Below are 55,049 nucleotides of genomic sequence, written 5' to 3' on the forward strand. Positions count from 1 at the left end.
CTACAACATCATGATGGGCGAGCGGCGGCGCGTGGCTGCGGCCCTGATCGCCGTGTCATGAACGCCGCTGAGGACAAGAACGCGGCCGATCATTGCGCCGGGCTGGTACGGACGCACGACTTTGTCCGCTACGCGTCAACGCTGTTTTTGCCGACGCCGGAACGCCGGGCGTTACTGGCGCTCTATGCTTTCAATGTCGAGATTTGCCGCGTTCCTGCCCAGGTGAGCCAGCCGCTGCCGGGCGAAATAAGGCTGCAATGGTGGCGGGACATGCTGGCGGGCCAGGGCCACGGCGGCGTCGAGGGTAATCCCGTCGCCGCCGAAATACTGCTGGCGATCCGCAGCCACCACTTGCCGGTCGAACGGCTCTCGCGGCTGATCGAGGAGCACCAGTTCGATCTCTACAACGATCCGATGCCGACCATGTCGGCCCTGGAAGGCTATCTCAACGACACGGTGGCGGCGCTGTTTTCGCTGGCTGCGGCGATGATGGGGCCTGCCTCCTCGGAGGTCGAACACCTGGCGCGCCATGCGGGCCTGGCGCAGGGGATGGTGCAGGTTATGGCCTCGCTGCCACTTGACGCGTCCCAGCGCCGTTTGTTCGTCCCGCGGCAAGTGCTGGCCAAACATGGTTGTGATCTTGAAGACGTCTTTGCTGGCAAGCAAACGCCGGCGCTGCGTCTAGCCCTGGACGACATCCTGAACGACGCACGCCGTCATCTCGACACAGCCTATGGGCTTCTGGGCTCGGTTGCGCCTGACGTCCGGCCTGCTTTTCTTTCTTTGGCGCAGACCAAGCACGATCTTGCCATGTTGAAGCGGGCCGATAACGACCCCTTTGTGGTGCGGCCGGCATCTCGCTTCAAGACACTTTGGACGCTATGGCGCGCGTCGCGCTCGCGCGCTTTCGTCGGCTGATCGATTCAGATCCGTCGCTTCGAAGTTGAAGCGGTCGCGGAAATTTTTTCGGGATTCAAGAATAGCTTGCAAGAAGGCCCGGTCGGGCTCGTTCGTGATCATGGTCTCGATCAGATCGAGCTGATTGGTCGCGACCAGTTGCAAAAATTCGATGCGCGGTTTTCCGCTGGCGTCGCGCGGTAGCGCCTTGACGATCTGGATATGCTCCGGCGGTTTCGGACCTCCGGCCGCGGAAAGATCGCCCTTTAACTTGGCCTCGAGAGATGCCTGGTCGGATTCGACGAACGCGTAGAGACCGACGCCGACGCGGCGATCGGGGAAGGCAACGATCGCAGCGTCCCGCACGGCCGGATTTTTCCGGATTTCCTCGACGAGCACTGGCGCGTCATTGACGAGACGCCTTCCACCGCCCTCACGATCGGTGAAATTGAACAGGCCGCGGGTGATGGCTTGATAGACCTTCTTGCCCGTCATCAGCCAGAGGCTTGCCGCCAACGACTTGCGCGCAAGGATCTGGAGCTCCTTCGGCGTCAGCGCCGCCGGCGCGTAGCTGCGTTTGTGCTTCAGGAGATGCCGGATGTCTTCATAGGCCAGGATGCGAAACAGGCGGCTGCGCCGCTTGAAGCAGGCGGCAAGCTGAAAGTCGGTGAGATAGGCGCGGCCGTCGCGTCCGACCAGCCAGTTCTGTTCCTTGGCGAGATCGTTATGGCAGACGCCCGCGCGATGCAGGCGTCGCAGCGCTTGCTTGGCCGAACGGAAATAGGCGACGTTGCCGGCCGGCTTGACCAGATGCAACGCCACGCCGTCGATGAAACCGCGGACCAAGGCCTGCCGGCCGCCCCAAAGCAACGTCGGTCCGACATCAAGGCCTCGCGCCACCGCCAAAGCATGCCGTTCGCGCCGGAACAAATGTCCCGCGAGCAAATAGGACCACCACGGCACCTGGTCGATCCGGCGCAGGATCGCGTCGACTTCACCATCGGCTGTGCGGAATCGGCCGCGCTCGACGGACGAGAACACGTCGCGCTTGAGAAGAACGCCTTCGGTCCACTGCGCCGACAGGATCGCTGCGTCATCTCTTGGTAAGCCCATGATGGTCACGCTGCTGCGGCGAGCCGTAAGTGATCGGCAATCCAGCGATCGATATCGCTCAAGGCGCGTGCACTTAGCGCCTGGCGTTTGGCGATCGCCTTTTCGTTGCCGCGCAGGCGCGTTCCGTCCGCCTTCCGCGTCGGCGGGTTGGCCAGCGGCGGAAACAGTCCGAAATTGACGTTCATCGGCTGGAACGAGCGCGGGCCGTTGTCGATCGTCTCGATGTGGCCGCCGGTGATGTGGCCGAGCAACGATCCCAAGGCGGTAGTCGGCGGTGGCGGCGGCAGCTCACGACCTCGCGCTTCGGCCGCCGCATAAAGACCCGCGATCAGGCCGATGCCGGCGGACTCCACATAGCCTTCGCAGCCCGTCATCTGGCCAGCGAAGCGCAGGCGTGGCGCGGCCTTCAGGCGCAGTTGCGGATCGAGCAGTTTCGGTGAATTGAGGAAGGTGTTGCGATGCAGACCGCCAAGGCGCGCGAATTCGGCGTTCTCAAGTCCGGGAATCATCCGGATGATGCGCTGCTGCGCGCCGTACTTCAGCTTGGTCTGGAAGCCCACCATGTTGTAGAGCGTGCCGAGCTTGTTGTCCTGTCGCAGCTGCACGATCGCGTAGGCCTTCACGGTCGGATTGTGCGGATTGGTCAGCCCGACGGGCTTCATCGGGCCGTGACGCAGCGTCTCGACGCCACGCTCGGCCATCACCTCAATCGGAAGACATCCGTCGAAATAGGGTGTGTTGGTTTCCCAGTCCTTGAAGTCGGTCTTCTCGCCCGCAATCAGCTCCGCGACGAACGCGTCGTACTGATCCTTTGTCATCGGACAGTTGATGTAGTCGGCGCCGGTGCCGCCTGGGCCAACCTTGTCATAGCGCGACTGAAACCACGCGCTGGACATGTCGATGCTGTCGCGATGCACGATCGGCGCAATCGCGTCGAAAAACGCCAGCGCGTTCTCGTCCGTCAACGCACGGATCGCCTCCGCCAGCGGCGCCGAGGTGAGGGGGCCGGTCGCGACGATGACATTGCCCCAGTCCTCGGGCGGCAAGCCTTCGACCTCGCCGCGTCGAAGTTCGATCAGCGGGTGGTCTTCCAACGTCTTGGTGACGGCGGCCGAAAAGCCGTCGCGGTCAACCGCGAGCGCCCCACCGGCCGGGACCTGGTTCGCGTCCGCCGCCCGCATGACCAGCGATCCAAGCCGGCGCATTTCGGCATGCAGCAAGCCGACCGCGTTGTTGGCTGCATCGTCGGAGCGGAACGAATTCGAACAGACGAGCTCGGCAAAGCCCTCCGTCCGATGGGCCTCCGTCATCCGATGCGGGCGCATCTCATGGAGGACGACGCGTACGCCCGCATTCGCCGCCTGCCAGGCCGCTTCCGAGCCGGCAAGACCGCCGCCGATGATGTGAATAGGTTCCGATGAGGGGGTGCCTGTCATGCGGCACAGGTAGCGCGTTTCGCAAGCGAGTGGAATGTGCGCATCGATAGATACGACAACGCCCGCCATGAGGCGGGCGCTATCGGCTTTGAAGTCGGCGGCTGAGATCAGCCGTTGTAGTTGCCGGCCGCAACGCGCGGAATGTCCGAGCGGTCGAGGCCAATGTCGGCCAGTTCCCGATCGCTGAGCTGGGACAGCTCCGCAACGTTACGCTGATAGTCGCGGAACGCCTGGATCATTCGGATGAGCGAGAGCAGCATGGTAGTCTCCTTGAATTCTTGATTCAGCTCTTAAGTTCCCGCTGAATCGTCGAGGAGAATATAGAGGTCCATGCCGCAGCGCAGAAGTCAAAATGCTGCGATGCAGCTAATCTTTCTGTGCATAGCTAAGTAAGGATTGATTAACGGTTCGGCTTATGGCGAGCCCAGCGTGGGCCGCGAAAGGTGGGCTGTGTGGTAGCCGATTCGATCAAGAAGCCGATCTTTAGAGGTAAAACCGGCTACCTTGGCCAGTTTTCCTGACTAAATATCATCCTACGTATGCATGCCCCATGTGCATGCCAATAACTGAACAAATAATCACTTCATTGTTGCCAGCTTAAGGGGCGCGGGCGAGCTGAGTCGCGAAATAGGCAACGGTCTTGGCGTAGACGTCGCTTTTGTTCCATTCTTGGAGGGCTGGGAAATTCGGGCTGCCGGGCTGCCAATCCTTGCCCTTTTGCCAACCGTGGTTTTGCAGAAAATTGGCTGTGGAGGCGAGAACGTCCGCGGGGCTCTTCAGGAGGTCGCGGCGGCCATTGGAGTCAAAATCGACGGCGAACTTGATGTAGTTGGACGGCATGAACTGGGTCTGACCGATTTCGCCGGCCCAGGCGCCGCGCATTTCGGCGGGCGTTAGATCGCCGCGGTCGATGATGCGAAGCGCATCGAGCAGTTCGCCGCGGAACATCTCGGCTCTGCGGCAGTCATAGGCCAAGGTCGCCAATGAACGCAGTGTCGGAAACTTTCCGATGTTGACGCCGAAGTCGGTCTCGAGGCCCCAGATCGCCACCAGCACTTCGCCGGGCACGCCATAGGTATCTTCGATGCGTGACAGCACCGATCCGTACTGCTTCAGCATGTTGGCGCCGCGTGTCAGGCGCGGCGGCACCATGCGGCCGGAGAATTCCTCAAAACTCTGGCTGAAGACTTTCTGCGAGTGGTCGCGCGAAAGGACGCTCTGATCGAGGGTGATGCCGTTCAGGCCGGACGCAATAGTCGACGGCGAGATCCCCTTCGAGGCGGCCTCGGCCTTGAAGTCGTCCAGCCAGCCCTGGAAGTTGCCGGCCCCGCACGGCACTGCTGCGCTTGCCACCGTCGATACGACCAGGCCGAGGCCGATCGCCAGGGCGCAACCGAAAAACCGCTGATATCGCAACTGAATCGCCTTCCACGCTGGATAAGGGATGGGCGATATGTCAGGCGCAACCGCGGCTAAAACAAGGCTTGCGCTGTATCGCGACAGAACGAGTGACGGACTGCCGGTGAAGCGTCAACCGGCAATCCGATCACTTTCTAACAAGCGCCTGTCCTGCCGATCAAGCACCGTCCTTGCGCCGCCAGGGGAACAGGTTGGCCGGGAAATCGGCCGCTGGCCGCTTTTCGCGCGGCGGCCGGGGCGTGACAGGACGCAGATTCGGATCCGGCGCAATCACTTTGCGATAGAGATGCCAGGTCGCGTGACCGAGCAGCGGGACAACGACGGCGAGCCCGAGGAATAGCGGGATCGATCCCGCCACCAGCAACGCGGCCACGATCAAGCCCCAGGCCGCCATGGTCATGGGATTGGCGGCGACGACGCGGAGCGACGTCACCATCGCCTCGCCGGCGCTGGCGTGCCGATCCAGCATCAGCGGGAAGGAGACCACGCTGATGCATAACGCTACGAGCGCGAACAGAAAGCCGACGCCGCATCCGACCACGATCAGCCACCATCCCTGTGGTGTGGTCAGGACGCGCCGGGCAAAGTCCGAAATTCCAGCGACGCCCTCGTAGCCGAATGTCGCCACGTAGATAGCCTGCGCAACCGCGATCCAGACCACGAACAAGGCCAGCAGCAGCGTACCAACGCCGAGCATGGCGCCGAATGACGGTGACGAGAAAACGTCGAGCGCATCCCAGGCGGAAGCATTCATGCCGAGTTCGCGCCGGCGGCTGAGTTCGTAGAGGCCAAGCGCTGCAAACGGGCCGAGCAGGGCAAAGCCCGCCGCCAAGGGAAACAGCAGCGGCAGGACCGAGTAGCCCATCACCGCGCGGGCGAGGCCCAGGCCGAGGACCGGATAGATCACGCAGAGGATGATCGCGTGGCTCGGGACTTCCTTGAAATCTTCCCAGCCGCGCCGCAACGCGTCGTGCAGATCGGACATTCCGATCCGGCGGATGACGGGACCCGTGGTGTCTTGCGCTGGCTGAGCCAGCGAAGGGGCATTGCCTTGAGAAGGGGCATTGCCTTGATATGGAGTGGCCATGGTCGCTATCTCCCGTGACGCGGCAGGCCGCATTCAGCGTCAAAAAAATGACGCTCGGGGCTGTCCGCAAAAACGATCGCGATCAGGCTAGACGCGAAGAAAACCGGGATGGCCATGTCGCGAACTGATGACACCATGCTACTCCGATTTGCTCGCGTTGTCTCTCACGCTTGGGTGACGCCAGCTGGCAACATAGGCTCGCAAACATTCGCCTTAATTTGAATGGTTTTGCTGTCGCTTCGGCGGCGCAAGAGAGGACGATCACGTGAACATTGCCAGGCGGGTCATGAAGGCGGCGGCAATCGCTGTGTTCTTTTGCGTCGCGCCGGCGGGAACGGCCGTGGCGGCGTTGACCCATCCGCAGCCGCTGTTTCCTTATCATGCGGAGTACGGGCGGCTTTCGCTCCATTCTGACCGGCCGTTTGATGCCGGGCGCGCCAATCAAATTCTCGCCGATGTTGAGCGCCGCCTGTCGCGCTCTTCGCTGAATGACGACAACGCGCACCGGATTTTCATTATCAGTTCCGAATGGCGGCGCCGCGCTCTGTTGCTCTGGAATGCCGGTGCGGCAGGCGTCAATTACTATCCGCTAACGCGCAATGTTTTCCTGGCCCGGGCAAACATCGACCGCGATCGCGTGATGACGTCAACCGGAGAGCCAAAGTCCCCGCCGCGTACGCTCGGCTATTACGCTGCGCACGAAATCGCCCACACTCTGATCAAGGAGCAACTGACGCCGTTGCAGCAGTTGAAGCTGCCGCGGTGGATCAACGAGGGGCTGGCCGACGATATCGGCTTCGGCGACGATGCCGATATCGAAGGCCTCATCCAGCGTCTGCAAGCCGGCGACCCCGACCTCGATCCGGCCCGTTCCGGCTACTACGACCGCTACAGGCTCCTGGTCGGCTATGTGATGAAGCACAGGGGCTGGGTACCTGGGGGACTCATTGCGTCCTGCATGCCGCAGAGCGAAGCGGAGGGGGAGCTCGCCGCAGATCGTGGGCGCGTGCGGTAGAGCCGGGTGCTTCACGCGGGTCTTTCATGTCATTCCGCCGTCATTGCGCCGTAGTTCAGTCAAACGGTCGCGGGTCATCTGCATTGGCAAGGTTTGCCGGGCGGACTAGGCTCGCGTTACCGGCTGGGGTGCTGCCGGCATTGAGGATAACCTTCACGTCTTCACACGGATCTTACGATTCATCAGGGAGTGAGCGATGAGCATTTTCGGAAAAATCATGAGCGCGATCTTCGGCACCTCGGCCAGTGCGACCCCCGCAAGCGGTGGGGCCACCGCGACCGCCTCGGGCGGCGGAGCTGCATCATCGGCCAGCGCGTCCGCGACGCCTGCCGCGACCGTCGACGTCGCGCCGATCCTGGACAAGGCTGTCGCAGCCAAGCACGAGAAGCTGGAATGGCGCACGTCGATCGTCGACCTGATGAAGGCGCTCGACATCGATTCAAGTCTGTCCGCGCGCAAGGATCTCGCCCATGAACTCGGCTACACCGGCGACACCAACGATTCCGCGACCATGAATATCTGGCTGCACAAGCAGGTGATGGCCAAGCTCGCCGCGAACGGCGGCAAATTGCCGTCCGACGTCAAATGGTGAGCTGATTTTCATATCGTGGCAAAGGCCCGCGACAAGCGGGCCTTTTTCATGCCGTTTTGCGGCGGATGCGGCTTGCCGGGCCGGACGGTTGAGCGATAGATAGCTCCCAATATCAAGAACAAATCGGAGCACGCGAATGGATACCGTCGATCGCAGGACCCTTCTGACCACAGGCGCGCTGGCGCTGGCGGGAACGACGGCTGCGAGCCGTTCGGCCGACGCCCAGTCGGGACCGAAGCCGGTTTTCGATGTGCCCGCCGTGACCATCCCGATCGCGGGTGAGAAAGAGGTCTTTCCGGTTCGCCGCATCTATTGCATCGGGCGCAATTACGCGGCGCATGCGATCGAACGCGGCTCCGATCCGACCCGCGAACCGCCGTTCTTCTTCCAGAAACCGACCGACGCGATCCAGTTTGTCGCGCCGGGCGCGGTAGCCGATCATCCCTATCCTTCGCTCACCAAAAACTATCACCACGAAGTCGAACTCGTGGCGGCGCTGAAATCCGGCGGCACCAACATCGCGCCGGAGAAGGCGCTTGAGCACGTCTATGGCTACGCGCTCGGCCTCGACATGACGCGGCGCGATCTTCAGAACGGCATGGCGGCCGAGAAGAAGCCGTGGGAGATCGGCAAGAGTTTTGACCATGCGGCCGTGATCGGGCCGATCCACCCGGTCAGCAAGACCGGTCACTTCACCAAGGGCGCGATCTCTCTCGCGATCAACGGCGCCGTCCGCCAGTCGTCCGATCTCGACAAGATGATCTGGAGCGTGGCCGAGCAGATCGCAAAACTCTCGGAAGCCTTCGAACTGAAGGCCGGCGACATCATCTATTCCGGCACGCCGGAAAATGTCGGACCGGTCGTCAAGGGCGACGTGCTGCTCTGCAAGCTCGACGGCTTGCCGGACATGTCGATCAAGATCGCATAGGCCGCGTTCGGCGGCCGTTCTTCACTTAGAGTGCTACCCCACCATGTCCGCATATTCCGGATGCTTGCGCAGATAGTCGACGACAAAACCGCACCCCGCGATCACCTTGTGGCCGTCGGCGCGGATCAGCGCCAGCGCGCCCTTGACCAGCTCTGAGGCAATGCCGCGGCCGCGCAAGGCGCGCGGCGTCTCGGTATGCGTGATAATGACGGCCGAAGGCGCCAGGCGATAATTGGCGAAGGCCACATCACCTTCGACGTCCAGCTCGAAACGGCTCAGTGCCTTGTTGTCGCGAACGGCTGCCATGGATGAGGCTCAGCTTGTCAGAAGGAGGTCGGCATATTCGGCGTGCTTGCCGATATAGGCTTTGACGAAGGGGCATTGCGCGATGACCTTCAAGCCGTCGGCGCGCACCTGATCCAGCGCCCCCTTCACCAACGCCGAGCCGACGCCTTTGCCACCGAGCTCCGGCGGCACCTCGGTGTGGATGAAGGTGATGACACCATCGGCTATGCTGTAATAGGTCGCGGCGAGGTGGCCTTCGACCGTCAGCTCGTAGCGATGGTGCGCCTTGTTGTTGATAACGTCTGTCATGGAATTTTCTGTTCCCCGCATTTTACAGATCGCGCGCCACCTTAACAAACCGGCCCGAATCTGCTTCAAGCTCGCGTCCGCAATCGAACTTAGCTCAAAGGAATAGCTCATGAAACTAATTCTCTCGCTGATCGGCGTTGTCCTTTTGATTGTTGCCGCGGTTTATTTCCTGCTGCCGGCGGATCAGTTGCCGAGTTTCATGCCGGGTCATGAGGCCGGAGTGGCGCGCGTGCATACCAAGCACGGCATCGTGGCCGGTGTGGCCGGGATTGTGCTGCTGGTCGCCGGCTGGTGGTTCGGTCGCAGATGAGGGCGCTCAGCGTGATTTTCAGTGTTCGTCATGGCCGGGCTTGACCCGGCCATCCACGTCTTGGCCTTGGCGGAGAATAGGAAGACGTGGATGCCCGGCACAAGGCCGGGCATGACGAGCTTCGACGAGATCGCTCTGTTCTCCATTTTCAAATTTCATACAGCCACGCCTTCGCGTTGCCGCGGCGCTGGTTGCGTCCGGATGATGCGAAGACAGACCCTCGAAAAACAGAGGGCGCAGGAAACGCCGGGTGCCGACCGCACCCGCAGCCTCGCGTGCAAAAATGAAAGCACACGAGCAAGTCACCACAGGCAAGCCGGATCATCCGGCGTTTCCTGCGCAACGGTTTTAACGGCTGCTTCGTGCTCTCCCCGGTGATCGGGCTTTCTTGTCACCGTCCCTAGCGTAATGCGAAGCATTATCGCCAAGTTGATATCGGCGTCGAGATATCAGGACCACACGACTTCGCCGTCCGCATTCCCATCACTCGTCAGTTGATGAGCCTGCGTCCATCGCATCCCGCGCTCAACGTTCGTGACGATCGCGATACGTCCCTCCTGGTGGAGACGGGATGTGTTGGATTCTGCCAGTGATTTGTGGTTGTGAACAATCGCGGAGCGCCGCGACAGATTGGCACGACGGGCAAATCACCCCGCATATTTCGCAAAGGTGTCAACACACATTCAACTGAATCCGCCGCAGTTGATTGAGCGTGCCGCAGCGACGACGTCGCGACGCCGCAACCGTTTCCAGTTTTCGACTCAATTTCGCCCGCCGACTCAAATCCAGTCGGTCCCATCGACGGTGCGCGAACAGGGGCGATTCGCGCGGCTTTATCTGCCACGCCCCGTTAGTTGAAGGTGGAGGCGAGCAGGTGTCATGGATGCAGTAGCGCGGACCAGACCCAAGCCCATTCGCCTGCGAGGGCGATCTTATGTCGCTTTTGTGTTTTACCCCATTGTTCCCATCATCGAGTGGCTTGAAGAGATCGACGTCACGCTGCGCCAATCGCCCGGCTTCTTCGCCGGCAAGCCGGTGGTACTGGATCTCTCCGCGGTCGATCTGAGCCAGAACGCGATTGCGCAACTGGTCTCGAATCTCGAGCAGCGCGAGCTTCGCGTTCTCGGCATCGAGGGCGTCGACGCCTCGCGGCTTTCGGCCAGCATGCCGCCCCTGCTGATCGGCGGCCGACACTGCGCGATCGGGCAGGAACAGCCCAAGAAGCCAGAGGCGAAGAAGGCCGCCTCGCTGCTGCTCGACAGCCAGGTTCGCTCCGGCCAGTCGATCGTGTTTCCGGATGGCGATATCACGATCGTGGGGTCGGTCTCGTCCGGCGCCGAAATCGTCGCCGGCGGCTCCATCCACATTTACGGAACACTCCGCGGCCGCGCCATGGCCGGGATCAACGGTAATTTGAGCGCGCGTATCTACTGCCAGAAGATCGAAGCCGAGCTTCTGGCAATCGACGGATATTATCGGACTGCGGAAGAAATCGACGCCGCTGCCTATCACGGGCCGACACAGGTCTGGCTCGAAGGCGACGTTGTGCAAATCACCCCTTTGAATTCGTGAATGGATTAGTGGATTGGGAGATCAAAGAATGGCCAAAGTACTGGTCGTGACATCGGGCAAGGGCGGCGTCGGCAAAACAACCACCACCGCCGCACTCGGGGCGACGCTCGCGCAGATGGGAGAAAAGGTCGTCGTCGTCGATTTCGACGTCGGTCTGCGTAATCTCGATCTCATCCTCGGCGCCGAGCGGCGTGTGGTGTTCGACTTCATCAACGTGGTGCAGGGCATCGCCAATCTTTCGCAGGCGCTCATTCGCGACAAGCGGCTGGAGAATTTGTGGCTGCTGCCGGCCTCGCAAACCCGCGACAAGGATGCATTGACCGACGAGGGCGTCGGCAAGATCATCGCGGAGTTGCGGGAGAAGTTCGACTGGATCATTTGCGACAGCCCGGCCGGCATCGAGCGTGGCGCCATGCTGGCGATGCGCTACGCGGACGAGGCGATCGTCGTCACCAATCCCGAGGTGTCCTCGGTGCGCGATTCCGACCGCATCATCGGCATGCTCGATTCCAAGACCGTGCGGGCCGAAAAGGGCGAGCAGGTGCAGAAGCATCTCCTGATCACCCGGTTCGACCCGGCGCGCGCGGCACGCGGCGAGATGCTTTCGATCGAGGACGTGCTGGACATTCTGGCCACGCCCTTGATGGGCATCATCCCGGAAAGCCAGGACGTCCTGCGCGCCTCCAACGTCGGCTCACCGGTGACGCTGAACGACGCCACGAGCGCGCCAGCCCGCGCCTATATCGACGCGGCTCGCCGCCTGAAGGGCGAGACCGTCGCGATGACGGTGCCGGAGGCGCGAAAGGGCCTGATGGATCGTCTGCTTGGACGGAGGGCTGCATGATGGGTCTGCGGCTGTTCGGCGGTGGCCGCGCTGCCCGCGCTGTCCCCGTTACTCAAGTGGCCAGCGCTCCCGTCGCGCGGGAGCGCTTGCAGATTCTGCTGGCGCATGAGCGCGGGCTGCGCGGTCAGCACGATTTGCTGGAATTGCTCAGGGCGGAGATTCTGGCGGTGGTCTCGCGCCACGTCACGTTCGACCCGGAAAAGCTCCAGATCAAGATGGACCGCGGCCTCCATGTTTCGCTGCTGGAAATCGATATCGAGGTGCCCAATACCAGCGAGGGACGGGCGGCGGCGGTTGCCTAATGCTGATCGGATCAGAGCGCGCCGAGCGTCTTGAGTTCGGATCGGGCGCTTTCGAAATGGATCAGGTCCTTCTGGCACCCCGCGGCCACCGGCTTGAACAGGCGCGCGGCGTCATCTTTCTTGCCCTGTTGCAGCAAGTACTCTCCGGCGTAGAAGTTGGCCGCGCACATCCGGGCCGCGCGGACTTCGGCATTGGGGTTGTCGGCGGCGGCGAATAGCGCCTCCGGCGTCAACTGGCCGAGATACAAACGAACGACCGGTGCGGGCCAGATCGTCATGTCAAACTGTGCGGCCGCTTGCGACAGCCGGCTGTTGACCTTGCTGCGCGTGTTGGCGATCTCGAGCCAGAGCGCCGGATAGATGTTCTTCGGCATCATGTCGGCAGCCTGGTTGAGATCGGCCAGCGCCGCCGGCATCGCGCCGGTCAGGACCGCGAGGTGGCCGCGCGAAAAAATCGCGCTCCAGTTTTTCGGATCGAGCTGAAGTGCCTGCGTGTAATCGGCCGTGGCGGCAGCGAAGTCGCCTTTGTACCGGTAGGCGAGGGCACGGTTGTTATAAAGCGCAACGACTTTCGGGTTGATTTCGATCGCCTTGGTGTAGTCGGCGATGGCGCGGTCGAAATCGGCCTTTTCCTTGTAGACGCTGCCGCGGTCGTTATAGGCGGAGATCGACGGCGCGAGCGCGATCAGTTGCGAATAATCCGCGATCGCGCGATCGAGGTCGCCCTTGGCCTGATAGAGGCTGGCGCGATTATCGTAGGCCATGGCGTATTTTGGATCGATCGCGATCGCCTGCGAGTAGTCGGCAAACGCACGATCAACGTCGTTCTTGTTGACGTAGGTGGCGCCGCGGTCGTTAAAGGCGGTGGCGAACTTCGGATTGATCTCGATGGCCTTGCTGTAGTCGGCGATCGCGTGGTCGTAATCCTTCTTGTTCAGATAGGCCGCGGCGCGGCCAAAATAGGCCATGGCGTATTTTGGATCGAGCGTGATCGCCTGCGCGTATTCCAGGATCGCGTGATCGTAATCCTTCTTGTTCTGATAGGCGGCGGCGCGGCCGAAATAGGCGAAGGCGTATTTTGGATCGAGCGCGATCGCCTGCGTGTATTCCGGGATCGCGTGATCGAAATCCTTCTTGTCCGCATAGGCGTTGCCGCGATTGTACCAGGCGATCGCGTATTTCGCGTCGAGCTCGATGGTCTTGTTGTAGTCGGCGAGCGCGCGATCGGGATCGCCTTTGTCGCGGTAGGCGATGCCGCGGTTGTTGTAGGAAACCCCGAGGTTGTGACCTTCCCACTTGCCGGACTCGATCTGGCGGGTGCAGGCGGCGACGCGCCCGTCAGGCGCGCCCGTGATCTGGTTGCACGTCTGCTGGTCTTCGTTGAAATCGGCTTGCGCGGCTGGCGCAAGGACAGCGGCGCCGGCCATGGTGAGGAGGGCGGTCCGCAACGCGACAAAAGCCTTCATGAGTTTCCCCCGGAAGAAATGTCTGTCGCCGGCCCAAATCGACCCGGCCGGCCGCTTCAATTTAGGGGCGTCGGCCTAAAATTCCGCTAATCGGGGGATACGGCGCAGGGATTGAACCTGGCCCCCGCATGCGCCGTCGAAACAGGCACCCGTGGAGAACACCGGCTAGCGTGGAGAGAATGATATGCAAGGCGATTGGCTATCGAGCGTTGTGTCGTGGTTGCCCTTCCTGGTCCTGATGGGGGTCTGGTTCTGGTTTGCGCGATCCTCGGGCATGCGGGCGCGCGGATCGTCGGGCGTGACGATGATTGATCTTTATGAGCAACAGGTCGCGAGACGCGACGCATGAACGCGTTGCTGGAGCGAATTGCCGTGACCCTGGAGAAACGCGGGTAGTTATTATGGGACCACGTCGAGCTTGACCTTTGCGGTGCCGCTTCCAACCATTCCTAGCGCATTGGCCGCGGAGTAAGAGACGTCGACGACGCGTCCGGCCACGTACGGACCGCGGTCGTTGACCCGCACCGTCACGGATCGCCCCGTCGATACGTTGGTGACCCGCAAGCGGGTGCCGAACGGCAAGGTCGGGTGAGCGGCGGTCAAATCGTGCGTATTGAACTTTTCGCCGCTCGCGGTCTGTTGCCCTTCTGTGTAGAAGCTCGCAATTCCCTGCGACGCGGTCTGGGTCGGGCTCGCATTGTGGTGCCGCGCGAACGGGGTGTGCGTTCTCGCTGTGGCGACGTGCCTGTCGGGGGAGAAGAACGCCGTTCGATCGTGTTGCCACGACGCCTGCCGGCTTTGACCGCTAAACCCGGAAGTCCGAACTGCGTTGGACTGTGCGCAGGCGGCAAGCGAAGCAGCCCCGAGAACGGCGACCAGCGACTGAAAGACCTTTCGGACGCGCGTGGAGGAGACCGGCGCGTCCGGAGGATGATTGGCTTCGACAGCGACGTCCGAATTCTCGGCGAGAATGGAAGACATGCTGAGTCTCCAACTTCCGCCCCCGGCCTGAGCCCGGACCGCAATGAGGGCAGAACGGTGGCTCGACACGGTCCGGAGCGTTATCTACCCGGCGATTTCCCCTATGGTGTGGCCATTGCACCACAAATTGCCTTAGCGATGCCGCCCTTGAGGCCCTAACGACCTGTGCCTGCTCGCGAAATACCGCGCTTTACCCCGCATAATGTTCCGGTTATGTTCCATACACGCCGGGGGGGATTATATACTTGACACCACACGCCCCCACATGTAGTTCCGCGACTGCGGAAGGCGAAAAGCCTGATGCTGGCGCGCCCGAGATTGAAGTGACCCCGGCTATGATCGAGGCTGGGCTTAGTGAAATAGAACCATTCGATTTGCAGGAGGCGTATGAAAGCCAGATCGCCTGCATTGATCTCATTTCAAGAGTGTATCGGGCGATGCGTCGATCTCAGTGAGGAGAAGCAGAAGCATCTCTTTCATTTTTGTTATTTTCTCTACTATGAGATACATCCGGCTGGACGGAAACGTCTCGCCCGTGACCTGATCCGGTTTTGATTTAGCTCGCAGAGACATCGCCAGTGGCGTTCCATCTGGTTCTATTCGTCCCCATGCGCCATGGACGATGAAGTTACGATCGTCCCTGAGCGAATCAACAGCATCCAATACGAGCAATAGCGCCTCAAGTTTGTCGTCATTTGCCAAATGACGTGGGGCGATAATGCGCAAAAGGCTTATCTTAGTTGTTGCGTCGTCTCGACCAGTTATGGCGCGGCCATCTTCGAAACTTAGGTTCAGAAAACGCCAAATAACGTCATTCAAAACGTTTTCGAGCCGGCTCCATTCGATGGTGACGCGGCCAACTAGTCTCTCATGCTGCATACTAACGCCGAACACTGGCCTATGGTCGGGTCGCAACTCCTTGAACGGAGGTTTCGGCGGTATGAATTTCTTTCGTTTCGGTTTATCCTCAGACATGCCCAACGATCCCGATCAATACGACGAGAAGGAAGCCAAAAAGCGGTTTGAGGCAGCACTACGCGCTGGCCTAAAGACGCCTCACAAGCCGCTAAAGGAAAAGCCTAAGATTAGCCAAAAGAAGAAGATGGAACGGGACCGCGCAAAACGAGATGATCGCTAATTTTTTGGACCTGACCGTAGCGGGCGAATTGACGCCGGGATATCAATGTCTGGACTGTCTACGAACTCGTAAGAGGATGATTGTGGGTCTACCGTTCGCATCTCCAAGAGCGCTCTGGGTACTGGACCGTTTAGAATATATTCCGGGAAGCCCTGTTTCGATGCTTCCGGAACGTATTGATGCTGTCGATTATCGAACCGAATTATTCGGGCTGGTCTGGAGACTTTGTCTTTTGGCAGTTCTAGCCAATGTGGAACAAGCCATAGCTTTCCGTCGTGCTTTAGAACGTCGATTGAAAACATATTTCCGTCTGTGTCGTTTCCCACGAGTGCTTGGTAAATTCGATCAGTCATAAACTCTCCCCTTGGTTGCATTTAGGGAAGCTAGCGCGTCCGCCAGTATTTGACGAATCTTGGTTTTGACTTTTTCAGCTTTGACCGCCAGCGCAGGAAGCGCCGCGCCTTCCGTTTAAAGTCAGGCTTTGTGAGGTTGACGGTACGTCAGACGTTTGCCAGCAGCACCCTTGATGGCAAGGTCTGATCGTTCCCCATCGTTGACGCCCAACGCGACACGGTGCGAGTAACGGAAATCAAATTCTGAGAGATAGCGGTGAAGGTGCTTCTCGGAGCAGTGCTGATAGATGCCCTTCATGCCGCGTTTGAAGATTGAGTAGTAGCCCTCAACAGTATTGGTGGTCACATCCCCGCGCGCGTATTCCTCGCGGCCATGATTGACGGTCTCATGGTCTACGCCGAGATCGCGGGCGATCACCTTGTAGGACGGCATTTCGTCAGTATGCAGGCGGCTTTCACGGTCGAGATTGGCGCTGATGATTGAGCCGATATCAGCAACCGAAACGCTATCGACATGGAAGCTACGGGCAGAACCGCCGCGTTCAACGAGCGTCACGACAATATTCTGAAAACCACGGCGATGCTTCGGAGCGCCGTCCTGCCGTCCGATATAGGTTTCGTCAGACTCTACGACCTTGCCAGAACCGCCCATAGGCGGCAGCAAGCCGCCAGAGCGCATGGCCTCACGGATACGATGGGCAAGGAACCACGCGGTCTTGTAGGTCACGCCAAGGGTACGGTGCAGCTGATGGGCGGAAACGCCTTTCTTGCTGGACGCCATCAGGAAGAACGCCTGTAGCCAGACGTTGAGCTTGATGTGGCTGGACTCCATGACGCTCTTGGTCGTGACGGAGAAGTCCTTGCGGCATTCCTTGATGCGGCAGCGATAGACGCCGGGCTTCTTGGTCGCGAATGACTCGCTGACCGTCCCACAATGCGGACAAACGCGCTCGCTGCCCCAGCGGAGACCTTCAAGGTACTCGCGGGCTGCTTCCGGGCTCTGGAAGTGCGGGGCGTTGAACATGGATTTGGACATGGGGACCGATCCGGGTGTTTTGATGGCCTTAGTCTACCCATGGTATTTGTGGTGTCAAGTATATAATCCCCCACGCCGGGCGTGTCAAACGGCGTGAGGCAGAGCATGGGTTCACGAGGCAAACGCGACATCAATCTGCCGGCGCCCTACCTCAAGCGGATCTGGCTCGATCCGGAGCGCATTCCCGATCGCGACGCCTATCCGTTCTGCCTGCCGTTTCTGCACGACGATTTCTCGCTGACCTTCGATCGCGCCATCACGATCATCGCCGGCGAAAATGGCGCCGGCAAATCGACGCTGCTGGAGGGACTGGCCGTCATGGCTGGCTTCGATGAAGCCGGTGGCGGGAAGGGCTACCGCACAGTCGATCATTCGCAAGCCGTGGAAGAGGGCGGCGGAGAATTGACAGTAGCGCTACGCGCAAGCTGGGTGCCAAAAGTCAGCTACGGCTGGTTTTTCCGCGCGGAAACCTTTTTCTCGGTCGCGAGATATCTGGACGCAGTCGGGAGTACGTCGGCAGATTTCCTGTCCTATTCGCACGGTGAGGGGTTCCTTCGCTTCTTCGAGGAGCGCTGCCAGCGGCAGGGCATCTTCATCTTCGACGAGCCGGAGTCGGCGCTGTCGCCCACGCGCCAAATGGAATTTCTGAAGCTGCTTTATCGCATGGACAAATCGCAGCGCTGCCAGGTGGTCATGGCGACGCATTCGCCGGTCCTGATGGCCTATCCCAACGCGACGCTGCTGGAATTCACCAAATACGGACTAGAGCCGACCACCGTCGAGCAGACCGATCACTACAAGGCGATGCAGGAGTTCTTCTACGATCCGCGGGGGTTTGTGGAAGCGGCGATTGAGGAGGTCGACCTCGAGGAACGAGAGGGCGACGCTTAGATACATTGTCCTTTATACGCAGCGCGAGATAGCACATGAATTCACGAGCAAAACGCGACATCAACCTGCCGGCGCCGTACCTCAAGCGGATATGGCTCGATCCGGAGCGCATTCCCGATCCCGAGGCCTATCCGTTCTGCCTACCGCTCCTGCATGAGAATTTCTCGCTGACCTTCGATCGCGCCATCACGATCATTGTTGGCGAAAACGGCACCGGGAAATCGACGCTGCTGGAAGGCATCGGCGTGCTCGCCGGCTATGACGAAGCTGGCGGCGGCAAGGGCTACGCGTCGGTCGATCACTCCGATGCGCTGGAGAAGATGGGCGGACATTTGTCGAAAGCGCTGCGTGCAAGCTGGCTGCCCAAGATCACCAATGGCTGGTTCTTCCGCGCCGAGAGCTTCTTCTCGGTCGCGCGCTATCTCGATCGGGCGGCCCTGGACGATCCGTTTGGTCCGCCGCCGCCCGACTTCCTGTCTCACTCCCATGGCGAAGGCTTCTTGCGCTTCTTCGAGGAGCGCTGCCAGCGCCAGGGCATCTTCATCTTCGACGAACCGGAATCCGCCTTGTCCCCCGCGCGTCAGATCGAATTCCTGAAGCTGATGCGGCGCATGGACGACAGCCGCCGCTGCCAGGTGATCATGGCAACGCATTCGCCGTTGCTGATGGCGTACCCCAACGCGACGCTGCTACAGTTCACCAAATACGGTTTGGAGCCGACGACCCTCGAACAGACCGATCATTACAAGGCGATGCAGGAGTTCTTCTACGATCCAAGAGGATTTGTGGAAGCGGCGATTGAGGAGTGAGGGAGGCTTGTCATTCCAGGGTGCGTCGAAAATGCGAACCCGGAATGATCATGCAGGATAGGCATACCGCCGCAAGCTACGTCTCGCGCTTTCGATGCGGATCGTACTTTGAGAGCACGTCCTTGAGGTAATCCCGGCTTTTCCATTCGGGGGCCGGCGGCTCGTAGCCGGGACGTGGGACAAACTGGTTCGGTGGTACCGAAGCGGAAGCACCCATCAAGTCCGGAACGTAGCGCGGGCAGTTCGGAAAGATCTCGCATGTGACGCGCACGACCACTTTCGCTCCATGATGCCGGCTGCGTGTCTCCGCGTCGTCGTGGATCGTTGCCTTGCCCCGGATGCGGGTGCGGAACGTCTTGCCGTCGAAGCGCACGAACAACAATCCGACATTCGAATTGCGATGAATATTGCCGAGCGTGCGGTACATGTTGTTGCCGTCATACTCGGGGTATTCAATCGTGTCGGGCCCGGTAATCTTGACGAAGCCGGGATCGCCTGAACGCATGGAGCAATCGACATTGTCCTGATAGCTCGTGGCGATAAAAAAGAACCGCGCTTCCTCGATGAGGGTGCGGTCCTGTTCCCAGAATTCGAAGTGGAGGCGATGCTTCTCGAGACCGTCGGCGACACGGCGGCCGTCGAAGCGGTCCTGCAGCTCGCGCATGCCGCCATGGTAGAAGGGAGCGCGTTCGATCGGTGTGGTCATGGGAGCCTCGGCGGACTGCTTGCGGCAGATCGCCAATTGATAGCAGACCGCCGCGTGCTGCGCGATGGCCGCATGCGCATTAGGATGGGATCTGGAGTCCGAGACCGCAGAGCAGACGGATCACTACAAGGCGATGCGTGAGTTCTTCGACGATCCCAGGGGATTTGTGGAAGCCGCGACTGAGGAGTGACCGGCGTTCATTCCGGGGCGCATCGAAGATGCGAACCCGGAATGACGAAAAGCTGGATTGCTTCGCTGCGCTCGCAATGAGCTGGAACTCAAGCGTCAGCAAGGTAAATATTCAGGTCCAACGCGATTTCCATATCCGTCATTTGGCGCAAAATCTCGCTGCTAAGCGTCTCGCCGGTGTCATTGTCGCAGAACCATCCAACGTAGAAACTGATCCGTCCGCCTGTCGAAGTGAGTCTTCGGAGAATAGCCCGGTGAGGCTTAAGCGAGCGCACCGCAGATTCTATTTTCTTTGATAATTCGACTTTTGACGTGGCTCCCAGGTCGATCGAGCAATAGGAGCTCTCGCGTACGCCTGCGAGACGGCGCCCCTTGGGCGTTCGCCGTTCTTCTCCCTCTTTCCAAATAATCTTCGGGCGTACGCCGAGCGTTCGACAGATAGTCGATAAATCGCGAGTTGGGTGCTTGAGGTGTAACGAGAGCTTGGTCCGCTGCGTTCCCAAGCTGCTCACTCCGCTGCTTCGCTGGCCCCGCCGCTCGCCTTCCGTGGCTTGCCGGCCTTTTCCAGCACCGGTTTTAAAAACTTGCCGGTGTAGCTGCGTGGCGCTTTCACGATGTCTTCCGGCGGACCCCAGGCGACGATTTCGCCGCCGCCGTCGCCGCCTTCGGGGCCGAGATCGATCACCCAATCCGCGGTCTTGATCACTTCGAGATTGTGCTCGATCACGACCACCGTATTTCCCTGCGCCACCAGTTCGTGCAGCACTTCGAGCAGCTTCTTCACGTCGTGGAAGTGCAGCCCCGTGGTCGGCTCGTCCAGGATGTAGAGCGTGCGGCCCGTCGCGCGCTTTGACAGCTCCTTGGCGAGCTTGACGCGCTGGGCTTCGCCGCCCGACAGCGTCGTCGCCTGCTGGCCGACATGGATGTAGTCGAGGCCGACGCGGTGCAGCGTCTTGAAGGTTTCCCGAACCCGCGGCACCGCCTTGAAGAAGTCGGCGGCTTCCTCGACCGTCATGTCGAGCACGTCGGCGATCGACTTGCCCTTGAACAGCACTTCCAGCGTTTCGCGGTTGTAGCGCTTGCCCTTGCAGACGTCGCAAGTGACGTAGACGTCCGGCAGGAAGTGCATCTCGATCTTGATGACGCCGTCGCCCTCGCAGGCCTCGCAGCGGCCGCCCTTGACGTTGAAGGAGAAGCGTCCGGGCTCGTAGCCGCGCGCTTTCGCTTCGGGGAGCCCTGCGAACCATTCGCGGATCGGCGTGAACGCGCCGGTATAGGTCGCGGGGTTGGAACGCGGGGTGCGGCCGATCGGCGACTGATCGATGTCGATGATCTTGTCGATATGCTCCAGCCCTTCGATGCGGTCGTGGGGCGCGGCGCCTTCGCTGGCATTGTTGAGCTTGCGCGCAATCGCCTTGTAGAGCGTGTCGATTAGCAGCGTCGACTTGCCGCCGCCGGAGACGCCGGTCACGCAGGTGAACAACCCCAGCGGAATTTCCGCCGAGACGTTCTTGAGGTTATTGCCGCGGGCGTTGACGACCTTGATGGTGCGGCGATGGTTCGGCGGCCGCCGCTCCGGCACGTCCACCGACAATTCGCCGGTGAGATACTTGCCGGTCAGCGATTTCGGATTGGCCATGATCTCGGCGGGCGTGCCTTGGGCGACGATATGGCCGCCATGCATGCCGGCGCCGGGGCCGATGTCGAGGACATGATCGGCCAAGCGGATCGCATCCTCGTCGTGCTCGACCACGATCACGGTATTGCCGAGATCGCGAAGCCGCTTCAGCGTATCGAGCAGCCGCGCATTGTCGCGCTGGTGCAGGCCGATCGAGGGCTCGTCGAGCACGTAGAGCACGCCGGTCAGCCCCGAGCCGATCTGCGAGGCCAGGCGAATTCGCTGGCTTTCGCCGCCGGACAGCGTGCCGGAGGAACGTGACAGCGTCAGATAATTCAGGCCGACGTCGAGCAGGAACGACAGCCGCTCGCGGATTTCCTTGAGCACGCGGGCGGCGATCTCGTTCTGCTGCGTGTTGAGCGCCTTCGGCACGGTCTCGAACCATTCGCCGGCGCGCCGCACCGACATTTCCGAGATCTCGCCGATATGCTTGCCGCCGATCTTGACACAGAGCGCTTCCGGCTTGAGGCGATGGCCGTGGCAGGCCTCGCAGGGCACGTCGGAGAAATATTTCGCCAGTTCCTCGCGCGCCCACTCGCTCTCGGTCTCGCGAAAGCGGCGGTTGATGTTGGTGATCACGCCCTCGAACGGCTTCTTGGTGTCGTAGGAACGCACGCCGTCTTCATAGGAGAACTTGATCTCGTCCTCGCCCGAGCCGTGAAGAATTGCTGCTTGCGTTTTCTTCGGCAGGTCCTTCCACTTGGTGTCGAGCGTGAACTTGTAGAATTTGCCGAGCGCAGTCAGCGTCTGGACGTAATAGGGCGACGACGACTTCGCCCAGGGCGCGATCGCGCCCTTGCGCAGGGTCATCTCCTTGTCGGGAATGACGAGGTCTTCGTCGATGTGCTGCTCGATGCCGAGGCCGCCGCAGGCAGGACACGCGCCATAGGGGTTGTTGAACGAAAACAGCCGCGGCTCGATCTCGGGGATCGTGAAGCCGGAGACGGGGCAGGCGAACTTCTCCGAGAACAGAATCCGCTCCGGTCCGCTCTTGTCGTGGATCTTGGCGACTTTTTTCTTGTCGTCCTTCTTGTCATCGCCCTCGGCCGCAGGCGCATCGGCGTATTCGATGACAGCGAGGCCCTCGGCGATCTTCAGCGCGGTCTCGAAGCTTTCGGCGAGGCGCTGGCCGATGTCGCCCCGCACCACGATGCGGTCGACCACGACGTCGATGTCGTGCGGGAATTTCTTGTCGAGCGTGGGCGCTTCCGCCAACTCATGGAATTTGCCGTCGATCTTGACGCGCTGGAATCCCTTCTTGAGGTATTCGGCGAGCTCTTTCTTGTATTCGCCCTTGCGGCCGCGCACGACCGGCGCCAGCAGATAGAGCCGCGTGCCTTCCGGCAGCGCAAGCACGCGATCGACCATCTGAGAGACGATCTGGCTTTCGATCGGCAAGCCCGTGGCCGGCGAATAGGGCACGCCGACGCGCGCCCACAACAGGCGCATGTAGTCGTAGATCTCGGTAACGGTGCCGACGGTCGAGCGCGGATTTTTCGACGTAGTTTTCTGCTCGATCGAGATCGCCGGCGACAACCCGTCGATCTGGTCGACGTCCGGCTTCTGCATCATCTCCAGAAATTGCCGCGCATAGGCCGACAGCGACTCGACGTAGCGCCGCTGGCCTTCGGCATAGATGGTGTCGAAGGCGAGCGAGGATTTTCCCGAACCCGATAGCCCGGTGAAGACCACCAGCCTGTCGCGCGGAATTTCGACGTCGATGTTCTTCAGATTGTGCTCGCGGGCACCGCGAATGGTAATGGCGCGCAGGCTCGATTGGCCCGTCTGTTGGCGCTGTTTGGCCTTGATCACTTCGTCCATACCGGGGTTCCAGAAACGGGAGCCGGCGCGTCGCGGAAGCGATCAGGCGCCAACGGCAATATAGGCGAACGTAGGAAGAACGTGCGCCAATTTCCAGTGCTGCGTGAAAGCCATCAACGGAATTGATTCGGCGCATCGCGGTTTCACGCGAAGTGGCAGCAAGCGTCAGCAGAACGGCTTGCCCATGGTCAACAAAAAAGGCCAACAAAAAAGCCGGCTGAAGGCCGGCCTTTTCGAATTTCGTGTGCTCGAGTTGCGATCAGTACTTGGCGACGACCGGGCCGCCCCAGCGGTAGTTCACGCGCACCGAAACCAGATCGGCATCGCCGTGGACGCGGTCGGTGGTCAGCAGGGTTCCCGCCGGCGTGATCATCTGGGTGTTGTTGTTCGGAATGAACAGGTGATTGTACTCGATCGCGGCCGACCAGTTCGGCGCGAACGAGAATTCGATGCCGGCGCCAACGGTGCCACCCCAGCGGTTGTCGCCGGAAGCGGTTGCGAGCACCGCGCCGTTGGTCAGGACTTCGTTGCGATCGGCAACGACCGCCGCGCCGCCCTTGAAGTACAGCAGCGCCGTATTCCAGGCGTAACCGACCTGGCCGGTGAACAGGCCGAAGTCGTCGATGTGCGAGCGATTGACGTTGGCCGGCGTGAGGATGCTGACGTTGCTGCCCTTCAGATCGGCCCAGTCGCCCTGAAGGTCGAAGCCAAACACCCACGACGACATCTGCCAGCGGTAGCCGATCTGGCCACCGGCAAAACCGCCCGAGGTGTCGTGGCAGCCGTCGGGGCCGATCACGGTCGGACCTGTCTGGTCGAAGCAACGGCGCGATGTGCCCCAGCCGCCGTTGACGCCGACATAGACGCCGCTCCAGTCGTAGAACGCAGGCACGAATGCTTCAGGCGCTTTGGTATAGGTTCGTGCCGGAAGATCTGCGGCCACAGCTGGCGCAACGCCAAGCGAGATCAGTGCCAGCGCACCAAACAGGAAGCTTTTCTGCATCATCCCGATCTTCTTCACCCGTGCTTCGCTTTCGCGAAGCGTATTTCCATCCCCGGGGCGGACGCCCATCCACCCCAATTTCGACCACGACCATAAATCATCCGCCGCCCCAACGCCGTCTCCCAAAAGCCACAGTCGACCACGAACTGTGTCTCAGGGAAGCCGATGAATTGTCTGGCTTTTTGCAGGGCGGCTGGCGCCTGGCCGGCAAGCGGCGGGAATCCGGGGCCAGAGGCGTCGAATGTCAGCTTTTCCCGGCTGTTTCAGGGAACAAAACTGGAACATTCGGGTTTGCGATGCTATATGTGGATAACCGCCGATGGCACGGCGCACTGGCCGCCAGCGAGCGTATAGGGTCGGCCGATATTGCGGATGTTGTGGAGATCAAGGCGATGGCAGGAAGCGTGAACAAGGTGATTCTGGTCGGAAATCTCGGCAAGGATCCCGAAATCCGGCGTACCCAGGACGGGCGGCCGATCGCCAATCTCTCGATCGCGACGTCGGAGACCTGGCGCGACAAGGCGACCGGCGAGCGCAAGGAAAAGACCGAATGGCACCGCGTGGTGATCTTCAATGAAGGGCTCACCAAGGTCGCCGAGCAGTACCTGAAGAAGGGTGCCAAGGTTTACATCGAAGGCCAGTTGCAGACGCGCAAATGGACCGACCAGAGCGGCGCGGAAAAGTATTCGACCGAGGTGGTGCTGCAAGGCTTCAACTCGAACCTGACCATGCTGGATGGCCGCGGCGGCGGCAGTAGTGGTGGCGGAAGCTTCGGAGCTGAGGACCAGGGTGGTGGCGACTTCGGGTCGAGCTCCCCCTCGAGCGCGCCGCGCCGTGCGGTCGCGGCAGGCAGCCGTAACAGCGACATGGACGACGACATTCCGTTCTGAGAAACCAAGGCGAATATCCCGGGATCGGCGAGGGCATGATCCGGCTTTCCGGATCATGCGAGGTGAGAGGAGACTGCGCGTTGTGAGCCTCGCACCCCTCCTCAATGCCGCGCCGGCCATTCCCGTTCATGCCTTCGCGGCGATGGCGGCGTTCGTGCTGGGCGTGGTCCAGTTCGCCGCGCCAAAGGGAACGCTGCCTCACCGCACCATCGGCTGGATCTGGGTCATCCTGATGCTGGCGGTGGCGTTGAGTTCATTCTGGATCCACCAGCTCAAGCTCTGGGGTCCCTGGAGCCCGATCCATCTGCTGTCGATCCTGGTGATCGTTAGTGTTCCGCTCGCGGTATGGAAGGCGCATCACCACGAGGTCGTGGATCATCGCCGCATCATGATCTTGGTTTTCTCGGGCGCGCTCGTGGTGGCGGGCCTGTTCACGCTGCTGCCGGGACGGATCATGCACGCGGTGATTTTCGGCCCCTGAAACGGGCCTTTTGGCCCGGTTCGAGATGCATCCCGGTCTGGCCTCTAAGTTACTGGAAAAACTAAGGGAAAAACCCCCGGCGAAAGCGAGTTAGAGGTGGTTTTGTAGCCCCTGATGCGCTATATGAACATGATTCTGAATTGACCGGATTTTCCCTTGTCTGAACCTGAAGATACCAAGCCCGGCGAACCGCCGGTGCCGTCCGACGTTCGTCCCGTTTCCATCCTCGACGAGATGAAGCGCTCCTACCTCGATTACGCCATGAGCGTGATCGTGTCGCGCGCGCTGCCGGATGCCCGTGACGGTCTCAAGCCGGTTCACCGCCGCATCCTCTATGCGATGCATGAGAACGGCTTCGACTGGAACAAGTCGCACAACAAGTCGGCGCGCACGGTCGGCGACGTCATCGGTAAATACCATCCGCACGGCGACCAGTCGGTCTACGATGCGCTGGTTCGTTTGGCACAAGACTTCTCGATGCGCGTGCCGCTGATCGACGGGCAAGGCAATTTCGGCTCGATCGACGGCGACGCCGCCGCCGCGATGCGATACACGGAATCACGGCTCACCAAGATCGCCCATACGCTGCTGGATGACCTCGACAAGGACACCGTCAATTTCCAGGCCAACTATGACGACAAGGATCAAGAGCCGACTGTCCTTCCGGCCAAATTCCCCAATCTTCTCGTCAACGGCGCCGGCGGCATCGCCGTCGGCATGGCGACCAACATTCCGCCGCACAATCTCGGCGAAGTCATCGACGCCTGCACGGCGCTGATCGACAATCCCGGCCTCACGATCGATCAGCTCATCGAGATCATTCCGGGTCCGGATTTTCCGACCGGCGGCATCATTCTCGGCAAGCAGGGCATCCGCTCTGCCTATCATCTCGGCCGCGGCTCGATCGTCATGCGCGGCAAGGTGTCGATCGACACCATCCGCAAGGACCGCGAAGCGATCGTGATCACCGAAGTTCCCTATCAGGTCAACAAGGCTACGATGGTCGAGCGCATCGCCGAACTGGTGCGCGAAAAGAAGATCGAGGGCATCGCGGACCTGCGCGATGAGTCCGATCGCCAGGGTTATCGTGTGGTCGTGGAGTTGAAGCGCGACGCCGTGCCGGATGTGGTGCTGAACCAGCTCTACAAATTCACGCCGTTGCAGACCAGTTTCGGCGCCAACATGGTCGCGCTCGATGCCGGTCGGCCGCAGATCATGAACCTGAAGGACCTGCTGACCATTTTCGTTGCCTTCCGCGAGCAGGTGGTGACGCGGCGGACCAAGTTCCTGCTCAACAAGGCGCGCGATCGCGCCCATATCCTCGTTGGCCTTGCCATTGCGGTCGCCAATATCGACGAAATCATTCGCGTGATCCGCACCTCGCCCGATCCGAACACCGCGCGCGACGCGTTGATGTCGCGCGACTGGCCGGCGCAGGACGTCGCCGCCATGATCACGCTGATCGACGATCCGCGCCATCGCCTCGCGCCGGATGGCACTGCGCGGCTGTCGTTCGAGCAGGCCAAGGCGATCCTCGACCTGCGTTTGCAGCGGCTCACCGCGCTTGGCCGCGAGGAAATCTCCGAAGAACTCGACAAGCTCGCGGCCGAGATCAGTGACTATCTCGATATCCTGCGCTCGCGCGCCCGCGTTCAGACCATCGTCAAGACCGAGCTTGCGGAAGTGAAGTCGGAATTCGCGACGCCGCGCAAGACCGTCATCATCGAGCAGGAAGGCGAGGTCGAGGACGAGGACCTCATTCAGCGCGAGGACATGGTCGTTACCGTCTCGCATGCCGGCTACGTCAAGCGCGTGCCGTTGTCGACCTATCGCGCGCAGCGCCGCGGCGGCAAGGGCAGGGCGGGCATGCAGACCCGTGACGAGGATTTCGTCAGCCGCCTGTTCGTCGCCTCGACGCACACGCCGGTGCTGTTCTTCTCCTCGCGCGGCCAGGTCTACAAGGAAAAGGTCTGGCGGCTGCCGATGGCGGCGCCGAATGCCCGCGGCAAGGCCATGATCAATATCCTGCCGCTCGAACAGGGCGAGCGCATCACGACCATCATGCCGTTGCCGGAGGATGAATCCTCCTGGGGCAATCTCGACGTGATGTTCGCCACGACCGGCGGCACGGTCCGCCGCAACAAGCTCTCGGATTTTGTCGATGTCCGCCGCTCCGGCATCATCGCCATGAAGCTCGACGAGGACGAGGCGATCGTCGACGTGCAGATCTGCACCGAGCACGACGACGTGCTGCTCACGGCGGCCGGCGGCCAGTGCATCCGCTTCCCGGTGACCGACGTGCGGGTATTCTCGGGCCGCACCTCGATGGGCGTGCGTGGTATCGCGCTGCCCGGCGGCGACCGGCTGATTTCGCTTGCGATCCTCCGGCATGTCGAGGCGACGTCGGACGAACGTTCGGCCTATTTGAAGATGCGACGGGCGGTGGCTGGTGAAGGCGTCGGAGAAGATGCGGCCGCGGAGGGCGAGGCCGAGGAGGCCTCCAGCACCATTCAGCTCTCGTCCGAGCGCTACGTCGAGATGTCGGCGCAGGAACAGGTGGTGCTGACGGTCTCCGTGAACGGATTCGGCAAGCGCACCTCGTCTTACGAATACCGAACGACCGGGCGTGGCGGCAAGGGCATCGTCGCGATGTCGGTCAACGACCGCAACGGCAAACTGGTTGCTTCCTTCCCCGTCGAAGAGTCCGACCAGATCATGCTAGTGACCGACAAGGGCCAGCTGATCCGTTGCCCGGTGGAAGACATCCGCATCGCCGGCCGCTCGACGCAAGGCGTCATCGTGTTCGATACCGCCGACGACGAACACGTCGTGTCGGTCGAACACATCGGCGAGGAAACCGAGAACGGCAACGGGAACGGCGGCTCGGCCTAGTGGTCCGATTCTAACATTCGCATTCCTTCTCAGCGGCCACTTTTGCGAATGTTAGAATCAAAGGACCACGAGCAAAATATAAGTTTCTAGTGGAGTTTTGGATTTGACATTCGCTTGTTGGACTCGCGGCCGAGCGGGTAGCGAATGTCAAATCCACTCCACTAGAGCCGCCTCAACTCATCCCATCCGCATCGACAATTCGACATCCTCGGCGAATGGCGTCGACAGATAGCCGTTCGCCGGCGAGCGCACGCGCGCCAGATACTCGGGACTGAAATCGGCGTTGTCGGCGATAACAATCGCGCCGGGCTTGAGGCGGTCTTCCAGCAGGCTGAGGATACCCGGATAGAGCGACTTGGCGCCGTCGAGCAGCACGAGATCGATGGTTTCCGGCAAATCGACGCGGAGTGTTTGCAGTGCATCGCCTTCCCGAATCTCGACGAGATCGTTGAGGCCGCCCGCCGCCAGGTGATCGCGTGCCCTGGCTACCTTGGAGGGCTCGAACTCGCTGGTGATGATCTGGCCGCCGCCGTTGTCGCGCAGCGCGGCCGCAAGGTGCAGGGTCGAGATGCCGAACGAAGTCCCGAACTCGACGATCGTTCGCGCCCGAGAGCTGCGCGCCAGCATGTAGAGCAGTTGGCCGGTTTCTCGCGAGACCGCGAGAGAGGCATCCTTCAAGCGCCCGTAGAACTCCCGATATTCCGTCTTGCTCTGCATCAGGCGGGCCAGTTCTCCTTTGGAGAGCGTGGCGGTGGCCGCCTCTAGTTCTGCTTCCGATGCCCTGGCTTCTTGGAACAGGCGGCGCAGCAACGGTGCCAGGGGAGCAGTGGTCAGGGTGGTCATGGAAGGATCTCCGGTCAGCTCTTGGGTTGATTTCGTGCCGAGTCAGAAATACGACTAATTATTCGCATTCGCTATTCGCGTTATTGGAGAGTGTTCATGGCCAACCGGCGAAGCCCTTCAATTTCCTTGCGAAAAAGTCCGCAGCAGGCCCGCTCGGAGGGGCTTGTGGCGACCATTCTGGAAGCTGCGGTTCAGGTTTTGGCGAAGGAGGGCGCCCCGCGCTTTACGTGCGCGCGTGTGGCGGAAAAGGCCGGCGTCAGCGTCGGGTCGCTGTATCAGTATTTTCCGAACAAGGCGGCGATCCTGTTTCGTCTGCAAAGCGATGAATGGCGGCAAACGTCGGAATTGCTGCGCAGCATTCTCGAAAATGTCGAGAAGCCGCCGCTTGAAAGGTTGCGTACGCTGGTCCGTGCCTTCATCCAATCGGAATGCGACGAGGCTAAAATGCGCATCGCGCTCAATGACGCCGTTCCGCTCTATCGCGATGCGCCGGAAGCGCAGGAGGTGCGGGCGTCGGGAAGCCGCACGGTTGAAGTCTTCATGCGGGAAGTGTTGCCCGAGGCGTCGGATTCAGTGCGCGCTTCAGTCGGCGATCTGATCAAGCGAACGCTGAGTTCGGTGGGGAAGGATTTTTCGGAAACGCCCCGCACCTCCGCGGAGATCAAATCCTATGCGGATGCGATGGCTGATATGTTCTGCGCCTATCTCACGACACTTCAGAACGATAAGGCACGAGCGTGAGAATCCTTGGCGCGCTTGCAATTTTATTGAGCTGTTCGAACGCCTGGGGCTGCGAGCTGTCGCTGGTTGCACCGGCGGCGTCGTTGCTCAAAGATCCGGTTCAGGCGCATACGTCGCTGGCCGATGATGCCTTGACGGTCAGGTTTACGGTCGCCTCGCCGTCGATCAATGCGAAGAAGCTGCTTGCGCCAAACGAACATCCCTACGAGTTCGATGTCGTGGAAGTATTCGTGACATTTTCCGACAGCGGATTTCCCTACTTCGAATATGAGGTGTCGCCGTACAATCAGACTTTTCAGGTCAGGATCGTCAGCAGGAGAGAGCATCACGAAGGCGTCGATCTGGGGCTGACCTCGACGGTGGAGATCTCGCGCAGCGGCTGGACCGCGCAGTTGACGATTCCGCTCAAACCATTGGGCTGGGACGGCGACGCGAGCAAAATCCGCGGCAATCTTTATTCGGTTCTTGGGCCCTCGAAGAAGCGCAGCTACTGGAGCGCGTTTCTACCCAAAACGACCCGGCCGGACTTCCACCGTCCGGAATATTTCAAACCTCTGTTGCAATGTTGAGCGAAGACTCATCGGTTCGCCGCTGCCGATTGACGCCAACTGTTGTAGAATGACAATCGCCCTTGCATGCGTGACTGTCGCATGTGACGGTATCGTGTAGATTGCGGCAGACTGATCCATGACGCCCGAGCAGATCAAGCTCATCAAGAAGTCGTTCGATGCGATGTGGCCGATGTGCAGCGATATCGCCGAGCTCTGCTACACCAGGTTCTTCGAACTCGCCCCCGATGCGAACGCGTTGTTCAGAAGCGACATGGAGCGGCAGCGCGCCAAATTGATGGACATGATCGCGGCGCTGGTCGGTTCGCTCGACCAGCAAGCGCTATTCCAGTCCATCATCGCGAATTCGGGCCGCCACCATGCCAGGTTTGGGGTTCGGCCATCGCAATATGACGCGCTCGCCAGCGGGCCTGAAGATCGGACGACCGGATGGAGTTAGAATTCAAGGATCGCTACGCTCACCGCGGCTATTCGTCGTCGTAGTAGTACTGCCACCGCGGTGGGTGCTGCCGGCGCGGCGGTGGCGCCGGCTGCATTCTCGTTTGCGGCGACTGGGTCGGTCCTGCCGAAGGCGGAGACGCCTTGGGCAACGCGCTTTGCTCGGAAACCTTGGCGAGTAAGCGCGCCATATCTTCCTGCTTCGTCTTGAGCTGCTCAATGACTTTTGCATTGTCGCTGGCTATTTGGTCTTGCTTTGCCTTGAGCTGTTCCATCGCTTGCTCCAGATTTGCGATATCGCCCGTAACCTTTTGCAGCAACTGTGTCAGGTCCGAAGCCGCGGAGGCAGCTGTGGCGGCGTCCTGCGGTCCAGTATGGGACAACGGTGCTGCTTGCGTCGGCGCTGCCTCCGCCGCCGTCACTTGAACGCGGGATGGATCGGGTTGTGCAGGAAACGGCGGCGTTTTCGATGGCAAGGATGGCGTGGAAATGAGCTGCGGCGCCCATTGGGCGCCAATCAGCATCGCGCCGCCATGAGACGATTGCAAAACGAAGGCGGCGATGCCCCCGATGCATACCGCCGATAGCAGGCCAACCAGGCCACGCCGTGCAAGCCTCCGACGCGGTGGTTGCGCGGCGGATCCAACCGAAGGTTCGTGTACGGCATCGTGCCCAATTTTTGAAATCCGTTCAGACAAACGTGCAAGCTCTTCATCGGCGCGCGCGATTTGGTCGTAGGCACTCGCGATTTGTTCATCGGCGCGAGAGATCAAGTTATCCTTTGTCGGTGTGGAGTTCATTGGCGTTTCTCCGTCCAACGTCATCCGCGGATAGGGTCAAGCATCTGGCAGGTTGACCGCCAGCGAAGACCTTAATGCAATCTTGTAAGGCGGACGATAGAAAGTATAGGACCACATCACCTGACGCGCCAAGTCTGACGGTGCGGCCAGCGAACGCGGGGAATTCTGCTTGTCTGGCTACCTCTGGCCAGCTTATCGCTGACCGGGTAGGAGCACGGCCGGACCATCCCAATAGCAGAGGACATTGAGCGGTCAGATTTGCTGTAATGAATAGCAACGGCGCGCGTCGTTCACCGCGCCGGTCTGCGCTCAGGAGCGATCCCGCGACCGGGAGAATCCTCCGTATCAAAACTTTACCGGGGTTGGCTTCAGAGATGGCCCTCAGTCCGAGGCCGCTTTTTGCGCGAAGAAAGCCCTGGCCAATGCGCCGGGGTTTTTGTTTGCTGGATGTCTGGATGTGGCAGATAGTGTTGCAAAAGTCGAAAGTTGCAGCGGTCCAAATTTTTGGCGAAAATCTGAAGCGCAAAGAGATCGATGATTCGCATGGTCTCGGTCGCGCTACCGAAGTCGCCCACGAATTTGGCGCAAGGCGATGAGGTCCCTCAGATCATTACACGAATAACGCGCCAGCTGCCCTCAGAAATTTTGTATCTCCTGCAAAACGACTTTTGCAACACTATCGGCGGTGAGTTCAACTGATCAGCGCAACACGTACCTTAGACCGAGGACGTGGAGCGACAGCGATGTATCATCGGGTTGGGTTTACGGCAGCTCAGAGCGCGGAGCTTTGGGAGCGTTGGAAGAAGGGTGAAGGCCTGAAGTCGATCGGGCGGGCCTTTGGCAAGCCGTCTTCCTGCATTTTTGCGCATTTGCGGCCCAGCGGCGGGATTGTGCCGCCGGCCCGGCACCGATCCCGTCTGGCGCTGACGATGGCGGAACGCGAGGAGATATCTCGGGGCATTGTTGAGGGCCAATCGGTCCGGGCAATAGCGAGGATGCTGGGTCGCGCAGCATCGACGGTCAGCCGAGAGATCAGTCGCAACGGCGGGGTGGGTCGCTACCGGGCTGCGGCGGCTGACAAACTGGCATGGAAGCAGGCGCGGCGCCCAAAGCCGTGCAAGTTAGCGATACATGGCCAGTTGCGGCAGACTGTTGTTAGAAAGCTGGAGCTCAACTGGTCGCCCGAGCAGATTGCAGGCTGGCTGAAGCGGGCCTATCCAGAGACTGAGGCGTGGTGCGTGTCTCACGAGACCATCTATCGCAGCCTTTATGTGCAGGCCCGCGGCGTGCTGAAGAAAGAGCTGATGGAGCATCTGCGGTCTCGACGGCCAATCCGGCGCTCGCGGCACGCAACGGCGAAGGCAGACCAGCGTGGTCGTATCCCGGACGCCGTCTCGATCCGCGAGCGACCGGCGTCGGTCGAGGATCGGGCTGTGCCAGGCCACTGGGAGGGTGACCTGCTCTGTGGATCGAAGAACAGCTACATCGTCACATTGGTCGAACGCCACTCGCGTTATGTGATGCTCGCCAAGGTCCCGAACAGGGAAACGCAGACCGTGGTCGACGCACTGATCCGGCAGGCAAGAAAACTGCCCGATGAGCTCTACAGATCCCTGACCTGGGATCGCGGCAAGGAACTTACCGACCACAAGCGGTTCAGCATGGAAACAGATATCGATGTCTACTTCTGCGACCCGCAAAGCCCCTGGCAGCGCGGCTCAAGCGAAAACACCAATCGCCTGCTGCGCCAGTACTTCCCCAAGGGCCTTGACCTCGCGGCGCACTCCCAGGCCGAGCTGAACAAGGTGGCACGCCAGCTCAATGAGCGGCCGAGGAAAACGCTGGACTTCCAGTCGCCAGCAGAGCGATTTAGCCAATGTGTTGCGGCGACCGGTTGAACTCACCGCACTTAGCGGACATGCTGGGGCGAACTGACCATGTCCGCTCCTCATGGCCCAGCGGACAGCCTATTTGGTTGGATCGGATTTACGAGTATACGCCCTAGTAGGATCATCCGGCTGTCGCGGGGGACGACGGGGCAAAGACAAATGGAACGGCGAGAATTTCTGCAAGCTTCCGGCGTCTTCGCGGCCAACCTGATCGTCGGCAGTTCGCCGCTCTCGATCCGCAAGGCAGAGGCCGACACGGGACTGCCGATTGCGGCCTTGAAGGCGGCGCTCGATCCCCAAAAGGATCTGGTGCTGGTCTCCGGCGCCGGTGTGCCGCCCAGGTTCGACTACAGTGCCTCCTTCAGCAAGCGGAAGCAGATCACGCCGCAAGTGCGGGTTGTCGCATCCAGCCCGCAAGCCGTCGGCAACACCATTCGATGGGCGGCCAGTAACGGCGTGAGCTTTGCGATCCGCTCGGGCGGTCACTCCTATGAAGGATTTTCGCAAAGCGCCGATCTCGTCATCGACGTGCGCGGCATGGCCGCCGTTCAGCTCGCAGCCGACAAGAAGTCGGTCGCGATCGGCTCCGGGGCGTCCCTGGGGAACGTCTACGCCGCGCTCGAGCCTTCCAGCCGGGCGATCCCCGCCGGCACCTGTTTTCCGGTCGGGGTGGCCGGCCATTCGCTCGGCGGCGGCTTTGGCCTGTTGGGACGTCCGTTCGGGCTTGCCTGCGACAGCGTGCTGTCGATGGAGGTCGTCGACGCCTCCGGCAATATCCTGAACGCGAGTGCGCAGGAAAATCCCGATCTGTTTTGGGCGCTGCGCGGCGGTGGTAACGGCAGCTTCGGCGTCGTCACCAAATTCAGTTTCCGCACCAGCGCGGTCAATCGGGTCGCCAAATTCGCCATCACCTGGACCAGGCCGGTGGCGCAGGCGACCAAGGTCGTGATGGCCTGGCAGGACTGGCTCGACGCTCTGCCGCCCGCGATCACCTGCACGCTTCACCTGACAAAAGAGACAGGCGGATCGATCAAGGTGCACATCGCGGGCTTGTCGGTCGATTCCGAAAGTAGGTTGATCGCCGAGCTGAAGCGCCTGCAAAAGCTGTCGGGCGCGGCCGATACGCTGAGCACGAATACGCTGACCTTCGCGAGAGCCGCGACCATCTTCAATGGCGGCGGTCCTGCTTACGAATCTGTCCTGATGAAGGGCAAGTCCGACTACATCGTCGAGCCCATGAGCAAGCAGGGGATTTCTGCGCTGCTCGACGGTCTGCAGAAGGCGCCGGGCGAGATCGCCGTGCTGTTCGACAGCTATGGCGGCGCGATCAACAACGTCGCTTCCGACGCCACGGCCTTCGTCCATCGCGGCAAGACGAAATACCTGATCCAGTATTTCACGCAGTGGGATAGTCCCGGCGCCACGGAGACGCACCTCGCGATGATACGGACGCTTTATGCCGCGATGCGGCCCTACGTGTCCGGCGCGTGTTACGTGAATTACTGCGATCTCGATCTGGGCGAAGGATACGCCAGGGCCTATTGGGGCGATAACCTGACGAGGCTGATGAAGATCAAGGCCGCGTTCGATCCGAAGAACGTGTTCCGTCACGCTCAGAGCGTGCCGTTAGCACAAGCCTGAAAAACGAAGTGGAGGCGGGGTGGCCTCCACTTCGAATGCCCGATTATTTCGGGGACAGCGCTACGGCGTGCGGTCGGCCGTAACCAAGCGGGCCTCGCGAACCGCGGTCTTGGAACCGACCTTGCGCAGGCAGGAAGCTTCAAAATGCGGCCAGGCCTGCTCCGAGCAGTCGCGGCCGGTTAGGTGGATATCGAGGCGGTCGGCTTTCGCGAGCGGGCGCGGCACGCTGGCTTCGACGGATGGCGCAAAGCCCGGCAGAACGGCCAGGGCAGCAGCTACACACGCAGCAAGAGCAATGGCTGAAATGGTCTTGATCATGACGGTCCCCTGTCACCGGGCCCTGGTGGCCCCTGTTGTCTGGTGTCTTGATACAAACGCGCGGTTTCCGGAGTTCTTCGCCAAAGCCCCCAAAAGCCCGAAAATGGTTTCGTCCCACCGTCATATTGTTTCGTCGCGACCGGCCCGACGAAACAAAGCCGGTATGCCGGGTAGACGCGCGGGGGCCCTAGATCGTTCAATGGCCGATGAAATATAACCGTTGGCGGTCCGCCCTGGACGTGGTCCGGACCTGCTTGCGGGGCAGGACGGGGCAGGGTAGGACGGTTTCATGCCCCGAATTGCGCTTTACCCCGGCTCCTTCGACCCCGTCACCAATGGCCATCTGGACGTCGTCCGGCATGCCGTCGGCCTCTGCGACCGCCTGGTGGTGGCGATCGGGGTCCACCCCGGAAAGGCTCCTCTTTTCACGGTGGAGGAACGCCTGTCGATGCTTCGGGAGGTGTTTGAACCGGTGGCCAAGAGCGGCGGCTGCGAATTCGATTGCACCACGTTCGATGACCTCACTGTCACCGCAGCCAAGCGCGCCAACGCCACCATCCTGATCCGGGGCCTGCGCGACGGCACCGACCTCGACTACGAAATGCAGATCGCCGGCATGAACGAGACCATGGCGCCCGGCGTCCACACCGTGTTCCTGCCGGCCTCACCGACCGTTCGACCGATCACCGCCACACTGGTGCGACAGATCGCCAGTATGGGTGGCGACGTTTCGAACTTCGTGCCCAAGCAGGTCGCCAAGCGGCTCAAGGCCAAGTTCGGCCGCTGAAACCTCCTTCTCTCACCCAGGAAGCTCCCATGATCCGTATCCTCGCTGTTTTCGTCGCGCTGATTTGCGCCGCGCCTGCCATCGCCCAGCCGCTGCCTGCCGGGACCGACAAGCAAAACACCATCGTCATCGATACGACCAAGGGACGGATCGTCATCAAGCTGCGCACCGATATCGCGCCCCAGCACGCCGAGCGCATCAAGCAGCTCGCCCGCGAAGGCTTTTACAACAACGTGCCGTTCCATCGCGTGATGGATGGTTTCATGGCGCAGACCGGCGATGGCCAGAACTTCAACGGTACCGGCGGATCGAAATATCCGAACCTCAAGCAGGAATTCTCCAGCGTCCACTTCAAGCGCGGTGTCGTCGGCATGGCGCGCAAGGGTGACAGCGTGGATTCGGCCAACTCGCAGTTCTTCATCATGTTCGGCGACGGCGCGCCGCTCGACGGCAAATATACCGTGATCGGCGATGTGGTGCAGGGCATGGACGTTGTCGACAAGCTGAAGAAAGCCGACGCAAGCTCCCCGGGCGGCGCGGTGACCGATCCCGACAAGATGGTGAAGGTTCAGGTCGCGGCCGACCTGAAGTGATCGGTGAGCCGCCCTCGCCAGTTGTCGCTGATATGCGTGGCCGGGCTTTGGCTCGTCGGTCTCACCCCTGCGCCGGCACAACCGGCGCAGGTCAATACCATCGCCGATGTGTTTGCGAGGCTGAGGACGTGCTGGCAACCGCCGGACCCGGCGCGCGCCCATGTCGGCATCGACATCACCGTTGTCGTCAGTTTCACCCGGACGGGCGAGATTTTGGGCCGGCCCCGTGTGACCTATGAATCGGAACAAGCCGACGACAACGACCGTTTATTGTACCGGATTGCGGCGATGGAGGCGTTGCAGCGCTGCACGCCGATGCCATTTACAGAGACAATGGCCGGCGCCATAGCCGGCCGCCCTTTTGCGATCAGATTTCACAACCGTAAACCTCCACCAGGAGAGAAGAGAGCATGGCTGCTACAGAAAATACTTTGATCCTCGAAACCACGCAGGGTCCCGTCACCATTGAGATGCGCCCCGACCTTGCGCCCAACCACGTCGCACGGATCAAGGAACTGGTGCGCGACGGATTTTACGACGGCATCGTGTTCCACCGGGTGATCGACGGCTTCATGGCGCAGACCGGTTGCCCGCAAGGCACCGGCACCGGCGGTTCCGGCCAGAAGCTCAAGGCCGAATTCAACGCCGAGCCGCATGTGCGCGGCACCACCTCGATGGCGCGCGCTGCCAACCCTGACTCCGGCGACAGCCAGTTCTTCATCTGCTTCGACGACGCGCCGTTCCTCAACAAGCAGTACACGGTTTGGGGCAAGGTGACGTCAGGCATGGAGAATGTCGACAAGATCAAGCGCGGCGAGCCGGTCAAGGATCCCGACAAGATCGTCAAGGCGCACATGGCGCAGGACGCGGCCCAATAGGGCTGGACCCTCTTGGTGAGGAGCCCGCGCAAGCGGGCGTCTCGAACCATGAGGCCGCAAAGCTTTGGTGGCCTCATCCTTCGAGACGCGCTAACGCGCTCCTCAGGATGAGGAGCGGCCCATAGCGAAACCAGATGCGCACCGATCTCTTCGACTTCGAACTGCCGGCGGAACGGATTGCGCTGCGGCCGGCCCAGCCGCGCGATGCCGCGCGGCTTCTCGTCGTCGAGGCCAGTGGCTCCCTGCACGACCGCGTCGTGTCCGATTTGCCGCAATGGCTGAAGGCGGGCGATCAGATCGTCGTCAACGACACCAAGGTGATCTCCGCGCAACTCCGGGGACGGCGCATCGGCCGCGAGACCGAGCCGAAAATCGAGGCGACGCTGATCAAGCGGCTCGATGCGTCACGCTGGCAGGCGCTGGTCAAGCCGGCCAAGAAACTCGCAGCCGGCGACCTCGTTCGCTTCGGCAACGAAGGCAAGGTGTGTCTGCTCGGCCACCTCGACGCCGAAGTGGAAGAAAAGGGCGAAGAGGGCGAGGTCACGCTGTCGTTTTCGTTTCACGGGCCGGCGCTGGACTCCGCCATCGCCGACCTCGGCAGTCCGCCTTTGCCGCCCTATATCGCCTCGAAACGTACGCCCGACGAGCAGGACGCGGCTGATTACCAGACGATGTTCGCGACCAACGAAGGCGCGGTCGCTGCACCTACGGCCGGGCTGCATTTTACTCCGGCACTGGAGACCGCGCTGCGCGAGCGCGGCGTTGGCATCGTCAGGCTCACACTGCATGTCGGGGCCGGCACCTTCCTGCCGGTCAAGGTCGACGACACCGCCGAGCACAAGATGCATTCCGAGTGGGGCACAATCTCGCCGGAGGCGGCCGAGGCGCTCAATGCGGCCCGCGCCAAAGGCGGCCGCATCGTCGCGGTCGGCACCACGTCGATGCGGCTCCTGGAAAGTGCGGCCACTGAAGACGGCACGGTCAGGCCGTTTGCCGACGAGACCGCGATTTTCATCACGCCGGGTTATCGATTCCGCGCGGTCGACATGCTCCTTACCAACTTTCATCTGCCGCGCTCGACCCTGTTCATGCTGGTCTCGGCCTTTTCAGGGCTAAAGACCATGAAGCGCGCCTACGCGCATGCGATCGACAACGGCTACCGGTTTTACTCCTACGGCGATGCCTGCCTCCTGTTTCGAGGCGATAACTAGTTAGGCCGCAACCCGCTCCGGCAGCAATTCGGCGATCTGGATCGCGTTCAGCGCCGCACCCTTGAGCAGTTGATCGGCTGAGACGAACAGCGAGATCGAATGACCGCTTGGATCGCTGAGATCGCGCCGGATGCGCCCGACAAGCACGTCGTCCTGTCCTGACGCCTCGATCGGCATCGGGAAGTAGTTCCGGACACGATCGTCGACCACCTTCACGCCGGGCGCGTTGGTCAGGAGCCTGCGAACCTCGCTTTCACTGATCGGCTTTTCGCATTCGAAGGTGATGGCCTGGCTGTGGGCGCGCAGCACCGGCACACGGACGCAGGTGATGCCGATCGCGATCCGGTCGTCCTCGAAGATCTTGTGCGTCTCCTTGATGACCTTGGTCTCTTCCTCGTTGTAGCCGGTCTCGGGATCGATCCTGGTGTCGTGATTGAAGACGTTGAAGGCGTAGGGATGCGGCAGCACCGTGGGCGTAAAGCTCTCGCCGGCAAGATTGGCGCGGGTCGATGCCACCAGTTCCTCCATCGCGGCGGCGCCAGCGCCCGATGCCGCCTGATAGGTCGAGATGATCATGCGCTTGATGCGGTTCTTTTGATGGATCGGCCATAGCGGCATCAATGCCGTGATCGCCGAACAGTTCGGAACGGCGATGATGCCCTTGTGCTCGGCAATCCGCCGGCCGTTGATCTCGGGCACTGCGAGCGGGACGTTGGGGTCCATGCGGAAAGCAGAGGAGTTGTCGATGACGACGGCGCCGGCCTTGACCGCTGATGGCGAGAACTTGCGCGAGACGCTGCTGCCGGCCGAAAACAGTGCGATGTCGACACCCCCAAACGAGTCTTCGCGCAGCTCCTCGATGGTGATGGTTTCGCCGCGGAAGCCGAGCGTCTGGCCGGCCGAACGGCTGCTCGCGAGCGCCTTGAGCTTCTTGACCGGAAAGCCGCGCTTGTTGAGCGTGGCGATGAATTCTCGGCCGACCGCGCCGGTCACGCCGGCGATGGCAACAACAGGGTCTCTGAGCATGTTCGTCTCCGTGGGATTTTGGGCAATAAAAAAGCCCCGAACCTTTCGGTAGCGGGGCTTCGGATCAAGATGATGCGGTCGTTTGACTACGCGCGCACGCCTCCCGAGCCCCCGGAGGGCTTGGTTTTGGTCGTGGTTTTGGTGGTCGCGAACATCATGGGACCGGACTTATGGGCAAGACTCTGGGCCTCGTCAACCGATTTTGCCTGAAAACTACTTACTGCGGGTTGAACAGGGCGCCATTGTTACGCGATAAGCCGCTTGCATGAGCCTGCCCAACCATTTCGAACTGCTTGCAACCGATGGCCCCGCGCGAACCGGACGCCTGACCACACCCCACGGCGTGGTGCGGACGCCGGCCTTCATGCCGGTCGGCACCGCCGGCGCCATGAAGGGCATGCACTGGCGTGAGGTGCGTGATGCCGGCGCCGATATCGTGCTCGGCAACACCTACCACCTGATGCTGCGGCCAGGTGCCGAGCGGATCGCGGCGCTCGGCGGCCTGCAAGCCTTCACGGGGTGGAACGGCCCGATGCTGACGGACTCCGGCGGCTTCCAGGTGATGTCGCTGTCGGAGCTGCGCAAGGTCAAGGAAGAGGCGGTTACGTTCCGCTCGCATATCGATGGCGCCATCGTCGAATTATCGCCGGAGCGTTCGATCGAGGTGCAGCGGCTGCTCGGCTCGGACATTGCGATGCAGATGGATGAATGCGTCCGGCTGCCCGCTGATCGCAGCGATATCGATCGCGCCATGCAACTGTCGCTGCGTTGGGCCGAGCGCAGCAAGCGCGCGTTCGAGACTGCGCCGGCGGGCTATATGCTGTTCGGCATCGTACAGGGCGGCGATCTGCCGCAGCTTCGGCAGGCCAGCGCGCAGGGCCTCGTCGATATCGGCTTTCACGGTTATGCGATCGGCGGGCTTGCGGTGGGCGAGCCGCAGGAAGTCATGCTGGCGATGATCGAGGAAGTCGGCCCGGTGCTTCCAAAGGACCGTCCGCGATATCTGATGGGGGTTGGAACGCCTGACGATATCCTGGAAGCGGTCGCGCGCGGCGTCGACATGTTCGATTGCGTGATGCCGACGCGTAACGGCCGCCATGGCATGGCCTTCACGCGCTACGGCCAGATCAATCTGCGAAACGCGCGCCACGCCGACGATTCGCGGCCGCTCGACGAAACCAGCCCCTGGCCGTCGGCGCGAAACTATTCTCGCGCCTATCTGCATCACCTCGTCCGGTCCGGCGAGACACTGGGCGCGATGCTGCTGTCCGAAATCAATATCGCGTACTACCAGCAACTGACGGACGGGATCAGGCAGGCGATTGCGCAGGGAACGTTTGCCGATTTTCGCGCACGCACGAAAAGCGAATGGGAAAAAGGCGACATCGCGCCGCGTTAGATCGCCGCAGCTCTTGATCGGTCAACTAACGGCGAAATCCAGCAAGCGCTGCGCGCTAGCCAGCCAACGAAACCCGACGAACTATGATGGAACTCAGTTACAGACGAGACGCTTGAGCGAATGCTTGGTCACAAAACCATAGCCACAGGTGTCGCAGGTCCAGAGATAGCTGATGATGTTATCGGCCAGATAGGCTGACGCCTCAGCAGCCACCATCGAATCCGCACAAACCGGACACGTCGGCAGATCACTCCCACGAGGACTGTGCGTTACGGCGGACAGGACTGCAGCAACTGCTGACATCGAGGCCTCCCCTGCGATCTGAACCCGAATGCAACATACAACAATTAGTTTGACCATACCGCAACACAAATGCGTTGGTTTTACGATATTCGGCGAACTTGCGCATTTTTGCGACGCAGCGAACTATGGCGCGCGGGTGCTTGCGCCGCGGCGCAGACCGTCACTATTTGAACAGCAATTGAAACAAGACTTCACAATCGGAAGCGCATTGATGCGGGGGAAGAGGCATGGATGAATCGTCAACGACGCGTGCCGCGCAGCATTGCGGCCGCGGCCGGGTTTTCGACAGCATCGTGGAGGCGATCGGCAACACGCCGATTGTGCGGTTGCAACGGTTGCCGCGAGAGCGCGGCGCGAACGCAACCATTCTCGCCAAACTTGAATATTTCAACCCGGCCGCGAGCGTAAAGGACCGCATCGGCGTTGCCATGATCGTGGCGATGGAAAAGGCCGGGTTGATCGATTCAGATACGGTGCTGATCGAGCCGACATCGGGCAATACCGGGATTGCGCTTGCGTCCGCCGCCGCCTCGCGCGGCTACCGGCTGAAGCTCGTGATGCCGGAATCGATGTCGATCGAGCGGCGCAAGATGCTGGCCTTCCTCGGCGCCGAAATCATCCTGACGCCCGCGGGGCAGGGCATGAAGGCCGCGATCGCCACCGCCGAAGAACTGGTGCGCACGACGCCGAAGGCCGTGATGCCGCAGCAGTTCAAGAACCTCGCCAATCCCGAGATTCATCGCCGCACCACGGCCGAGGAAATCTGGAACGATACCGGCGGCAATATCGACATCTTTGTCGCGGGCGTCGGGACCGGCGGCACGATTACGGGCGTCGGGCAGGTGCTGAAGGCGCGCAAACCCTCGGTCAGGATTGTCGCGGTCGAACCGGAGGAAAGTCCGGTGCTCTCCGGCGGGCAGCATTCGTCGCACAAGATCCAGGGCATCGGCGCCGGCTTCGTTCCCGACATCCTCGATCGCTCCGTCATCGACGAGATCATCACGGTCAACAGCGCTGATGCGGTCGAGACCTCACGCGCCGTGGCGCGCAATGAGGGCATTGCCGGCGGTATTTCCTCGGGCGCTGCGATTGCGGCCGCGATCAAGCTTGGGCAACGTCCGGAAAACGCCGGCAAGACCATCCTTGCCATTGTCCCGTCGTTCTCGGAGCGCTACCTCTCAACCGTTCTGTTTGAAGGAATTTGACCTAGTGCGGCGAATTTGAAGTTCCTACTATCTTGCCGCGACCGCATTATAGGAACTTCAAATTCGTACGCCGCACTAGCAACCATGGATTGGCAGAGCTCCTTTGATTCCGAAGTTCGCATCAGAGGTAGCCGCGATAGCTTGCGAACTTCGGAACCGGAGCTCTGATGCCCGACCAGCCGCGGCGACCGCGAACCCTGAACGATGCCCGTACCGAAGCGGAGGCGGCATTCAAGAAGGTAACGAAGAAAGAGGCGGAAGCGCCGCCCAGGACGAACGCCGTTCCCGGCGTCAAGGAACTGGTGTCGCTACGGATCGACCAGGACGTGCTCGAATACTTCCAGGGGGGCGGACCGGGCTGGCAGGATCGGATCAACGAAGCCTTGCGCAAGGCCGCGGGGAAATAGCCGGTTAAGCCCTGATCTGCGCGGGCTTTGGTGCTGATGTCTTCAGGTTCAGAAGATTGCCGGTCAGAATGAGCAATGCGCCCAGGATCGTGAAAACGTCCAGCCGCTCGCCATACAGCAGCCAGCCCGCGGTCGCCGTCAGGGGCACGCGGAGGAAATCCATCGGCACCACGATCGTGGCGTCCGCGTAAAGCATCGCGCGCGCCATGCAGAAGTGCGAAAACGTCCCGCCGAAGGCGACCCCGATCGCGCAGGCCCAGACGTAGGGTGACGGCCAAACCCAGACATGAAGGGTAGGGAGTGCGCCCGCCAGCACCTGTATCGCCATCATCCAGAACACGATGGCAAGCGCCGGCTCCGTGCGGGTCAGCGATTTCATCATCACAACCGTGACGCCAAGGACAGCGGCAGCGGCCAGCACGATCAATTGGCCGACATTGACCTCACCCGCTGAGGGGCGGACGATGACGAAGACGCCGACGAGGCCGAGCGCGATCGCGGCCGCCTTCCACATCGTGATGCGTTCGCCCAGAAAGCTGGCGGCGAGGATGGCCGTCCAGATCGGCATGGTGAATTCGATCGACACCACCTGTCCCAGCGGAATCATCGTCAGCGCCAGGAACCAGCCGTACTGGCCGGCATAATGCAGGAAGGCGCGCGTTGCGTGCATCGGCAGCCGCGATGTTCGCAGCATCCCGAAGCCGCCGGCGAAGTAGATCGCGGGGCAAAGCATCAAAACGCCAAGGCCGGAACGGAGCTCCATGATCTGAAAGATATTGAGTTCGCGTGCCGCCTCGCGACCCGAGATCGCCATCAACAGCATCAGACTGAGGAAGCCCGCCATCCACAGCGCGGCTTTAAGTTTGGAAGGCGGTCGATCCATGGGAACGGCAAAACCGGCGATGCGAGGCAGGGGCTCTGGGCCGGGCCGGTATCAGCGAGCAAGCTTCCCTTTGCAACGCGCAAATATGCCGATGCTATAATGCGCGGCGGGATGAATCCCCTTGGGAAGACTTCATGCGCATGCTGTTGGATAACTCACGGCGCATGAAAAAGCCGGCAGGTCACCGTGATGGCGACCCGCCGGCCTTGGTCTGAAATCTGAAATCAGCTGCGCGTCAGCGAAATCGAAGCGCCCCTGAACTGGCTCTCAGCCCGGATTACCACCGACTGCTTGTTGCCGCGTGTCGTCAGCGAAATGTTCGCGTTAAAACCAGGCGCGCTGGCAACAACCTGAATCACGCCGCCACCCGCGCGGCCCTCGATATTGCCGTTGATGTTGCGGCTGGTCTCGCTCCAGCTGCCGGAAATTGCCGGACCCTGCGCGGTCACGTTGCTGGTCAGGTTGAACTTGTAGCTGTCGCTGGCGCAGGTCAGCGTCTGTTGCAGGCCAGAGCCTCCGGCGCCGACCGCGTAGGTCGCGCGGCAACGAATGCGCTCGGTCGAGCCGTCGTCCAGCGTGACCGTACCGCCGCCGCTCCAGACGCCGGCCATACCGGCGAAAGGTCCGCCGGCCTGCGCGTGACCGCTGTCGCTCCAGACGGAGGCTGCAAGCACGGTTGCGATCGCGAAGACCAGGCGACGCGTGACGCCGAAAGACTTCCTGGTATTGTTCAGACGCTCCATTCCAATTCCCCCATCGGCATTGTCACTACGCTGGCCGTCCGCATATGCACATTGATCGGTGAGAGCACAAGTCCCTCGGGTGCCGATGATGCCTTGGATACCAGCGCCGGCGAGAAAATTTTATCCCCCGTCCGTATGAGCGTCGAGTGGTCAGCCGGGCATCACGACGTGCTTTCGGTCATGTTTTCGACGATGAAAACATATTCCAGAACATGGATTTATGTCTGGAATCGAGTCTGGCAGGTCAACTCGTTGAAGGTATGCTTCGGGCGGCGTCCGCGGAAGCTAACTCGCGAGTGCCGGTGCGCTGGTCGCAAATTGCTCGTCCTGCGGCTTCGCCGGCAACGCGTTGTGAGCCCTCGCGTAGTCGATAACCTCGGCGAGCAATTTCTGGCCCATCGGCGCAAGAGCGCGCTCCCACAATTGCCGGGCCGTCTCGCCTTTCCCAACAAAACACCAGTCCTGTGCCGCGATCGCGCCGGCATCCATCCGATCCGCGAGATGATACACGGTGCCGCCGGCAATCGGGTCCTGCTCGCGGATGGTCCATTCGACGGCCGCGATCCCGCGATGGCGCGGCAACAGCGACGGATGATAGCCGATTCCGCCGAGGCGGGAGGCGGCCAGCGCTTCCCTGGCTATGCGCGCATGGCTGTGGGCGGTGACAATCAAATCGGTGCCACCGGCGATTTCGGAGGCGACTACCAGTTTCGGATTGGCCTGAACCACCACCTCGATGCCGGCCTCACGCGCAGCCATAGCCAACCGGTCTTCGGCATCCGCAACCACAACCCTGACGACGTCGACGTCATGCCCGCGCAGCATTTGCAGGGTCGTCACGCCGAAATGGCGAGAGCCGACGAGGGTAATCCGCATGATTTCTCTTCCGTCAGAACTAGGGCTAGTGTCCCGGTTCTGACATTCGTTTGATGCCGCGGCGGGCTCGTTTACGAATGTCAAATCCACCACACTGAAACGTCGATTAACATGCCGCAGGCCCCGGCGATCAGGCCGAAAACGGCAAGGGCAGGCTTATCAACAGACTGGATGAAGCGGGAACCAGCCGATGAGACAGGGTCAGCGTGAGGAGAATTTCGGGATTTTTTCCGCAAATCCGTTGAAGCACTTCAACCGCTCATCCTCCTCCTTGACGAAGCGGCAATCCATCACGCCGTTCGCCGCCCCGGCCTTCGCCTTTGGCGGCTTGGTGGGCGGGATCGCTGCATCGTAGCAGTCGAGCCGTTCCTTGCTCTCGTCCTCGATCTCGAGGCAGGCCAACAGCTTCTCGGCAAGGGATTTCGGGGGGCCGGCTTTCGGTGTCTTCGACTTGGCATGCACCGCCGGCTTTGCCGCGGGCGCCGGCGCATCGTCTTGCTGCGCCCAGGCAGCCGTTGCGGAGAATACGACGATCAAGGCAAGCAATTTTCTCATGTCCGGTCCTCTTTGGCCTCGAACCCCGATGCGCCGATCCGGATGCGTGCATCCGAAAGTGCCTGGCGGCGGGGCGGCCGGCGAATGTCAAATCTGCGACGTTAAGGTCTATAAAGCGAACGGCGGTCCTTGCAACACGAAGAAGCGCCAGTCCGGTGCAAAACCCGGCCCCAGCCAGGAAGTCCGCGGCGGCCGGATGTTTGTGGCAAGACGGCGGCATTGCATGTGCGTACGTGTCAAACGCGCCCGTTAACGTAGATTTCGACGCCCGGCTGATCCATAATGCCGCCTCTCGTGGCAGTGGAGAAATCAGTACCATGCGTGCTCTCAAGCGCTCGCGGATCGCCGTTCCCTTGATATCGATCGTGGCTGCTTTTGCGTTCTCGGCGCAGGCCCAGGAGCAACAGCAACACAAGCCGCCGCCGCAAGGGCAGGCGAAGCCGGCTGGGCCCGCGGTGCGTCAGGGGCCGCCTCGCGCCGGTCAAGGTCAAGGTCAGGCGTTCCAAGGTCAGGCGGTGCGCGGACCACAGGGCCAGCAAGGTCAGCGCTTTGTGCGCGGCAATTTCCCGACGCGAAATTTTGGTGGCCGGCCCTATCACGGACATCTGGCCTGGGAAGGCGGGCGGTGGCGTCACGAGATGCACAATGGCCGCTTTGGCTGGTGGTGGGATGTCGGCGGCGTCTGGTACTTCTACCCGCAACCCATGGATGGTCCTCCGGCCTACGTCTCGGATGTGGAGGTGATGGATGACGTCGCCGGCGGTCCGGACGACGACATGGACCCCGGACCGGGCTATCCGCCCCCCGCAGCGGCTTACGCACCGCCGCCGCCCCCGGGGCCGGATCCGGCGGCGGGTGCGGTTGGCGGTGCCATTGTTGGCGGCGTCCTCGGCGGCCTGATCAGTGGCCGGCCGGTGGGCGCAGCCGTCGGCGCCATCACTGGCGGAACCATCGGCGCCATTGCCGGAGCCCAGGCTGCGGCGCGGCCCGGCTATTATCTCGCCCAGGGCGGCTGCTACTACAAATATCCGTCGGGGCAGTACGCCCAGGTCGATCCGCGCAATTGTTATTGATGCGAATCAACCGGGTTCTTGGGTAGCGATGATGCCGGCGAGATTTCTCGCCGGCTTGGATGATCAGGCGGACCATGCGCAAGTCACCGTCGCCATCGTTGCCTTCGCTCAGCGTTCGGATCGATCTCGACCCGGAGGGGCGGATCGGTCCGGGCAAGATTCTTTTGCTCGAGAACATCAATAGCTGTGGCTCGATCTCCGCGGCCGGGCGGGCGATGAACATGTCCTACAAGCGGGCATGGGATCTGGTCGACGAAATCAATCGCATCTGCCAGCGCGCCGCGGTTGATCGGCAAACCGGCGGCAAGAATGGCGGCGGCGCCATGCTGACGCCGTTCGGCCTGTCGCTGATCGAACGCTATCGGAAAATCGAGCGGTCGGCCGAGAGCGCGGCGCGCAAGGAGCTGCAAGCCCTGCGCGCGGATATCGGCCATCGGACCAAGGGCTGACCGATCCTCGCCAGCCCGACTTCCTTCGGATGATCCTCGACATCTCATCCAGCCAGGCCCGCAGGCGTCGCAAGGTAACCGAATGCGGCGCTCCGTACGGTTGAAATCACAAATCCTGCTATAGGCAACTCAAATCGAATTTTGCCTTCCACTGTTGCTTGGCTGCACTTGTGGCCTCGTTATGTTCCATCTGATATATCGACCGTTGTGTTCGGCCAGACACAACGATTGGTAGCCGGAGCGCTCGCTCCGTCTACGGGGGTGGCCAACTTGGGGGTTTCAAAATGAAGAAAGCGCTCGCGATTGCGCTCGCAGTGACAGGTCTGGCGGGCACCGCCTACGCCGCGGACTGGGTGCCGCCGAAAGTACCGGACGTGATCCCGGACAACCTGACCTTCTGGGGCATCACGCCGATCGGCGTGCTCGACCTCGGTGGCGCCTATCAGACCAACGGCCGGCCGCTTGGCGCCGTGGTGTCGGGTCTCGAATATTCGCCGTTCACGACCACCCGCAACTACACAGGGCAGTCGATCGCGACGGTTCAACATAGCGCCCTTCAGCAGTCCTTCATCGGCGTGAAAGTCGAAGAGCCGCTGGGCGGCGACTGGAAGGCGATTGCGCGCCTCGACACCGGTGTCGATCCGCTGAGAGGCACGCTTTCCGACGGCTGTAGCTCGTTCCTGCAGAACGCCGGCATCGCTTACAACCAGCAGACTTCCAATGCCGACAGCGGCCGCTGCGGCCAGGCCTTCAACGGCCAGCTCTGGGGCGGCATCAGCAACAAGCAATACGGCACGCTCACCATCGGCCGGACCAATTCGTTCGAGCTCGACGGTATTGCGACCTACGACCCGATGGCGCTGTCCTACGCCCTCTCGCTGCTCGGCTATTCCGGCACGAACGGCGGCTCCGGCAGCACCCAAGCAGCGCGGTGGGATAATTCAGTGAAGTATGTCTACGACAACGGCCCGATCACGGCTGGTGCGATGTATTCCAACGGTGGCAATGCCACCGGTTTCTTCGGTGACGCTTACTCCTTCGTATTCGGCGGACATGTGGGTGGCTTCTCCGCAGAGGCGACCTACACCAAGGAACATGGCGTCGTGAACCTTCAATCGGCCGCCAACCTTCCGCTCAACGCCACGTCGCTCTTCGCGAACATGTCCGACGATCAAGAGATATCGGTCATGGGCAAGTATACTTGGGAATTTGGCCGGCCGGGTGGTGCGGCCTATTCGGGGTACACCAAGGCCGTCAAGGCCGAGCCGATGCCGGTCGACAAGTTCACGATTTTCGCCGGCTATTCCAACGTCCGCAATTCCAATCCGAAGACGCCGATCACCCAGGGTGACGCCGCCGGCGGGTACCTGCTTACAACGCTCGACAACAACGCCTTCACAACTGCGCGCGTCTTCGATTTCTACTGGGCGGGCGTGAAGTACGACTTCGCTTGGGGTCTGAGCCTCACTGGTGCGTACTACCACGTGAACCAGAACTCCTACATTGCCGACAACACCAACATTTGTCCGGCGGCTGGCGGCGCGAGCGCGATCACGTGCGCCGGCGGCTACGACCAGGTCTCGTTCCTGGCCGACTACGCCCTGAATAAGCATCTCGACGTCTATGCCGGCGCGACCTGGGCTCAGGTGAGCGGTGGCTTGGCGTCGGCTTTCCCGGGTAACCCCGGCACCAAGGTCCTCCAAGGCATCAACTTTTCTGGACCTGCGCCGGGTCACGACATCAGCACGGCCGCTGTCGTGACCGGCTTCCGCATCAAGCTGTAAGCCAACGGACCAGCGAAACCGAAACCGCCGTGAACCTCAGGGGTTCACGGCGGTTCTGTTTTCAGCTTCGGTATCGCTGGCTCTATCCGCCATTGCGATGGCGAATGAAGACGAAATTTTAAATCATTGATGATGTTATAAAAAGGCCGCACCGCCGCGCGGCCGAGTAGCCGGGCGCCGCCCTTTTTTCACCTACCCCAGAGAGCGAAAGCGCTCGGCTACTTCGAAAAGTCCAGCGTGACTGGTTTAAATGACGTGTCCATGACCGCGAACTCTGGAACTTTGTTCTCGGCAGGAGAACTACGGGAAAATCAGCCTGTTTTCGCGGAAATTTACCGCAACTCCTGCTTCGGCATCGTTGGGCCTGTCCGTCGCCACGCCAGCAATGAACTCGTGACCATCACGACCAGCGGGACGACAAGCGCCACGTAAGCGTTGTCGATGCCGAAGGGATTTCCCATCAAAAACCAGGCGATGGTGGCAACCATCGAACCGATGATGCTGAACAGCGCGCCGCCTTTGGTGCCGAGCCAAGGCGCGTAGAAGACGAGCAGCACCAGAACCGACAGAGAGGCCCTGATCGCTTTTGCAAGGAAGGTGATTTGCAGGACGTTCGGCGTGTAGATCGCAAGCGCGATCGGCAACAGGCCGACAACGACCGTCGTCACCCGTACGAAGACAAGCGACCGTCGCTCGTCATCTGCCGCGCTCACGAAGCGGGTGTAAAAATCCTTGTAGAGCAGGGTAGCCGTTGAAACGCTGATCGCGGAGATCGTGCCGAACAGCGAAGCTGCCAGTCCTGCGGCGACGATGCCTGCCATCGGGCCATTCATGTCGGCGATCAGTGCCGAGAAGGCGTTGATGGACTTGATGCCGGGATAGAGCATCAGTGAGCACATGCCGATCAGAGCGGTCGCGATGCCGAAGGGTATCAGCAGCACCGCCGCGCTGAAGCTTGCGACTTGTGCCTTCTGCCGCGTCTCGACCGTATTGATCGCCTGAATGACATACTGGGTCGAGAAAGTCGCGCCCATGCCGGCGATGAACCAGGCAAAGATCTGACTGACGCCGACATTGGTCCAAGAAAACATTGCCGGCGGCAGATGCGTCTGCAATTCGCTAAGGCCACCCACCTTCGTCAATCCAAAATACAGGGCGATGCCGACGCCGGCATACTTCATCAGCGAATGGATGACATTGGTATAGACCACCGACCGCATGCCGCCGACGAAGACATAGAGAACGGCAACGACGCCGCAAATGACGGTCGCCAATGTCCGATCGACGGCAAGCAGCACGCCGAGAATAGCCCCGCCGCCCGCGTACAGCGCCACCGCCACGATCTGGAGCGCTAAGATCATGACGAGCGAGGTGGCGACCTTGGTCGAGGGCCCATAGACCTCGGCGAATACGCCCGAGATCGTATTGTGCCCGGACTCCTTGTATTTTCCGGCGAGAAACCAGGCGTAGAACAAAAAGCCCGCGCCGAGCGCGATGATGTTCCACGATGCCGAGATGCCGGAAATGTAGGCTTCCTGGGCCGTGCCGACGCTGGCCGATGTGCCGATGAATTCGGACATCAGCATGAGCCCTACCAGAACGGCAGGAACCCCGGACCCCGTGGTGCCGGACGTGAATGTCGTTGCCGTCGTCACCGACCGCTGCACGATGCTCGTCAGCAGGCCGAGACCGGCCATGTAGGCGACCACGACGGCCAGCGCCACGTAGTTGGTTTGCATACAAGGCTAGATATCAAAGCGCTGGCGATCCCGCCATGCGCCCGATTGACTACCTTGCTTAGCTTACCAGCGCCCGCCGCACTCGGACGGCACAAAGCTCGGGTTCATCAGACAGGCGTTGTCCAGCGAGGAATCCCAGCCGCCTCGCCGCCGCCAGCCGCTCCAGGCCAGATAGTCGCAATATTTGCTATGTGGGTTTCCGGCTTCCCGGGTCGCGCAATAGATGCTCTGGCCGTAGATTGGCCTTGCCATCGCGGGGGCGGTTGCAACAAGCACCGTTGCGGCCGTCAGGAGAATGATCGCTTTCATCTGGGCTTCCTCTCAGTGGTCTCTCTTTACCGGAATAGACACCCCGCATAAAGACTTCATTCCATTGGGGGACACGGCTCACAATATTGTAACCGGATATGCTCCGAAGTGCCTGTGGCGAGAGCGCGCAGCTCTAGTGTGGCGACACTGACGTTCCTTTCAGTGTGGCCCCGAGTTCTTCGAAGGAACGTCAGAGTCAAAGCCACACTAGAATCATATGGTTGCTAGTGTCCCTTTGGTTCTGACATTCGTAAAAGTGCCTGCCGCGATAGGATTGTCAGAACCGGGACGCTAGGGCCGAATAGGCCTTCCGAATCAACGTCAGGGCAAGTCCCAAATCTGGCCGATAGTTGCCGGCTACGCCGGAAGCGACAAATTGGGGCGCGGCGCCCCAGACGTCACGATGCGAAAAGCCCCGGAGCTGTCCGGGGCCTTTGCCATGGTCATCGCGAGCGCTGCGGGCCTTCAGTCCCAGCTCAGTGCGCCACCATTCTGATATTCGATCACCCGCGTCTCGAAGAAATTCTTCTCCTTCTTCAGGTCCATCGCCTCCGACATCCACGGGAATGGATTCTCGGTCTCCGCAAACACCGGCGCCAGACCGATCTGTGCGCAACGGCGATTGGCGATGAAGTGCATGTACTGCTCGCAAAGGGCGGCGTTGAGGCCAAGGAAGCCGCGCGGCATCGTATCCCGCCCGTAAGCCGCCTCCAGTTCGGCCGCTTGGCGGATCATGGTGCGCGCTTCGCCCTGAAACTCCGGTGTCCATAGATGCGGATTTTCGATCTTGATCTGGTTGATCACGTCGATGCCGAAGTTCAGATGGATGCTCTCGTCACGCAGGATGTACTGATACTGCTCGGCGATCCCGACCATCTTGTTGCGCCGGCCGAGCGAGAGGATCTGCGCAAAGCCGGTATAGAACCACATGCCCTCGAACACGACGTAGAAGGCGATCAGGTCGCGCAGAAAGGCCCGATCCGTCTCCGGCGTGCCGGTCGCGAAAGCGGGATCTTCCAGGTGTTTTGTCTGCTTCAGCGCCCACGCCGCCTTGTCGGTGATCGAGGGCACTTCGCGGTACATGTTGAACAGCTCGCCCTCGTCGAGGCCGAGACTCTCGACGACGTACTGGAACGTATGGGTGTGGACGGCCTCCTCGAAGGCCTGGCGAAGCAGGTACTGCCGGCACTCGGGATTGGTCAGGTGCCGATAGATCGCCAGCACGATGTTGTTGGCGACCAGGCTTTCGGATGCTGCGAAGAAGCCGAGGTTGCGCTTGATGGCGCGTCGCTCGTCGTCGGTGAGGCCGTCGCGCGATTTCCAGAGCGCGATGTCGGCCTGCATCGAGACTTCGGTCGGCATCCAGTGATTGTTGCAGCCGGCGAGGTACTTCTCCCACGCCCATTTATACTTGAGCGGAAGCAGCTGGTTGACGTCGGCGCGGCAGTTGATCATCCGCTTTTCGTCGACCGAAACGCGGCCTCCGGTGCGGTCGATCAGGCCGGTATTCGCGTGATCGGTAACTTCCGGCTTGCTGCGCGGCACGGGTCGCAGGACCGCGGGGATTGGCGCGGCCGCGGCGGGTTCAGTGTCTGACCAGTCGAGCATTTTTTCTCTCCTTACTGGCAGGCTTCGCAATCGGGGTCGTCGATCCGGCAGGCCTTGACCCCTTCAAGGTCGGGCGCGGCCGGCACGATGATCGGCGCGTGCGAGATCGCGGAGGTGACCGAGACCGCGTTGAGCTTACCGTCCGTGCCCTTCAGCGTCGATTTCTCGACATGGGTCGCCGATCTCGATCGCAGGTAGTAGGTGGTCTTGAGCCCGCGATTGAAGGCGAGACGATAAAGTGCGTCGAGCTTCTTGCCGGAGGGATTGGCGATATAAAGATTCAGCGATTGGGACTGGTCGATCCATTTCTGCCGGCGCGCGGCCGCCTCGATCAGCCAGACGCTGTCGATCTCGAAGGCGGTGGCGTAGAGCGCCTTGAGATCGTCCGGGATGCGATCGATCTGGCCGACGCTGCCGTCGAAATATTTCAGATCGGACACCATCACTTCGTCCCAGAGGCCGCGCGTCTTGAGGTCACGGACAAGGAAATCATTCACGACCGTGAAGTCGCCCGACATGTTCGATTTGACGAACAGGTTCTGATAGTTGGGTTCGATCGATTGCGATACGCCGCAGATGTTGGAGATCGTCGCCGTCGGCGCGATCGCCATCACGTTCGAGTTCCGCATGCCGGCCGACTTGACCTTGTTGCGCAGGCGGTCCCAGTCCAGCGTCGACGAACGGTCGAGATCGAGCGCGCCGCGCGCCTCGGCGAGAAGCTCGACGGAGTCGATTGGCAGGATGCCCTTCGACCACAACGATCCCGCAAAACTCGGATAGGCTCCGCGTTCCGCGGCGAGATCGGCAGAAGCTTCGATCGCGTGGTACGAAATCGCTTCCATGCTGAGATCGGCAAAGCTGACGGCGTCATTGGACGCAATCGGGATGCGCTGGAGTTGCAGCGCTTCCTGAAAGCCCATCAGGCCAAGCCCGACCGGGCGGTGACGCAGGTTGGAACGCCGCGCCTCCGGGATCGTGTAGAAGTTGATATCGATGACGTTGTCGAGCATGCGCACCGCTGATGTGACCGTGCGCTTCAGTTTGGCGCGATCGATGCCCTTGCTGCCGACGTGATTGAGCAGGTTCACCGAGCCCAGGTTGCAGACCGCGACTTCGTCGGCCGAGGTATTGAGCGTGATCTCGGTGCAAAGGTTCGAGGAATGAACCACGCCGACATGCCGCTGCGGCGAGCGCAGATTGCAGGGGTCCTTGAAGGTGATCCAGGGATGGCCGGTTTCAAACAGCATGGTCAGCATGCGCCGCCACAGGTCGCTCGCCCGCACGGTCTTGCAGACGCGCAAGCCGCCGGCTTTGGCTTTGGCCTCGTAGGCCTCATAGGCGGCCTTGAAGTCCGCGCCATAGAGATCGTGCAGGTCAGCCGTCTCGTCCGGCGAGAACAGCGTCCACTCCGCATCGGCCTGGACCCGCTGCATGAACAGATCCGGCACCCAGTTGGCCGTGTTCATGTCGTGGGTGCGGCGGCGATCGTCGCCGGTGTTCTTGCGCAGATCGAGGAATTCCTCGATGTCGACATGCCAG

59 protein-coding genes (2 of these 59 running past the window's edge) are annotated in these 55,049 nt (G+C 61.2%); 31 read left to right on the top strand and 28 right to left on the bottom strand.

The features are described from left to right. Together BUA38_RS32130 and BUA38_RS32135 are read left to right on the top strand one after the other, a co-directional pair. Positions 1-61, top strand: the 3' portion of a protein-coding gene (locus BUA38_RS32130) for an Mth938-like domain-containing protein (protein WP_072824407.1). It extends 323 nt beyond the left edge of the window; 61 of the gene's 384 nt are visible here — the last part of the coding sequence; its start codon lies beyond the left edge, outside the window; it ends in the stop codon at positions 59-61. Then, on the top strand, positions 58-918 hold the full coding sequence (locus tag BUA38_RS32135) for a phytoene/squalene synthase family protein (RefSeq protein WP_072824409.1): 861 nt from the start codon (positions 58-60) through the stop codon (positions 916-918). Before BUA38_RS32130 ends, BUA38_RS32135 begins: the two co-directional genes overlap by 4 nt. Here the strand turns inward: BUA38_RS32135 and BUA38_RS32140 are convergent. The 5 genes from BUA38_RS32140 to BUA38_RS32160 form a co-directional block, all read right to left on the bottom strand. Then, positions 880-2,010: an AMP-binding enzyme gene (locus BUA38_RS32140; RefSeq protein WP_072824411.1), complete on the bottom strand. Its 1,131-nt coding sequence runs from the start codon at positions 2,008-2,010 to the stop codon at positions 880-882. The two genes, BUA38_RS32135 and BUA38_RS32140, sit on opposite strands and share 39 nt — an antisense overlap. A 5-nt stretch (positions 2,011-2,015) precedes the next feature. Continuing rightward, positions 2,016-3,446, bottom strand: coding sequence for a methylenetetrahydrofolate--tRNA-(uracil(54)-C(5))-methyltransferase (FADH(2)-oxidizing) TrmFO (gene trmFO, locus BUA38_RS32145; RefSeq protein WP_072826602.1), 1,431 nt, complete (start codon positions 3,444-3,446; stop codon positions 2,016-2,018). 107 nt (positions 3,447-3,553) lie between these two features. Further along, on the bottom strand, positions 3,554-3,706 hold the full coding sequence (locus tag BUA38_RS32150; protein WP_072824413.1) for a DUF1127 domain-containing protein: 153 nt from the start codon (positions 3,704-3,706) through the stop codon (positions 3,554-3,556). Positions 3,707-4,043: 337 nt separating this feature from the next. Continuing rightward, positions 4,044-4,832: a lytic murein transglycosylase gene (locus tag BUA38_RS32155; protein ID WP_425304993.1), complete on the bottom strand. Its 789-nt coding sequence runs from the start codon at positions 4,830-4,832 to the stop codon at positions 4,044-4,046. Positions 4,833-5,022: 190 nt separating this feature from the next. Beyond that, positions 5,023-5,952: a DUF2189 domain-containing protein gene (locus tag BUA38_RS32160; RefSeq protein WP_072824417.1), complete on the bottom strand. Its 930-nt coding sequence runs from the start codon at positions 5,950-5,952 to the stop codon at positions 5,023-5,025. A gap of 265 nt (positions 5,953-6,217) precedes the next feature. Here BUA38_RS32160 and BUA38_RS32165 point away from each other — a divergent pair, with 265 nt between their 5' ends. From BUA38_RS32165 to BUA38_RS32175, 3 genes are all read left to right on the top strand, one after another. After that, positions 6,218-6,967: a hypothetical protein gene (locus tag BUA38_RS32165; RefSeq protein ID WP_172806124.1), complete on the top strand. Its 750-nt coding sequence runs from the start codon at positions 6,218-6,220 to the stop codon at positions 6,965-6,967. A 196-nt stretch (positions 6,968-7,163) separates the two neighbouring features. Then, a complete protein-coding gene (locus BUA38_RS32170; RefSeq protein WP_072824421.1) occupies positions 7,164-7,559 on the top strand; it encodes a DUF3597 domain-containing protein in 396 nt (131 codons plus the stop codon). 136 nt (positions 7,560-7,695) lie between these two features. After that, positions 7,696-8,487, top strand: a complete 792-nt coding sequence (locus tag BUA38_RS32175) for a fumarylacetoacetate hydrolase family protein (RefSeq protein ID WP_072824423.1) — start codon at positions 7,696-7,698, stop codon at positions 8,485-8,487. A gap of 33 nt (positions 8,488-8,520) precedes the next feature. Here the strand turns inward: BUA38_RS32175 and BUA38_RS32180 are convergent, their stop codons facing one another. Together BUA38_RS32180 and BUA38_RS32185 are read right to left on the bottom strand one after the other, a co-directional pair. Further along, a complete protein-coding gene (locus BUA38_RS32180) occupies positions 8,521-8,793 on the bottom strand; it encodes a GNAT family N-acetyltransferase (protein WP_072824424.1) in 273 nt (90 codons plus the stop codon). Between the two features lie 9 nt (positions 8,794-8,802). After that, the gene (locus BUA38_RS32185) at positions 8,803-9,081 is read right to left on the bottom strand and encodes a GNAT family N-acetyltransferase (RefSeq protein ID WP_072824426.1); all 279 of its coding nucleotides are present in this window, start codon (positions 9,079-9,081) and stop codon (positions 8,803-8,805) included. A gap of 109 nt (positions 9,082-9,190) precedes the next feature. Between BUA38_RS32185 and BUA38_RS32190 the strand changes: the two genes are divergently transcribed. From BUA38_RS32190 to minE, 4 genes are all read left to right on the top strand, one after another. Further along, positions 9,191-9,391 carry a hypothetical protein gene (locus tag BUA38_RS32190; RefSeq protein ID WP_072824428.1) on the top strand — a complete coding sequence of 67 codons (201 nt, stop codon included), beginning with the start codon at positions 9,191-9,193 and terminating at the stop codon, positions 9,389-9,391. 879 nt (positions 9,392-10,270) lie between these two features. Further along, the gene (gene minC / locus BUA38_RS32195) at positions 10,271-10,963 is read left to right on the top strand and encodes a septum site-determining protein MinC (RefSeq protein ID WP_072824430.1); all 693 of its coding nucleotides are present in this window, start codon (positions 10,271-10,273) and stop codon (positions 10,961-10,963) included. 28 nt (positions 10,964-10,991) lie between these two features. Beyond that, positions 10,992-11,807 (top strand): septum site-determining protein MinD, encoded by an 816-nt coding sequence (minD, locus tag BUA38_RS32200; RefSeq protein WP_072824432.1) that lies wholly within the window; start codon positions 10,992-10,994, stop codon positions 11,805-11,807. After that, positions 11,807-12,109 carry a cell division topological specificity factor MinE gene (gene minE, locus BUA38_RS32205; protein ID WP_244553342.1) on the top strand — a complete coding sequence of 101 codons (303 nt, stop codon included), beginning with the start codon at positions 11,807-11,809 and terminating at the stop codon, positions 12,107-12,109. The genes minD and minE overlap by 1 nt, the downstream gene beginning before the upstream one ends. Before the next feature lie 11 nt (positions 12,110-12,120). Here the strand turns inward: minE and BUA38_RS32210 are convergent, their stop codons facing one another. Continuing rightward, positions 12,121-13,575, bottom strand: a complete 1,455-nt coding sequence (locus BUA38_RS32210) for a tetratricopeptide repeat protein (RefSeq protein ID WP_072824436.1) — start codon at positions 13,573-13,575, stop codon at positions 12,121-12,123. A 184-nt stretch (positions 13,576-13,759) separates the two neighbouring features. On the opposite strand from BUA38_RS32210, the gene BUA38_RS32215 reads away from it, so the two are divergent. Continuing rightward, positions 13,760-13,924: a hypothetical protein gene (locus BUA38_RS32215; RefSeq protein WP_244553115.1), complete on the top strand. Its 165-nt coding sequence runs from the start codon at positions 13,760-13,762 to the stop codon at positions 13,922-13,924. Positions 13,925-13,974: 50 nt separating this feature from the next. Here the strand turns inward: BUA38_RS32215 and BUA38_RS32220 are convergent, their stop codons facing one another. The 3 genes from BUA38_RS32220 to BUA38_RS32230 all read right to left on the bottom strand — a co-directional run bounded on the left by BUA38_RS32220 (position 13,975) and on the right by BUA38_RS32230 (position 17,083). After that, positions 13,975-14,556: a septal ring lytic transglycosylase RlpA family protein gene (locus BUA38_RS32220; protein WP_083587852.1), complete on the bottom strand. Its 582-nt coding sequence runs from the start codon at positions 14,554-14,556 to the stop codon at positions 13,975-13,977. Positions 14,557-14,970: 414 nt separating this feature from the next. Next, positions 14,971-15,531, bottom strand: coding sequence for a hypothetical protein (locus BUA38_RS32225; protein WP_072824438.1), 561 nt, complete (start codon positions 15,529-15,531; stop codon positions 14,971-14,973). Between the two features lie 637 nt (positions 15,532-16,168). Continuing rightward, complete coding sequence (locus BUA38_RS32230) at positions 16,169-17,083, bottom strand: IS1595 family transposase (RefSeq protein WP_072824440.1); 915 nt, start codon at positions 17,081-17,083, stop codon at positions 16,169-16,171. A gap of 105 nt (positions 17,084-17,188) precedes the next feature. Here BUA38_RS32230 and BUA38_RS32235 point away from each other — a divergent pair, with 105 nt between their 5' ends. Further along, a complete protein-coding gene (locus BUA38_RS32235) occupies positions 17,189-17,974 on the top strand; it encodes an AAA family ATPase (protein WP_072826604.1) in 786 nt (261 codons plus the stop codon). A gap of 35 nt (positions 17,975-18,009) precedes the next feature. Then, positions 18,010-18,783 (top strand): AAA family ATPase, encoded by a 774-nt coding sequence (locus tag BUA38_RS32240; RefSeq protein WP_072824442.1) that lies wholly within the window; start codon positions 18,010-18,012, stop codon positions 18,781-18,783. Between the two features lie 76 nt (positions 18,784-18,859). On the opposite strand, the gene BUA38_RS32245 is transcribed toward BUA38_RS32240, so the two are convergent. From BUA38_RS32245 to BUA38_RS32260, 4 genes are all read right to left on the bottom strand, one after another. Then, positions 18,860-19,489 (bottom strand): pyridoxamine 5'-phosphate oxidase family protein, encoded by a 630-nt coding sequence (locus tag BUA38_RS32245; protein WP_072826605.1) that lies wholly within the window; start codon positions 19,487-19,489, stop codon positions 18,860-18,862. 278 nt (positions 19,490-19,767) lie between these two features. Next, positions 19,768-20,190 carry a DUF4279 domain-containing protein gene (locus BUA38_RS38895; RefSeq protein WP_072824444.1) on the bottom strand — a complete coding sequence of 141 codons (423 nt, stop codon included), beginning with the start codon at positions 20,188-20,190 and terminating at the stop codon, positions 19,768-19,770. Beyond that, on the bottom strand, positions 20,187-23,177 hold the full coding sequence (uvrA, locus tag BUA38_RS32255; protein ID WP_072824446.1) for an excinuclease ABC subunit UvrA: 2,991 nt from the start codon (positions 23,175-23,177) through the stop codon (positions 20,187-20,189). Before uvrA ends, BUA38_RS38895 begins: the two co-directional genes overlap by 4 nt. Positions 23,178-23,436: 259 nt before the next feature. Continuing rightward, complete coding sequence (locus BUA38_RS32260; protein ID WP_244553116.1) at positions 23,437-24,183, bottom strand: outer membrane protein; 747 nt, start codon at positions 24,181-24,183, stop codon at positions 23,437-23,439. A 389-nt stretch (positions 24,184-24,572) separates the two neighbouring features. On the opposite strand from BUA38_RS32260, the gene BUA38_RS32265 reads away from it, so the two are divergent. The 3 genes from BUA38_RS32265 to gyrA all read left to right on the top strand — a co-directional run bounded on the left by BUA38_RS32265 (position 24,573) and on the right by gyrA (position 28,443). Further along, a complete protein-coding gene (locus tag BUA38_RS32265; protein ID WP_072826607.1) occupies positions 24,573-25,070 on the top strand; it encodes a single-stranded DNA-binding protein in 498 nt (165 codons plus the stop codon). Between the two features lie 82 nt (positions 25,071-25,152). Continuing rightward, positions 25,153-25,551 carry a DUF2306 domain-containing protein gene (locus tag BUA38_RS32270; protein WP_072824448.1) on the top strand — a complete coding sequence of 133 codons (399 nt, stop codon included), beginning with the start codon at positions 25,153-25,155 and terminating at the stop codon, positions 25,549-25,551. 156 nt (positions 25,552-25,707) lie between these two features. Beyond that, positions 25,708-28,443: a DNA gyrase subunit A gene (gene gyrA / locus BUA38_RS32275; RefSeq protein ID WP_072824450.1), complete on the top strand. Its 2,736-nt coding sequence runs from the start codon at positions 25,708-25,710 to the stop codon at positions 28,441-28,443. Between the two features lie 177 nt (positions 28,444-28,620). On the opposite strand, the gene BUA38_RS32280 is transcribed toward gyrA, so the two are convergent. Beyond that, a complete protein-coding gene (locus BUA38_RS32280) occupies positions 28,621-29,286 on the bottom strand; it encodes an O-methyltransferase (RefSeq protein WP_072824452.1) in 666 nt (221 codons plus the stop codon). Between the two features lie 96 nt (positions 29,287-29,382). Here BUA38_RS32280 and BUA38_RS32285 point away from each other — a divergent pair, with 96 nt between their 5' ends. From BUA38_RS32285 to BUA38_RS32295, 3 genes are all read left to right on the top strand, one after another. After that, on the top strand, positions 29,383-30,027 hold the full coding sequence (locus BUA38_RS32285) for a TetR family transcriptional regulator (RefSeq protein WP_072824454.1): 645 nt from the start codon (positions 29,383-29,385) through the stop codon (positions 30,025-30,027). Further along, positions 30,024-30,596 carry a carbohydrate-binding family 9-like protein gene (locus tag BUA38_RS32290; protein WP_156898830.1) on the top strand — a complete coding sequence of 191 codons (573 nt, stop codon included), beginning with the start codon at positions 30,024-30,026 and terminating at the stop codon, positions 30,594-30,596. Before BUA38_RS32285 ends, BUA38_RS32290 begins: the two co-directional genes overlap by 4 nt. Before the next feature lie 118 nt (positions 30,597-30,714). Next, on the top strand, positions 30,715-31,035 hold the full coding sequence (locus BUA38_RS32295; RefSeq protein ID WP_072824458.1) for a globin domain-containing protein: 321 nt from the start codon (positions 30,715-30,717) through the stop codon (positions 31,033-31,035). A gap of 28 nt (positions 31,036-31,063) precedes the next feature. Here the strand turns inward: BUA38_RS32295 and BUA38_RS32300 are convergent, their stop codons facing one another. Beyond that, on the bottom strand, positions 31,064-31,834 hold the full coding sequence (locus tag BUA38_RS32300) for a hypothetical protein (RefSeq protein WP_072824460.1): 771 nt from the start codon (positions 31,832-31,834) through the stop codon (positions 31,064-31,066). A gap of 743 nt (positions 31,835-32,577) precedes the next feature. On the opposite strand from BUA38_RS32300, the gene BUA38_RS32305 reads away from it, so the two are divergent. Together BUA38_RS32305 and BUA38_RS32310 are read left to right on the top strand one after the other, a co-directional pair. Next, positions 32,578-33,732, top strand: coding sequence for an IS30 family transposase (locus BUA38_RS32305; RefSeq protein ID WP_072824462.1), 1,155 nt, complete (start codon positions 32,578-32,580; stop codon positions 33,730-33,732). Positions 33,733-33,882: 150 nt separating this feature from the next. Next, entirely contained in the window at positions 33,883-35,364 is a 1,482-nt protein-coding gene (locus tag BUA38_RS32310) for an FAD-binding oxidoreductase (RefSeq protein WP_072824464.1), read from the top strand. A gap of 60 nt (positions 35,365-35,424) precedes the next feature. Here the strand turns inward: BUA38_RS32310 and BUA38_RS32315 are convergent, their stop codons facing one another. After that, on the bottom strand, positions 35,425-35,682 hold the full coding sequence (locus tag BUA38_RS32315) for a hypothetical protein (RefSeq protein ID WP_072824466.1): 258 nt from the start codon (positions 35,680-35,682) through the stop codon (positions 35,425-35,427). Between the two features lie 289 nt (positions 35,683-35,971). Between BUA38_RS32315 and coaD the strand changes: the two genes are divergently transcribed. The 5 genes from coaD (at position 35,972) to queA (ending at position 39,151) form a co-directional block, all read left to right on the top strand. Next, positions 35,972-36,469: a pantetheine-phosphate adenylyltransferase gene (gene coaD, locus BUA38_RS32320; protein WP_072824468.1), complete on the top strand. Its 498-nt coding sequence runs from the start codon at positions 35,972-35,974 to the stop codon at positions 36,467-36,469. A 29-nt stretch (positions 36,470-36,498) separates the two neighbouring features. Then, entirely contained in the window at positions 36,499-37,062 is a 564-nt protein-coding gene (locus BUA38_RS32325; RefSeq protein ID WP_072824470.1) for a peptidylprolyl isomerase, read from the top strand. Between the two features lie 3 nt (positions 37,063-37,065). After that, on the top strand, positions 37,066-37,497 hold the full coding sequence (locus BUA38_RS32330; protein ID WP_072824472.1) for a hypothetical protein: 432 nt from the start codon (positions 37,066-37,068) through the stop codon (positions 37,495-37,497). Further along, complete coding sequence (locus tag BUA38_RS32335; RefSeq protein ID WP_072824474.1) at positions 37,473-37,940, top strand: peptidylprolyl isomerase; 468 nt, start codon at positions 37,473-37,475, stop codon at positions 37,938-37,940. Before BUA38_RS32330 ends, BUA38_RS32335 begins: the two co-directional genes overlap by 25 nt. 134 nt (positions 37,941-38,074) lie before the next feature. Continuing rightward, a complete protein-coding gene (gene queA, locus BUA38_RS32340; protein ID WP_072824476.1) occupies positions 38,075-39,151 on the top strand; it encodes a tRNA preQ1(34) S-adenosylmethionine ribosyltransferase-isomerase QueA in 1,077 nt (358 codons plus the stop codon). Here queA and BUA38_RS32345 read toward each other — a convergent pair whose 3' ends face one another. Beyond that, a complete protein-coding gene (locus BUA38_RS32345; protein WP_072824478.1) occupies positions 39,152-40,177 on the bottom strand; it encodes an aspartate-semialdehyde dehydrogenase in 1,026 nt (341 codons plus the stop codon). Between the two features lie 265 nt (positions 40,178-40,442). Here BUA38_RS32345 and tgt point away from each other — a divergent pair, with 265 nt between their 5' ends. After that, the gene (gene tgt / locus BUA38_RS32355; protein WP_072824482.1) at positions 40,443-41,576 is read left to right on the top strand and encodes a tRNA guanosine(34) transglycosylase Tgt; all 1,134 of its coding nucleotides are present in this window, start codon (positions 40,443-40,445) and stop codon (positions 41,574-41,576) included. A gap of 93 nt (positions 41,577-41,669) precedes the next feature. Here the strand turns inward: tgt and BUA38_RS32360 are convergent, their stop codons facing one another. Continuing rightward, the gene (locus tag BUA38_RS32360; RefSeq protein ID WP_072826608.1) at positions 41,670-41,879 is read right to left on the bottom strand and encodes a hypothetical protein; all 210 of its coding nucleotides are present in this window, start codon (positions 41,877-41,879) and stop codon (positions 41,670-41,672) included. A 227-nt stretch (positions 41,880-42,106) separates the two neighbouring features. On the opposite strand from BUA38_RS32360, the gene cysK reads away from it, so the two are divergent. Both cysK and BUA38_RS32370 read left to right on the top strand, forming a co-directional pair. Next, a complete protein-coding gene (gene cysK / locus BUA38_RS32365; protein WP_072824484.1) occupies positions 42,107-43,084 on the top strand; it encodes a cysteine synthase A in 978 nt (325 codons plus the stop codon). Between the two features lie 167 nt (positions 43,085-43,251). Then, positions 43,252-43,491: a BrnA antitoxin family protein gene (locus tag BUA38_RS32370; protein WP_072824486.1), complete on the top strand. Its 240-nt coding sequence runs from the start codon at positions 43,252-43,254 to the stop codon at positions 43,489-43,491. Between the two features lie 4 nt (positions 43,492-43,495). Here the strand turns inward: BUA38_RS32370 and BUA38_RS32375 are convergent, their stop codons facing one another. The 4 genes from BUA38_RS32375 to BUA38_RS32390 form a co-directional block, all read right to left on the bottom strand. After that, the gene (locus tag BUA38_RS32375) at positions 43,496-44,374 is read right to left on the bottom strand and encodes a DMT family transporter (RefSeq protein ID WP_072824488.1); all 879 of its coding nucleotides are present in this window, start codon (positions 44,372-44,374) and stop codon (positions 43,496-43,498) included. Positions 44,375-44,598: 224 nt separating this feature from the next. Then, positions 44,599-45,117, bottom strand: coding sequence for a hypothetical protein (locus BUA38_RS32380; protein ID WP_072824490.1), 519 nt, complete (start codon positions 45,115-45,117; stop codon positions 44,599-44,601). Positions 45,118-45,402: 285 nt separating this feature from the next. Further along, the gene (locus BUA38_RS32385; protein WP_072824492.1) at positions 45,403-45,993 is read right to left on the bottom strand and encodes a formyltransferase family protein; all 591 of its coding nucleotides are present in this window, start codon (positions 45,991-45,993) and stop codon (positions 45,403-45,405) included. Between the two features lie 201 nt (positions 45,994-46,194). Further along, positions 46,195-46,548, bottom strand: a complete 354-nt coding sequence (locus BUA38_RS32390; protein ID WP_072824494.1) for a hypothetical protein — start codon at positions 46,546-46,548, stop codon at positions 46,195-46,197. A gap of 317 nt (positions 46,549-46,865) precedes the next feature. Between BUA38_RS32390 and BUA38_RS32395 the strand changes: the two genes are divergently transcribed. The 3 genes from BUA38_RS32395 (at position 46,866) to BUA38_RS32405 (ending at position 49,854) form a co-directional block, all read left to right on the top strand. Next, the gene (locus tag BUA38_RS32395) at positions 46,866-47,621 is read left to right on the top strand and encodes a hypothetical protein (protein ID WP_072824496.1); all 756 of its coding nucleotides are present in this window, start codon (positions 46,866-46,868) and stop codon (positions 47,619-47,621) included. 74 nt (positions 47,622-47,695) lie between these two features. Beyond that, complete coding sequence (locus BUA38_RS32400; RefSeq protein ID WP_072826609.1) at positions 47,696-48,070, top strand: winged helix-turn-helix domain-containing protein; 375 nt, start codon at positions 47,696-47,698, stop codon at positions 48,068-48,070. A gap of 284 nt (positions 48,071-48,354) precedes the next feature. Continuing rightward, positions 48,355-49,854, top strand: coding sequence for a porin (locus tag BUA38_RS32405; RefSeq protein WP_072824498.1), 1,500 nt, complete (start codon positions 48,355-48,357; stop codon positions 49,852-49,854). 332 nt (positions 49,855-50,186) lie between these two features. Here the strand turns inward: BUA38_RS32405 and BUA38_RS32410 are convergent, their stop codons facing one another. The 4 genes from BUA38_RS32410 to BUA38_RS32425 form a co-directional block, all read right to left on the bottom strand. Continuing rightward, positions 50,187-51,593 carry a sodium:solute symporter family protein gene (locus BUA38_RS32410; RefSeq protein ID WP_072824500.1) on the bottom strand — a complete coding sequence of 469 codons (1,407 nt, stop codon included), beginning with the start codon at positions 51,591-51,593 and terminating at the stop codon, positions 50,187-50,189. Between the two features lie 63 nt (positions 51,594-51,656). Beyond that, positions 51,657-51,902, bottom strand: coding sequence for a hypothetical protein (locus BUA38_RS32415; protein WP_072824502.1), 246 nt, complete (start codon positions 51,900-51,902; stop codon positions 51,657-51,659). A 465-nt stretch (positions 51,903-52,367) separates the two neighbouring features. Beyond that, positions 52,368-53,510 (bottom strand): ribonucleotide-diphosphate reductase subunit beta, encoded by a 1,143-nt coding sequence (locus tag BUA38_RS32420; RefSeq protein ID WP_072824504.1) that lies wholly within the window; start codon positions 53,508-53,510, stop codon positions 52,368-52,370. A gap of 11 nt (positions 53,511-53,521) precedes the next feature. Further along, positions 53,522-55,049, bottom strand: partial view of a ribonucleoside-diphosphate reductase subunit alpha gene (locus BUA38_RS32425; protein WP_072824506.1) — the 3' portion only. It continues 1,367 nt past the right edge of the window; only the last 1,528 of its 2,895 coding nucleotides appear in the window; the start codon falls outside the window, past its right edge; it ends in the stop codon at positions 53,522-53,524.

The sequence above is a fragment of the Bradyrhizobium erythrophlei genome (assembly GCF_900142985.1).
GTDB classification, from domain to species: domain Bacteria; phylum Pseudomonadota; class Alphaproteobacteria; order Rhizobiales; family Xanthobacteraceae; genus Bradyrhizobium; species Bradyrhizobium erythrophlei_B.

Excerpts from the sequence above, each read along its gene's own strand:
- BUA38_RS32415 (WP_072824502.1), bottom strand. The coding sequence starts at position 51,902 with ATGAAAGCGATCATTCTCCTGACGGCCGCAACGGTGCTTGTTGCAACC.
- BUA38_RS32175 (WP_072824423.1), top strand. The coding sequence starts at position 7,696 with ATGGATACCGTCGATCGCAGGACCCTTCTGACCACAGGCGCGCTGGCG.
- BUA38_RS32180 (WP_072824424.1), bottom strand. The coding sequence starts at position 8,793 with ATGGCAGCCGTTCGCGACAACAAGGCACTGAGCCGTTTCGAGCTGGAC.
- BUA38_RS32280 (WP_072824452.1), bottom strand. The coding sequence starts at position 29,286 with ATGACCACCCTGACCACTGCTCCCCTGGCACCGTTGCTGCGCCGCCTG.
- BUA38_RS32170 (WP_072824421.1), top strand. The coding sequence starts at position 7,164 with ATGAGCATTTTCGGAAAAATCATGAGCGCGATCTTCGGCACCTCGGCC.
- BUA38_RS32325 (WP_072824470.1), top strand. The coding sequence starts at position 36,499 with ATGATCCGTATCCTCGCTGTTTTCGTCGCGCTGATTTGCGCCGCGCCT.
- BUA38_RS32230 (WP_072824440.1), bottom strand. The coding sequence starts at position 17,083 with ATGTCCAAATCCATGTTCAACGCCCCGCACTTCCAGAGCCCGGAAGCA.
- minE (WP_244553342.1), top strand. The coding sequence starts at position 11,807 with ATGGGTCTGCGGCTGTTCGGCGGTGGCCGCGCTGCCCGCGCTGTCCCC.
- BUA38_RS32395 (WP_072824496.1), top strand. The coding sequence starts at position 46,866 with ATGCGTGCTCTCAAGCGCTCGCGGATCGCCGTTCCCTTGATATCGATC.
- BUA38_RS32140 (WP_072824411.1), bottom strand. The coding sequence starts at position 2,010 with ATGGGCTTACCAAGAGATGACGCAGCGATCCTGTCGGCGCAGTGGACC.
- BUA38_RS32380 (WP_072824490.1), bottom strand. The coding sequence starts at position 45,117 with ATGGAGCGTCTGAACAATACCAGGAAGTCTTTCGGCGTCACGCGTCGC.
- BUA38_RS32315 (WP_072824466.1), bottom strand. The coding sequence starts at position 35,682 with ATGATCAAGACCATTTCAGCCATTGCTCTTGCTGCGTGTGTAGCTGCT.
- BUA38_RS32265 (WP_072826607.1), top strand. The coding sequence starts at position 24,573 with ATGGCAGGAAGCGTGAACAAGGTGATTCTGGTCGGAAATCTCGGCAAG.
- BUA38_RS32210 (WP_072824436.1), bottom strand. The coding sequence starts at position 13,575 with ATGAAGGCTTTTGTCGCGTTGCGGACCGCCCTCCTCACCATGGCCGGC.
- BUA38_RS32305 (WP_072824462.1), top strand. The coding sequence starts at position 32,578 with ATGTATCATCGGGTTGGGTTTACGGCAGCTCAGAGCGCGGAGCTTTGG.
- BUA38_RS32335 (WP_072824474.1), top strand. The coding sequence starts at position 37,473 with ATGGCTGCTACAGAAAATACTTTGATCCTCGAAACCACGCAGGGTCCC.
- BUA38_RS32295 (WP_072824458.1), top strand. The coding sequence starts at position 30,715 with ATGACGCCCGAGCAGATCAAGCTCATCAAGAAGTCGTTCGATGCGATG.
- BUA38_RS32150 (WP_072824413.1), bottom strand. The coding sequence starts at position 3,706 with ATGCTGCTCTCGCTCATCCGAATGATCCAGGCGTTCCGCGACTATCAG.
- BUA38_RS32235 (WP_072826604.1), top strand. The coding sequence starts at position 17,189 with ATGGGTTCACGAGGCAAACGCGACATCAATCTGCCGGCGCCCTACCTC.
- BUA38_RS32390 (WP_072824494.1), bottom strand. The coding sequence starts at position 46,548 with ATGAGAAAATTGCTTGCCTTGATCGTCGTATTCTCCGCAACGGCTGCC.
- BUA38_RS32245 (WP_072826605.1), bottom strand. The coding sequence starts at position 19,489 with ATGACCACACCGATCGAACGCGCTCCCTTCTACCATGGCGGCATGCGC.
- tgt (WP_072824482.1), top strand. The coding sequence starts at position 40,443 with ATGAGCCTGCCCAACCATTTCGAACTGCTTGCAACCGATGGCCCCGCG.
- minD (WP_072824432.1), top strand. The coding sequence starts at position 10,992 with ATGGCCAAAGTACTGGTCGTGACATCGGGCAAGGGCGGCGTCGGCAAA.
- BUA38_RS32410 (WP_072824500.1), bottom strand. The coding sequence starts at position 51,593 with ATGCAAACCAACTACGTGGCGCTGGCCGTCGTGGTCGCCTACATGGCC.
- BUA38_RS32420 (WP_072824504.1), bottom strand. The coding sequence starts at position 53,510 with ATGCTCGACTGGTCAGACACTGAACCCGCCGCGGCCGCGCCAATCCCC.
- BUA38_RS32190 (WP_072824428.1), top strand. The coding sequence starts at position 9,191 with ATGAAACTAATTCTCTCGCTGATCGGCGTTGTCCTTTTGATTGTTGCC.
- coaD (WP_072824468.1), top strand. The coding sequence starts at position 35,972 with ATGCCCCGAATTGCGCTTTACCCCGGCTCCTTCGACCCCGTCACCAAT.
- BUA38_RS32220 (WP_083587852.1), bottom strand. The coding sequence starts at position 14,556 with ATGTCTTCCATTCTCGCCGAGAATTCGGACGTCGCTGTCGAAGCCAAT.
- BUA38_RS32370 (WP_072824486.1), top strand. The coding sequence starts at position 43,252 with ATGCCCGACCAGCCGCGGCGACCGCGAACCCTGAACGATGCCCGTACC.
- BUA38_RS32385 (WP_072824492.1), bottom strand. The coding sequence starts at position 45,993 with ATGCGGATTACCCTCGTCGGCTCTCGCCATTTCGGCGTGACGACCCTG.
- queA (WP_072824476.1), top strand. The coding sequence starts at position 38,075 with ATGCGCACCGATCTCTTCGACTTCGAACTGCCGGCGGAACGGATTGCG.
- BUA38_RS32345 (WP_072824478.1), bottom strand. The coding sequence starts at position 40,177 with ATGCTCAGAGACCCTGTTGTTGCCATCGCCGGCGTGACCGGCGCGGTC.
- BUA38_RS32225 (WP_072824438.1), bottom strand. The coding sequence starts at position 15,531 with ATGTCTGAGGATAAACCGAAACGAAAGAAATTCATACCGCCGAAACCT.
- BUA38_RS32285 (WP_072824454.1), top strand. The coding sequence starts at position 29,383 with ATGGCCAACCGGCGAAGCCCTTCAATTTCCTTGCGAAAAAGTCCGCAG.
- BUA38_RS32375 (WP_072824488.1), bottom strand. The coding sequence starts at position 44,374 with ATGGATCGACCGCCTTCCAAACTTAAAGCCGCGCTGTGGATGGCGGGC.
- BUA38_RS32185 (WP_072824426.1), bottom strand. The coding sequence starts at position 9,081 with ATGACAGACGTTATCAACAACAAGGCGCACCATCGCTACGAGCTGACG.
- uvrA (WP_072824446.1), bottom strand. The coding sequence starts at position 23,177 with ATGGACGAAGTGATCAAGGCCAAACAGCGCCAACAGACGGGCCAATCG.
- BUA38_RS32310 (WP_072824464.1), top strand. The coding sequence starts at position 33,883 with ATGGAACGGCGAGAATTTCTGCAAGCTTCCGGCGTCTTCGCGGCCAAC.
- BUA38_RS32300 (WP_072824460.1), bottom strand. The coding sequence starts at position 31,834 with ATGAACTCCACACCGACAAAGGATAACTTGATCTCTCGCGCCGATGAA.
- BUA38_RS32240 (WP_072824442.1), top strand. The coding sequence starts at position 18,010 with ATGAATTCACGAGCAAAACGCGACATCAACCTGCCGGCGCCGTACCTC.
- BUA38_RS32405 (WP_072824498.1), top strand. The coding sequence starts at position 48,355 with ATGAAGAAAGCGCTCGCGATTGCGCTCGCAGTGACAGGTCTGGCGGGC.
- BUA38_RS32160 (WP_072824417.1), bottom strand. The coding sequence starts at position 5,952 with ATGGCCACTCCATATCAAGGCAATGCCCCTTCTCAAGGCAATGCCCCT.
- minC (WP_072824430.1), top strand. The coding sequence starts at position 10,271 with ATGGATGCAGTAGCGCGGACCAGACCCAAGCCCATTCGCCTGCGAGGG.
- BUA38_RS32360 (WP_072826608.1), bottom strand. The coding sequence starts at position 41,879 with ATGTCAGCAGTTGCTGCAGTCCTGTCCGCCGTAACGCACAGTCCTCGT.
- BUA38_RS32400 (WP_072826609.1), top strand. The coding sequence starts at position 47,696 with ATGCGCAAGTCACCGTCGCCATCGTTGCCTTCGCTCAGCGTTCGGATC.
- BUA38_RS32215 (WP_244553115.1), top strand. The coding sequence starts at position 13,760 with ATGCAAGGCGATTGGCTATCGAGCGTTGTGTCGTGGTTGCCCTTCCTG.
- cysK (WP_072824484.1), top strand. The coding sequence starts at position 42,107 with ATGGATGAATCGTCAACGACGCGTGCCGCGCAGCATTGCGGCCGCGGC.
- BUA38_RS32260 (WP_244553116.1), bottom strand. The coding sequence starts at position 24,183 with ATGATGCAGAAAAGCTTCCTGTTTGGTGCGCTGGCACTGATCTCGCTT.
- BUA38_RS32135 (WP_072824409.1), top strand. The coding sequence starts at position 58 with ATGAACGCCGCTGAGGACAAGAACGCGGCCGATCATTGCGCCGGGCTG.
- trmFO (WP_072826602.1), bottom strand. The coding sequence starts at position 3,446 with ATGACAGGCACCCCCTCATCGGAACCTATTCACATCATCGGCGGCGGT.